General features: G+C 65.3%; 49 protein-coding genes (1 of these 49 running past the window's edge). 16 read left to right on the top strand and 33 right to left on the bottom strand.

The window, feature by feature from the left end:
* The 5 genes from KHO41_RS25285 to KHO41_RS25265 form a co-directional block, all read right to left on the bottom strand.
* A protein-coding gene (locus KHO41_RS25285; RefSeq protein WP_244874019.1) for an SRPBCC family protein crosses the window boundary here: on the bottom strand, positions 1-513 show its 5' portion. Its footprint begins 45 nt before the window's first position; the window shows 513 of its 558 coding nt (coding positions 1-513); the start codon lies at positions 511-513; its stop codon lies beyond the left edge, outside the window.
* 97 nt (positions 514-610) lie between these two features.
* Complete coding sequence (locus KHO41_RS25280; RefSeq protein WP_244874018.1) at positions 611-2,110, bottom strand: efflux transporter outer membrane subunit; 1,500 nt, start codon at positions 2,108-2,110, stop codon at positions 611-613.
* An 11-nt stretch (positions 2,111-2,121) separates the two neighbouring features.
* Positions 2,122-5,313, bottom strand: coding sequence for an efflux RND transporter permease subunit (locus KHO41_RS25275; RefSeq protein WP_211956001.1), 3,192 nt, complete (start codon positions 5,311-5,313; stop codon positions 2,122-2,124).
* A 284-nt stretch (positions 5,314-5,597) separates the two neighbouring features.
* Positions 5,598-6,839, bottom strand: a complete 1,242-nt coding sequence (locus KHO41_RS25270) for an efflux RND transporter periplasmic adaptor subunit (protein WP_211956000.1) — start codon at positions 6,837-6,839, stop codon at positions 5,598-5,600.
* A 188-nt stretch (positions 6,840-7,027) separates the two neighbouring features.
* Positions 7,028-7,957 (bottom strand): alpha/beta hydrolase, encoded by a 930-nt coding sequence (locus tag KHO41_RS25265; protein ID WP_211955999.1) that lies wholly within the window; start codon positions 7,955-7,957, stop codon positions 7,028-7,030.
* 350 nt (positions 7,958-8,307) lie between these two features.
* Here KHO41_RS25265 and KHO41_RS25260 point away from each other — a divergent pair, with 350 nt between their 5' ends.
* Positions 8,308-9,249, top strand: a complete 942-nt coding sequence (locus KHO41_RS25260) for a LysR family transcriptional regulator (protein WP_211955998.1) — start codon at positions 8,308-8,310, stop codon at positions 9,247-9,249.
* Between the two features lie 93 nt (positions 9,250-9,342).
* Positions 9,343-9,885, top strand: a complete 543-nt coding sequence (locus tag KHO41_RS25255; RefSeq protein WP_211955997.1) for a superoxide dismutase family protein — start codon at positions 9,343-9,345, stop codon at positions 9,883-9,885.
* 131 nt (positions 9,886-10,016) lie between these two features.
* Here KHO41_RS25255 and KHO41_RS25250 read toward each other — a convergent pair whose 3' ends face one another.
* The gene (locus tag KHO41_RS25250; RefSeq protein WP_211955996.1) at positions 10,017-11,009 is read right to left on the bottom strand and encodes a LysR family transcriptional regulator; all 993 of its coding nucleotides are present in this window, start codon (positions 11,007-11,009) and stop codon (positions 10,017-10,019) included.
* Positions 11,010-11,117: 108 nt separating this feature from the next.
* Between KHO41_RS25250 and KHO41_RS25245 the strand changes: the two genes are divergently transcribed.
* From KHO41_RS25245 to KHO41_RS25235, 3 genes are all read left to right on the top strand, one after another.
* Positions 11,118-12,170, top strand: coding sequence for an aromatic ring-hydroxylating dioxygenase subunit alpha (locus KHO41_RS25245; RefSeq protein ID WP_211955995.1), 1,053 nt, complete (start codon positions 11,118-11,120; stop codon positions 12,168-12,170).
* A complete protein-coding gene (locus KHO41_RS25240) occupies positions 12,170-13,111 on the top strand; it encodes a PDR/VanB family oxidoreductase (RefSeq protein ID WP_211955994.1) in 942 nt (313 codons plus the stop codon). Before KHO41_RS25245 ends, KHO41_RS25240 begins: the two co-directional genes overlap by 1 nt.
* A 62-nt stretch (positions 13,112-13,173) precedes the next feature.
* Complete coding sequence (locus tag KHO41_RS25235; RefSeq protein ID WP_211955993.1) at positions 13,174-13,509, top strand: hypothetical protein; 336 nt, start codon at positions 13,174-13,176, stop codon at positions 13,507-13,509.
* Positions 13,510-13,538: 29 nt separating this feature from the next.
* Here the strand turns inward: KHO41_RS25235 and KHO41_RS25230 are convergent, their stop codons facing one another.
* From KHO41_RS25230 to KHO41_RS25220, 3 genes are all read right to left on the bottom strand, one after another.
* Positions 13,539-16,004, bottom strand: a complete 2,466-nt coding sequence (locus KHO41_RS25230; RefSeq protein WP_211955992.1) for a putative bifunctional diguanylate cyclase/phosphodiesterase — start codon at positions 16,002-16,004, stop codon at positions 13,539-13,541.
* A gap of 320 nt (positions 16,005-16,324) precedes the next feature.
* A complete protein-coding gene (locus KHO41_RS25225) occupies positions 16,325-17,410 on the bottom strand; it encodes a mechanosensitive ion channel family protein (RefSeq protein ID WP_211955991.1) in 1,086 nt (361 codons plus the stop codon).
* A 178-nt stretch (positions 17,411-17,588) separates the two neighbouring features.
* The gene (locus tag KHO41_RS25220; protein WP_211955990.1) at positions 17,589-18,179 is read right to left on the bottom strand and encodes a J domain-containing protein; all 591 of its coding nucleotides are present in this window, start codon (positions 18,177-18,179) and stop codon (positions 17,589-17,591) included.
* Positions 18,180-18,326: 147 nt separating this feature from the next.
* Between KHO41_RS25220 and KHO41_RS25215 the strand changes: the two genes are divergently transcribed.
* Positions 18,327-19,295, top strand: coding sequence for a threo-3-hydroxy-L-aspartate ammonia-lyase (locus tag KHO41_RS25215; RefSeq protein ID WP_211955989.1), 969 nt, complete (start codon positions 18,327-18,329; stop codon positions 19,293-19,295).
* Positions 19,296-19,340: 45 nt separating this feature from the next.
* Here KHO41_RS25215 and KHO41_RS25210 read toward each other — a convergent pair whose 3' ends face one another.
* From KHO41_RS25210 to KHO41_RS25170, 9 genes are all read right to left on the bottom strand, one after another.
* Positions 19,341-21,065: an arylsulfatase gene (locus KHO41_RS25210; protein ID WP_244874017.1), complete on the bottom strand. Its 1,725-nt coding sequence runs from the start codon at positions 21,063-21,065 to the stop codon at positions 19,341-19,343.
* A 47-nt stretch (positions 21,066-21,112) separates the two neighbouring features.
* Entirely contained in the window at positions 21,113-22,294 is a 1,182-nt protein-coding gene (locus tag KHO41_RS25205; protein ID WP_211955988.1) for a formylglycine-generating enzyme family protein, read from the bottom strand.
* 222 nt (positions 22,295-22,516) lie between these two features.
* A complete protein-coding gene (locus KHO41_RS25200) occupies positions 22,517-23,131 on the bottom strand; it encodes a response regulator transcription factor (protein WP_211955987.1) in 615 nt (204 codons plus the stop codon).
* Positions 23,132-23,215: 84 nt separating this feature from the next.
* Positions 23,216-24,859, bottom strand: a complete 1,644-nt coding sequence (locus KHO41_RS25195; RefSeq protein WP_211955986.1) for a long-chain-fatty-acid--CoA ligase — start codon at positions 24,857-24,859, stop codon at positions 23,216-23,218.
* A 43-nt stretch (positions 24,860-24,902) separates the two neighbouring features.
* Positions 24,903-27,023, bottom strand: coding sequence for a 3-hydroxyacyl-CoA dehydrogenase NAD-binding domain-containing protein (locus KHO41_RS25190; RefSeq protein WP_211955985.1), 2,121 nt, complete (start codon positions 27,021-27,023; stop codon positions 24,903-24,905).
* A 10-nt stretch (positions 27,024-27,033) separates the two neighbouring features.
* A complete protein-coding gene (locus KHO41_RS25185; protein WP_211955984.1) occupies positions 27,034-28,239 on the bottom strand; it encodes an acetyl-CoA C-acetyltransferase in 1,206 nt (401 codons plus the stop codon).
* A 51-nt stretch (positions 28,240-28,290) separates the two neighbouring features.
* A complete protein-coding gene (locus tag KHO41_RS25180; RefSeq protein ID WP_211955983.1) occupies positions 28,291-29,427 on the bottom strand; it encodes an acyl-CoA dehydrogenase family protein in 1,137 nt (378 codons plus the stop codon).
* Between the two features lie 27 nt (positions 29,428-29,454).
* Positions 29,455-29,625: an alkyl sulfatase C-terminal domain-containing protein gene (locus KHO41_RS25175; RefSeq protein WP_342344477.1), complete on the bottom strand. Its 171-nt coding sequence runs from the start codon at positions 29,623-29,625 to the stop codon at positions 29,455-29,457.
* 16 nt (positions 29,626-29,641) lie between these two features.
* Positions 29,642-31,234 carry a GMC family oxidoreductase gene (locus tag KHO41_RS25170; protein WP_211955981.1) on the bottom strand — a complete coding sequence of 531 codons (1,593 nt, stop codon included), beginning with the start codon at positions 31,232-31,234 and terminating at the stop codon, positions 29,642-29,644.
* 316 nt (positions 31,235-31,550) lie between these two features.
* On the opposite strand from KHO41_RS25170, the gene KHO41_RS25165 reads away from it, so the two are divergent.
* Complete coding sequence (locus tag KHO41_RS25165; RefSeq protein WP_211955980.1) at positions 31,551-32,576, top strand: AraC family transcriptional regulator; 1,026 nt, start codon at positions 31,551-31,553, stop codon at positions 32,574-32,576.
* Between the two features lie 140 nt (positions 32,577-32,716).
* On the opposite strand, the gene KHO41_RS25160 is transcribed toward KHO41_RS25165, so the two are convergent.
* Together KHO41_RS25160 and KHO41_RS25155 are read right to left on the bottom strand one after the other, a co-directional pair.
* Positions 32,717-33,238, bottom strand: coding sequence for a phasin family protein (locus KHO41_RS25160; protein ID WP_011300467.1), 522 nt, complete (start codon positions 33,236-33,238; stop codon positions 32,717-32,719).
* Positions 33,239-33,645: 407 nt separating this feature from the next.
* Positions 33,646-33,909 (bottom strand): hypothetical protein, encoded by a 264-nt coding sequence (locus tag KHO41_RS25155; protein ID WP_211955979.1) that lies wholly within the window; start codon positions 33,907-33,909, stop codon positions 33,646-33,648.
* A 213-nt stretch (positions 33,910-34,122) separates the two neighbouring features.
* On the opposite strand from KHO41_RS25155, the gene KHO41_RS25150 reads away from it, so the two are divergent.
* From KHO41_RS25150 to KHO41_RS25135, 4 genes are read left to right on the top strand one after another with little or no spacing between them, the layout of a single operon-like run.
* Positions 34,123-34,395, top strand: a complete 273-nt coding sequence (locus KHO41_RS25150) for a YtcA family lipoprotein (RefSeq protein ID WP_211955978.1) — start codon at positions 34,123-34,125, stop codon at positions 34,393-34,395.
* Positions 34,392-35,441 carry a multidrug transporter subunit MdtN gene (mdtN, locus tag KHO41_RS25145; protein WP_211955977.1) on the top strand — a complete coding sequence of 350 codons (1,050 nt, stop codon included), beginning with the start codon at positions 34,392-34,394 and terminating at the stop codon, positions 35,439-35,441. The genes KHO41_RS25150 and mdtN overlap by 4 nt, the downstream gene beginning before the upstream one ends.
* Positions 35,422-37,428 (top strand): FUSC family protein, encoded by a 2,007-nt coding sequence (locus KHO41_RS25140; RefSeq protein ID WP_211955976.1) that lies wholly within the window; start codon positions 35,422-35,424, stop codon positions 37,426-37,428. The genes mdtN and KHO41_RS25140 overlap by 20 nt, the downstream gene beginning before the upstream one ends.
* Positions 37,415-38,968, top strand: coding sequence for a TolC family protein (locus tag KHO41_RS25135; protein ID WP_211955975.1), 1,554 nt, complete (start codon positions 37,415-37,417; stop codon positions 38,966-38,968). The genes KHO41_RS25140 and KHO41_RS25135 overlap by 14 nt, the downstream gene beginning before the upstream one ends.
* A gap of 43 nt (positions 38,969-39,011) precedes the next feature.
* Here the strand turns inward: KHO41_RS25135 and KHO41_RS25130 are convergent, their stop codons facing one another.
* From KHO41_RS25130 to KHO41_RS25095, 8 genes are all read right to left on the bottom strand, one after another.
* A complete protein-coding gene (locus tag KHO41_RS25130; RefSeq protein WP_211955974.1) occupies positions 39,012-39,884 on the bottom strand; it encodes a GntR family transcriptional regulator in 873 nt (290 codons plus the stop codon).
* Positions 39,885-40,115: 231 nt separating this feature from the next.
* The gene (locus KHO41_RS25125; protein WP_211955973.1) at positions 40,116-40,904 is read right to left on the bottom strand and encodes an enoyl-CoA hydratase/isomerase family protein; all 789 of its coding nucleotides are present in this window, start codon (positions 40,902-40,904) and stop codon (positions 40,116-40,118) included.
* A 69-nt stretch (positions 40,905-40,973) separates the two neighbouring features.
* Positions 40,974-42,125 (bottom strand): acyl-CoA dehydrogenase family protein, encoded by a 1,152-nt coding sequence (locus tag KHO41_RS25120; protein ID WP_211955972.1) that lies wholly within the window; start codon positions 42,123-42,125, stop codon positions 40,974-40,976.
* A 12-nt stretch (positions 42,126-42,137) separates the two neighbouring features.
* Positions 42,138-42,968 (bottom strand): SDR family NAD(P)-dependent oxidoreductase, encoded by an 831-nt coding sequence (locus KHO41_RS25115; RefSeq protein ID WP_211955971.1) that lies wholly within the window; start codon positions 42,966-42,968, stop codon positions 42,138-42,140.
* 31 nt (positions 42,969-42,999) lie between these two features.
* Positions 43,000-43,419 carry a MaoC family dehydratase gene (locus KHO41_RS25110; protein ID WP_211956041.1) on the bottom strand — a complete coding sequence of 140 codons (420 nt, stop codon included), beginning with the start codon at positions 43,417-43,419 and terminating at the stop codon, positions 43,000-43,002.
* A 19-nt stretch (positions 43,420-43,438) separates the two neighbouring features.
* The gene (locus KHO41_RS25105; RefSeq protein ID WP_211955970.1) at positions 43,439-43,879 is read right to left on the bottom strand and encodes a MaoC family dehydratase N-terminal domain-containing protein; all 441 of its coding nucleotides are present in this window, start codon (positions 43,877-43,879) and stop codon (positions 43,439-43,441) included.
* A 2-nt stretch (positions 43,880-43,881) separates the two neighbouring features.
* On the bottom strand, positions 43,882-45,066 hold the full coding sequence (locus KHO41_RS25100) for a lipid-transfer protein (protein ID WP_211955969.1): 1,185 nt from the start codon (positions 45,064-45,066) through the stop codon (positions 43,882-43,884).
* Between the two features lie 60 nt (positions 45,067-45,126).
* Complete coding sequence (locus KHO41_RS25095; RefSeq protein WP_211955968.1) at positions 45,127-46,686, bottom strand: long-chain-fatty-acid--CoA ligase; 1,560 nt, start codon at positions 46,684-46,686, stop codon at positions 45,127-45,129.
* 105 nt (positions 46,687-46,791) lie between these two features.
* On the opposite strand from KHO41_RS25095, the gene KHO41_RS25090 reads away from it, so the two are divergent.
* On the top strand, positions 46,792-47,859 hold the full coding sequence (locus tag KHO41_RS25090; RefSeq protein ID WP_211955967.1) for an AraC family transcriptional regulator: 1,068 nt from the start codon (positions 46,792-46,794) through the stop codon (positions 47,857-47,859).
* A gap of 45 nt (positions 47,860-47,904) precedes the next feature.
* On the opposite strand, the gene KHO41_RS25085 is transcribed toward KHO41_RS25090, so the two are convergent.
* The 3 genes from KHO41_RS25085 to KHO41_RS25075 are packed head-to-tail and all read right to left on the bottom strand — an operon-like array spanning position 47,905 to position 51,142.
* The gene (locus tag KHO41_RS25085; RefSeq protein WP_376989701.1) at positions 47,905-48,921 is read right to left on the bottom strand and encodes a Bug family tripartite tricarboxylate transporter substrate binding protein; all 1,017 of its coding nucleotides are present in this window, start codon (positions 48,919-48,921) and stop codon (positions 47,905-47,907) included.
* Positions 48,918-49,928, bottom strand: a complete 1,011-nt coding sequence (locus KHO41_RS25080; protein WP_211955966.1) for an NADPH:quinone oxidoreductase family protein — start codon at positions 49,926-49,928, stop codon at positions 48,918-48,920. The genes KHO41_RS25085 and KHO41_RS25080 overlap by 4 nt, the downstream gene beginning before the upstream one ends.
* Positions 49,925-51,142: a CaiB/BaiF CoA transferase family protein gene (locus tag KHO41_RS25075; protein ID WP_211955965.1), complete on the bottom strand. Its 1,218-nt coding sequence runs from the start codon at positions 51,140-51,142 to the stop codon at positions 49,925-49,927. The genes KHO41_RS25080 and KHO41_RS25075 overlap by 4 nt, the downstream gene beginning before the upstream one ends.
* Positions 51,143-51,230: 88 nt before the next feature.
* Between KHO41_RS25075 and KHO41_RS25070 the strand changes: the two genes are divergently transcribed.
* Positions 51,231-52,172, top strand: a complete 942-nt coding sequence (locus tag KHO41_RS25070; RefSeq protein ID WP_211955964.1) for a LysR family transcriptional regulator — start codon at positions 51,231-51,233, stop codon at positions 52,170-52,172.
* Between the two features lie 12 nt (positions 52,173-52,184).
* Here KHO41_RS25070 and KHO41_RS25065 read toward each other — a convergent pair whose 3' ends face one another.
* Entirely contained in the window at positions 52,185-53,105 is a 921-nt protein-coding gene (locus KHO41_RS25065; RefSeq protein ID WP_211955963.1) for a LysR family transcriptional regulator, read from the bottom strand.
* Between the two features lie 98 nt (positions 53,106-53,203).
* Between KHO41_RS25065 and KHO41_RS25060 the strand changes: the two genes are divergently transcribed.
* The 3 genes from KHO41_RS25060 to KHO41_RS25050 are packed head-to-tail and all read left to right on the top strand — an operon-like array spanning position 53,204 to position 56,171.
* Positions 53,204-53,977, top strand: coding sequence for an enoyl-CoA hydratase-related protein (locus KHO41_RS25060; protein WP_211955962.1), 774 nt, complete (start codon positions 53,204-53,206; stop codon positions 53,975-53,977).
* Positions 53,978-54,029: 52 nt separating this feature from the next.
* Positions 54,030-55,001 carry a Bug family tripartite tricarboxylate transporter substrate binding protein gene (locus tag KHO41_RS25055; protein WP_211955961.1) on the top strand — a complete coding sequence of 324 codons (972 nt, stop codon included), beginning with the start codon at positions 54,030-54,032 and terminating at the stop codon, positions 54,999-55,001.
* Between the two features lie 12 nt (positions 55,002-55,013).
* A complete protein-coding gene (locus KHO41_RS25050; protein ID WP_211955960.1) occupies positions 55,014-56,171 on the top strand; it encodes a CaiB/BaiF CoA transferase family protein in 1,158 nt (385 codons plus the stop codon).
* A gap of 89 nt (positions 56,172-56,260) precedes the next feature.
* Here the strand turns inward: KHO41_RS25050 and KHO41_RS25045 are convergent, their stop codons facing one another.
* Positions 56,261-57,232 (bottom strand): Bug family tripartite tricarboxylate transporter substrate binding protein, encoded by a 972-nt coding sequence (locus tag KHO41_RS25045; protein WP_211955959.1) that lies wholly within the window; start codon positions 57,230-57,232, stop codon positions 56,261-56,263.
* Positions 57,233-57,671: the final 439 nt, after the last annotated feature.

Here is a 57,671-nt window from a genome sequence, read left to right as displayed (position 1 = left end):
CGTCGACTCCGCCTCGATGCGCGGCCGCAGCACCATGCGGTTCAGCAGCAGGAACAACAGCGTGGGCGACTGATAGCTGAAATCGCGCTCGAAACGCGTGCTTTCCTCGGTCGGCGTCAACGACGGCGTCAGCGCCGGGGTCAGCGTATAGGCGACGGTGCCGGCCTTGCGGCCTTCGATCTCGCCCTCGATCGTCCATGCGCGCGGGGGATCGCGCTTTGTCACCGTCCAGATGACCACACCGCTGCGCCCGGCCACGACGAACGTCTCGGTCACACGCTCGCCAGGCAGCAGCGAGTGATCCGTAGCACCCTTCACTCCCAGCGAGGACGGATGCCAGGCAGGCCAGTTGCCGGGCGTGGATACATAGTCGAACACCACGGCCGGGGGGCGCGCGATGACCGCTTCATTGTGGATGCGGGTGATGTCGGTCCACGGCAACGGCACGAACAGTGCCGCAACGCTCACGGCCACAACGATGAATATCCAGAACAGCGTCTTGTGTCGGTGCATGGCAGGTGCCGCGCGCATTCGGGAGCGGCGCAATGCATTCAGTGTAGTGATCCGATTGCATCGCGCCACCCCTGCGGCACTTGCCGGGCGTCCGATGTTACTGCGCGGGTGCCGACGCGGAAGCCACCGATTCAGGTACCGGCCCCCAACCGCCACCGAGACTCCGCACCAGCGCCACCGTCGCCGCCGCGCGCAGCCCGGCCACCGCATTGGCATCGCGCTGCGATTGCAGCACGGTCCGGTCGGCATCGATCACTGTCAGGTAATCGACCGCACCCGCGTCATAGCGGCTGCGCGACGTGCGCTGGGCGCGCCTGGCACCGGCCAGCGCGCCGTCGAGCGCCGTGGCCTGCTGGCTGAGCCAGCGTACATCGGCCAGACTGTCCTCGACTTCGCGGAACGCCACCAGCACGGTCTGCCGGTAGCGCGCCACGCTCTCTTCATGCGCGGCGCGGGCGCCGGCGAGGTTCGAGCTGTTGCGGCCGCCGTCGAACACGGTCTGCGCCACCGTCGAACCCAGCAGCGGGCCAAGCATCCACGTGCGCGACGACCACTTGAACAGGTTCGACAGGTCCGCCGACTCGAAGCCGAACAGCGCTGTCAGCGAAATGCGCGGGAAGAACGCCGCCTTGGCGACACCAATGCGCGCATTGGCCGCCGCCATCTGCCGCTCCGCCGCCGCGATGTCAGGCCGTCGTTCGAGCAATTCCGATGGCAGACCGGCCGGCACCGCCACCGGTGCCGTGTCAAACGGCTTCGCAGCGAGCCCGAACTGCGATGGCGACACGCCGGTCAGCACCGCCAACGCATGTTCCTGGTTGGCCCGGCGGCGCTCGATGCCGGCCAGGTCGGCACGCGCGGTGCCGAGCTCGGCTTCGGCGCGGGCCGGGTCCAGGTCTGTCGTCTCGCCCGCCTCATAGCGCTTGCGCAGCAACGACAACGCATCTTCCCGCAGCTTGATCGTCGCGTTGAGCAGGTTGCGTTCGCTGTCCAGCGTGCGCAGCGCAAAATACGCCTGCGCCGTATCGGCCTGCAGCGCAAGCTGCACCGAGCGGTACAGGTCTTCGGCGCCCTTTTCGTCGGCACGGGCCGCATTCACGCTGCTGGCCACGCGCCCGAACAGGTCAAGCTCGTAGCTGGCAAAGGCGCGCGCCTTGAGCACGGTCTGCGGCGCCACGCGCGTGCCCTCCGGCAAACCCTGCGAGGCGGCCGACGGCTGCGAACGCGTCGGATCGAGTCCGACGCTCAGTTGCGGATACAGGTCCGCTTCCGTCGCGCCGGTGAATGCCCGCGCCTGTTTCAGGCGCGCCGCAGCCGCAGCGAGATCCTGGTTGTAGGTGTTGGCCGCGTCGATCAACCGGTCCAGCTCGGCATCGCCGAAGATCTTCCACCAGTCGCCGCGATGCTGGCCTTCGGCCGGTGCGGCGGTCTTCCATTGCGCGCCCTCGGTCGCGGCGGCATCAGCCTCCTTGAAGGTCGCGGCGGTCGGGGTCTCCGGCACCTTGTAGGTCGGTGCCAGCGAGCACCCGGCCAGGACCAGCGCGGCGGCCAGTGTTGCAAGCCTGGGCAGGTATAGCTTCATCAGGTTGTTGTTCATGTCTTTCACCATCACTCTGCGGACGGCACAGCGTGCGACGCCGATGCACTGGTCGCCGCTGCCTCCCGGCGCTGCTTGCGAGTCGCCAGCAAACGCAGCGCCACATAGAACACCGGGGTGAGGAACAGGCCGAAGAACGTCACGCCCAGCATCCCCGCAAACACGGCCACGCCCATCGCATGGCGCATTTCCGAGCCAGCGCCGGTCGACACCACCAGCGGCACCACACCCATGATGAACGCGAACGACGTCATCAGAATCGGGCGCAGGCGCAGGCGGCTTGCTTCGATCGCGGCTTGTACCACCGTGCGGCCGTGGTGCTCCAGCTCTCGCGCAAACTCCACGATCAGGATCGCGTTCTTCGCCGACAACCCGACCAGCACGATGAAGCCGATCTGCGTGAAGATGTTGTTGTCCCCACGCGTCAACCACACGCCCGTCATGGCTGCCAGCAGGCTCATCGGCACGATCAGGATCACGGCCAGCGGCAGCGTCAGGCTTTCATACTGCGCGGCCAGCACCAGGAACACGAGCAGCACGCACAGCGGGAAAATCCACACGCCCGCATTGCCGGCCAGGATGTCCTGGTAGGTCAGCTCGGTCCATTCGAAGCCGATGCCCTTCGGCAGCGTCTCGGCAGCGATCCGCTCAGCGGCAGCCTGTGCCTGGCCGGACGAGAAGCCCGGCGCCGGACCGCCGTTCATATCGGCGGCGGTGAAGCCGTTGTAGCGGCTCACGCTGTCCGGACCAAAGCTCTGCTTGACCTTCACCAGCGACGACAACGGCACCATTTCGCCGCTGGCGCTGCGCGCCTTGAGTTGCAGAATGTCCTCGGCATGCTGGCGGAACTGCGCATCCGCCTGCACCTTGACCTGGTACGTGCGGCCGAACTTGTTGAAGTCGTTCACGTAGGCCGAGCCAAGATAGGTCTGCAGCGTCTCGAACACATCAGTCACCGGCACGCCAAGCTGCTTGGCCTTGGTACGGTCGAGCTGCACGTCGAGCTGCGGCACGTTCACCTGGTAGTTGCTGAAGATGCCAGCCAGTTCGGGCGTGGCACGCGCCTTCGCCATGAAGGCGTTGGTCGCGTCGAACAGCGCGTCATAGCCAAGCGCCGCACGGTCCTCGATCATCATCTTGAACCCGCCGATGGTGCCGAGGCCCTGCACCGGTGGCGGCGGAAACACCGCGATGAACGCGTCCTGGATCGACCCGTACTGCTTGTTCAGGTCCGCGGCAATCGCATTGCCGGACAGCTCCTTGCCCTTGCGCTTGTCGAACGGATCGAGCGTGACGAACACGATGCCGGCGCTAGGACTGTTGGTGAAGCCGTTGATCGACAGGCCCGGGAACGCCACGGCCGACTCCACGCCCGGATGCTTGAGCGCGATCTCCGACATGCGGCGGATCACGTCCTCGGTCCGGTCGAGCGTCGCGCCGTCAGGCAGCTTGGCAAAGCTCACCAGGTACTGCTTGTCCTGCGCGGGCACGAAGCCCTTCGGCACCATCTGGAAGATGCCCCACGTGGCCAGCAGCATTACGGCATAGACGCCGAACACCGAGCCCTTGCGGCGAATCACACCCTTCACGCCGCGACCATACTTGTCGGAGCTGCGGCCAAAGAAACTGTTGAAGCGCGCGAAGAAGCCGCCGAACACCTTGTCCATGCCGCGCGTGAGCCAGTCCTTGGGCGCGTCGTGGCCCCGGAGCAACAGCGCCGACAATGCCGGCGACAGCGTCAGCGAGTTGAACGCCGAGATGATCGTCGAGATCGAGATCGTCAGCGCGAACTGTTTGTAGAACTGGCCGGTCAGGCCCGTCATGAACGCGAGCGGCACGAACACGGCGATCAGCGTCAGCGCGATCGCGATGATCGGGCCGCTGACTTCACGCATAGCCTTGTAGGTCGCTTCCTTCGGCGACAGCCCTTCCTCGATGTTCCGCTCGACGTTTTCCACCACCACGATCGCATCGTCCACGACGATGCCGATCGCAAGCACCAGCCCGAACAGGCTCAGCGCGTTGATCGAAAAGCCGAAAGCATGCATCAGCCCGAACGTACCGACGATCGACACCGGCACCGCGAGCAGCGGGATGATCGACGCACGCCACGTTTGCAGGAACAGGATCACCACCAGCACCACGAGCGCAATGGCCTCGAACAGCGTGTGGACCACCGCCTCGATACTGTGGCGCACGAACTGCGTCGGGTCATAGACAATGCTGTAGTCCACGCCCTCGGGCATGTTCTGCTTCAGTTCCTCCATGGTCTTGCGCACGTCGTTCGAGATCTGGATCGCATTCGAACCAGGCGCCTGGAAGATCGGGATCGCGACCGCGGACTTGTTGTCCAGCAGCGAGCGCAGCGCGTATTCCGACGCACCGAGTTCAATGCGTGCGATGTCCTTCAGGTACGTGACCGCGCCGTCCGAAGACGTCTTGACGATGATGTCGCCAAACTCTTCCACGGTCTGCAGCCGGCCCTGCGCGTTCACCGAAAGCTGCAGGTCGGTACCCGGCAGCGTCGGCGACTGGCCGATCACGCCGGCCGCCACCTGCACGTTCTGCTCGCGAATGGCCTTGACCACGTCGGATGCCGACAGGTTGCGCTCGGCGATCTTCTCCGGGTTCAGCCACACGCGCATCGAGTAGTCGCCCGAGCCGAACATCTGCACCTGGCCCACGCCCTGGATCCGCGCAAGGCGGTCCTTCACGTTGATCAGCGCGTAGTTGCGCAGGTACGTCATGTCATAGCGGTCGTTCGGCGAGACCAGGTGGACCACCATGGTCAGGTCGGGCGAGCTCTTGACGGTGGTGATGCCAAGGCGGCGCACGTCTTCCGGCAAGCGCGGCTCGGCCTGCGACACGCGGTTCTGCACGAGCTGCTGCGCCTTGTCCGGGTCGGTGCCCAGCTTGAAGGTCACCGTCAGCGTGAGCGTGCCGTCGCTGTTGGCCTGCGAGTTCATGTACAGCATGTCCTCGACGCCGTTGATCTGCTCTTCCAGCGGCGTAGCCACGGTTTCGGCGATCACCTTCGGGTTCGCGCCCGGGAACTGCGCGCGCACAACCACCGACGGCGGCACGACTTCCGGGTACTCCGAAATCGGTAGCTTGAACATCGAGATAGCGCCGATCAGGAAGATCAGCACCGACAACACACCCGCGAAGATGGGGCGGTCGATAAAGAATTTCGAGAGATTCATCTTGGTCTCTGCAAAAAAAGCGTTCCCCTGGCGGCTCGCTCGTGGCGGGCACCATCAACAGTTTGGGGATCGAAACAAACTACGGACGCGCGTTCTTAAGGCTCTGGCAATTGCCCAGTGGAGAAGACATCAACGGTTCCTCAGGCCGGCTCCCTCTCCCCTCAGCGGGAGAGGGTTGGGGAGAGGGGTGGTTCAGGCGCTGGCACTCCGTTGAGGCTCCTGCCCTCTCCCCCAACCCCTCTCCCGCGAGCGGGAGAGGGGAGCAAGACATCGGCTCGCATGCCTCAACTGACCGGCTTCACGTCCGCTTCGCTTTTCTCGCTGGCCGCCTGCTTGCGGTCAGGCGAGGAGGATCGCGGCTCCAGTTCGCTGCGGAACGCCATCGATACCGGCTTCGGTGCGACCGTATCGCCAGGACGCACGCGCTGCAGGCCGTTCACGACGATGCTTTCACCGGGCTTCAAGCCCTTGCGGATCACGCGCAGCCCTTCAAAGGTCGGCCCAAGATCCACCTCTCGGTAGGTCAGCTTGTTGGCCTTGTCCACCACGAGCACAAACTTCTTGCCCTGGTCGGTGCCGATGGCGCGATCGTTGATCAGCACGGCGTCGTGCGGCGAACCGCCACCGAGCTTGACCTTCGCATACAGGCCCGGCAACAGGCGGCCATCCTCGTTGTCGAACACGGCGCGGACGCGAATGGTGCCGCTGCGCGTATCGAGCCGATTGTCGATCGAGTGGATCTTGCCCTCGTGCGGATTGCCGTCTTCGTTGGCCAGGCCCAGGAACACGGGCAGGCCGTCCTTGCCGCCGCCAGCACCCGGCGCGGTGTAGCGCAGGTAGCTTTGCTCGTCGACATCGAAGCTCGCATACACCGGCGAGACCGAGACCACCGACGTCAGCGGCGGCGATGCGGCGCCCGCTGCGACAAGGTTGCCGACCGTGATTTCCGCACGCGATACCTTGCCGGATACCGGCGCAACGATGCGCGTGTAGCTCAGGTTCAGCTTCGCCACCTCCAGCGCCGCCTGCGCGCCGCGCACGTCGGCGGACAATTCGCTGGCGGCGTTGATGCGCTCGTCGAACTCTCGCTTCGAGATGGCGTTGTCGTCCAGCAGGCGCTGGGCACGCGCCTTTTCCGACTGCGCATGCGAAGCCCGTACCTGAGCCGCGGCCAGCGCCGCCTCGGCGCGCGCGACTTCGGCTGCGTAGGGGCGCGGATCGATCGTGAACAGCGGATCGCCCTTCTTCACGATCGAGCCTTCGCGGAAATGCACCGTTTCGATCGTGCCGGAGACGCGCGGACGGATTTCCACGCGGTCCACCGCTTCGATACGGCCCGAGAACTCGTCCCATTCGGTAATGGTCTTGCCGACTGCGCTCGCCACTTCAATGGCCGGGGCCGGCGGCGGCGTGTTGGCATGCGCTTCGCCGCCATGCCACGGGCGCAGCATGGAGGTGGCAACGCCGGCGCCGAGGACGACCACAATGGCAATCGCGATCAACGTGCGTCGATTCTGGGTAATCATTTCTCTTCACTCCTGTTGCGGGTTTTCTTCAACTGGAAAAGCAAAAGGCTGCGAAAGCACGAACGCCGCCGGCCGGGCCGCGAAATGCGGTCCGGAGCTTGTCGGACAGATCAGCAAGTCTGTTTGCCGGATGCCGCGCAGTCCGTCTCGGCGGCATCAGTACCGGCTGGCGTGTTACCCGGAATGCCTCAGCCGGCAGGCTTCATTCCGGACCGGCTTTCGCGCCGGGATGAGGTGTCGTCGGCCGCGGCTAGACATCGCCGCAGGAATCGCGCACCTTCGTCTACCCACGACTGACAGTCCTCGTGGGTGTCTTCTACACCGTCGCCACAGGCGCCCGGCATGATCATGGCCTCGGCCGGCACACCGGCCTTGGCAAGGCGCCCCGCGAAGGCTTCGCCTTCCGCGCGCAGCGCATCGACTTCGGCCACCTGCACCAGCGTGGGCGGCAGCCCTGCCAGGCGCGAGGCCAGCGCCGGCGCGGCATACGGGTGCACGCTGGCGGCCGGCGTCGGCAGATAGTCGCGATAATTGCAGGCCAGCCGCTGCAGGGTTTCCAGCGGTACCGCGCCACGGCCCGCGCCGGTGCACGACGCATGCTGCAGGCACGGGTCGGTCACGGGGCGGATCAGCCATTGCCCGCTCGGCTGCGGGGCGCAACGGTCGCGCAGCATCTGCGACAGCGCGATGGCCAGATTGCCGCCCGCCTCTTCGCCAACCAGCGCAAAGCGTGCCTTGTCCACCTTCAGGCGGCGCGCGTAGCGCAGCACCCATTCCACGGTGTTGTACGCATCCTCGGGCGCGGCCGGAAACGGGTGGTCCGGCGCCAGCGAGTAGGCCGGCGTCACCACGACTGCCGGCACCGAGGCTGCCAGGGACTGCACGAGCTGCTTTGCCCGTTCCAGTCCGCCGTCCACGAAACCACCCGCGTGCAGGTACACCAGCCACGGCAGCAGCGCGCCACTTTCAGTGGCCGGGGCGGGATATCCGGGCGGGTAGCACACGCATACCGAGATCTCGCGCTCGCCGCTTGCCACGCTGAATTCCGCGACGCGCGCCTGCTCGTTGCCGGTGGCCGACGGCGCGGCGGGTGGGCGATGGCTGGGCGACTGGGACATGGGCACCTTGGCGGGCGTGCTGAAATCGGTTGGCACGCCTATCATGTGTTGCGATGCAACGGATTATGGTGATTGACGCCGATGGGATAAAGCGAGAGATTGCCAACGCACTGTTCCGCGATTGGAATAATCCGCCCGCTGAGACCCCACGCATGACAAGGTCTTGGAAAATGTGATTCACTCCCGCTCTCCCGGCTGCGCGGCCCTTTCAGCCGCCGGCATCCAGCCGGGAACCGGGAAGCCCTGGCATGGCGCCAGGCCTGCACATCGCCCCGGCAACCAATCCCCGTACATTCGCACCGGTCGCCCCGTTCGGCGAGCCGTCAGGAAACATTGGTCGGAAGCTCATCATGGATCGTCTCGTCTCAATGCAGGCCTTCACCCGGGTGGTCGACATGGGCAGCTTCGCGCGTGCCGCCGACTCGCTCGACCTGCCCAAGGCCACCCTCACCCGTTTGATCCAGAACCTGGAGACGCATCTGGGCGTCAAGCTGCTGCACCGGACCACCCGGCGCATCAGCGTGACCAGCGACGGTGCGGCGTACTACGAGCGGTGCGTGCGCATCCTGGCCGATGTGGAAGAAGCCGAGCAATCGCTGACGCGGCACAACAACTCGCCCAAGGGCACGCTGTCGGTGGATACCACCGCCGGGCTGGCCCGCCTTGCGCTGATCCCGCACCTGCACGACTTCTTCGCGGCCTACCCGGAACTGAAGCTGGACCTGACCATCAACGGCAAGCCGATCGACTTGCTGCAGGAAGGCGTGGACGTGGTGCTGCGCGTGGGCGCGGTGGACGAGTCCATGGTCGCGCGGCGCATCGGCCAGCTCAAGCTGGCGTTCTTCGCGTCGCCGATCTACCTGAACCGCTTTGGCACGCCGCATGAGCTCGCGGACCTTGCCCAGCACAAGGCAGTCAACCACCTGTCCAACCGCACCGGGCGCGAATGGCCATGGCAGTTCACGCGCGGGCACGAGAGCACCGAGATCCTGCTTCCATCCGCCATTTCCACGAACGATGGGGATGTCTACCTGGAATGCACGCTCGCGGGCCACGGACTGGCCTGCCTGTCGCGCGTCATGGCCGAACCGTACGTGGCCAGCGGCCGGCTGGTCGAAGTCATGTCCGACTGGCAGAGCGAGGAACTGCCGATTTCCGCCATGTATCCGCAGAACCGCCACCTGTCCGCCAAGGTTCGCGTATTCGTCAACTGGGTGGCGGACATTTTTGGCCGGCATCCGCACTTCGGTGCCGCACCGCAGCAAGGCGGGGTGACGCAGCTGGCCGCGTAGGCGCGCCTGTTATTCGCCGCTCAATCCGCGCCACTGCGTAAGCGTCGCATCCTATACTGTTTCTTCCGCAATAACGTGAATGGGAGGGTTCCGATGAAACGCACACTTTTCGGCCTGGCGGCCACGGCAGCGGTAGCAATGACCCTGGCGGGCTGTGCCGGCTCGGGGACAACGGGGGGCGGCGGCGGTGCCAAGGCCACCGCGACCCTCTCGCCGAAGAGCGGCACCAATACAGGCGGCACGGTCACGTTCACGCAGCAGGCCGGCGGCGTGATGATGGTGGCATCGGTCACGGGTCTGCCGCCCAACACCACGCATGGCTTCCACGTGCACGAAAAGGGCGACTGCTCGGCGCCCGATGCGATGAGCGCCGGCGGCCATTTCAACCCGACCAGCAAGCCGCACGGGCAGATGGGCATGCCTGACCACCACGCCGGCGACATGAACAACCTCACGGCTGACGCCAACGGCAATGCGCGCGCCAGCATCCTGATGCCTGACCTGAGTGTGGGCAGCGGCCCGAACAGCGTAGTCGGCCGCGCCGTAGTCGTGCACAAGGATCCGGACGACTACAAGACGCAGCCGACAGGGAATTCAGGCGGGCGGATTGCGTGCGGGGTGGTTGCGGCGTCGTAATGTAGGCGCGCCCGTTCAGTTCGCCCCTGAAGTCCGCATTCACGCGCTGGCGCAGGTAGTCCCCGGCACTGACCGGCGGGTACCTGCTCGCCACGCCCTTCGATCATCGCCTCTCCATGGCTTGTGGAACGCTACCGCGAACTGGCGCCCCGCTTGGCCGTTGCGCCTTTCCTGCGGACCGGCACGGGCATGGCATCGCCTGACACGTCGGTATCCGGATAGCGGTCGAACGTCTGCTTCACAAGCTGCCGCAGCCAGACGATGGCCGGATCGTGGTGAAAGCGCGGATGCCAGTACTGGCTCAACGCATACGGCGGCAACACCACAGGAGGCTTCACCACGCGCACGATGCCGTAGCGGCTGAAGACGTTCGCGAGTTCCTCGGGCACGGTCGCGATCAGGTCGGGTTGCTGCTCCATCAGCAGCGGGATCGAGAGAAAGTGTGGCGTATGCAGGTAGATGTTGCGCCTGAGCCCATGACTCTCGAATGCCGCGTCGTACGACGGGCTCGTACGGCCCGCGAGACTCACGGTGACGTGCGGCATCGACTCGAACTGCTCGATCGTCAGGGCGTCGCGCACCTGCCTGTTCTTTGTGCTCACGATGGTCACAAAGCCATGCATGAACAACTGCTGCCGGAACAGCGACTCGGGCGCCGTCTGCACCGAGCCTAGCAACAGGTCGGCATCGCCCGACGCCAGCAGCCCTTCGATCTGCGGCACCGGCACCTGCAGCGTTCGCAGCTTGCAGTGAGGCGCAACCACACGCAGCCGTTTCATCAGCGGTGGAAGGAACACCAGTTCCCCCATGTCCGTCATGCACAGCGTGAACGTGCGCTGCATCGTGGCGGGGTCGAAGCTCGCCTGCGGCAGCACGCGCGTGCGCATCGCCGTCATGACGTCCAGTACGGTTTCGGACAGCGCCTCCGCCTTGATCGTCGGCGTCATGCCCGCGGCGGTCTTGACGAACAGTGGATCGTCGAAGAATTCGCGCAGGCGGTTCAGCGCGTGGCTCATCGCACTCTGCGTAAGGCCAAGCTGCGCCGCGGCGCGCGTCACGCTGCGCTCGCGCAGCATCGCATCGAATACCGTCAGCAGGTTGTAGTCGAACGCGTCAGTATGCATGGCATACATTCCCTCAATGATTATCATGCGATTGACGCATATTGTCGCGCTGCCTAACCTGCTGTCAACACGCCTCGCAGAGGGCGTTCCACACACAGGAGACACGCAATGTTCGTCAGGAATACCTGGTATGTCGCCGGCTGGGACAACGAAGTCGGCGCCAGCAACTTCTTCAGCCGCACCATCATCGGCATCCCGGTGCTCATGTACCGGTCGGAGGACGGCACCCTCCATGCGCTGGAAGACCGCTGCTGCCATCGCGGCGCGCCGCTGTCGATCGGCCGGCGCGAAGGCGACTGCGTACGCTGCATGTACCACGGACTGAAGTTCGACACGTCCGGCCGTTGCGTCGAGGCACCAGCACAGCAGCGCATTCCGCCACAGGCCCGCGTGCGCGTGTTCCCGGTGGTCGAACGCAACCGCTGGATCTGGATCTGGATGGGCGATCCCGAATCGGCCGATCCGGCACTGATTCCCGATACGCACTGGCTGGCCGACCCGGCGTGGCGCAGCCTCGACGGCTACATCCACTATGACGTCAACTACCTGCTCATTGCCGACAACCTGCTCGACTTCTCGCATCTGCCGTTCGTGCACCCCACCACGCTGGGCGGCAGCGAGGACTACGCAGCGGCGCAGCCCAAGGTCGAGCGCCTCGACAACGGCGTGCGCATTACGCGCTGGACGCTCGACACCGATGCGCCGCCGTTCGCGAAGCAGGTCAAGAACTGGCCGGGCAAGGTGGACCGCTGGAACGTCTACAACTTCACGATTCCGGCGATCCTGCTGATGGATTCCGGCATGGCGCCCACGGGCACCGGTGCGCCCGAGGGGCAGCGCATCGATGCGGCCGAATTCCGCGGGTGCCAGGCGCTGACGCCGGAGACGGAGAACTCGACGCACTACTTCTTCGCCCATCCGCATAACTTCGCGATCGATAACCCCGAGGTCACGCGGTCCATCCACCAGAGCGTGGTCACCGCGTTCGACGAGGACCGGGACATCATCACCGCGCAGCAACGGTCGCTGGCGCTGGCGCCGGACTTCAAGATGATCCCGTTCTCGATCGATGCCGCGCTGTCACAGTTCCGCTGGGTCGTCGAGCGCCGCGTGGCAGAGGAAGCCGCACAGGCGCAGCAACGTCAGGCCAAGGAGGCGTGATGGAACTCATCGTGACAAGCCTGCGCCTGGAGGCGGAAGGCGTCCTTGGCGTGGAACTCAGGCATCGTTCCGGCGATGTGTTGCCGCCATTCGAACCGGGCGCGCATGTGGATGTCAGCTTTCCCAACGGGCTGATGCGGCAATACTCGATCGCCAGCCCCGCCTCCGACACGACGCGCTACTGGCTTGGCATCGGGCTCGCACCGGCCTCTCGGGGCGGCTCGCGCTTTGCGCACCACGAACTGCGCCTGGGCGACACCCTGCCGGTCAGCACGCCGCGGTCGCTGTTCGGGCTCCACGAGCCAGCCACCGGCCATCTGTTCGTCGCCGGAGGCATCGGGATCACGCCGATCCTGAGCATGATCCGGCGCTGCGTCGAACGCGATCTTCCGTGGCGGCTGCTGTACTGCGTTCGCTCGCGCCGCCATGCCGCCTATCTGGAACAACTCGCACCGTTCGCGGACCGCGTCACGCTGCATGCCGACGACGAGCATGGCGGCCATCCCGACCTCCATACGGCATTGCGGCAGATGCCTGCAGACTGGCACGTCTACACCTGCGGACCGGGAGTCATGATGGATGCGGTATGCGATCACGCCAGTGCATTGGGAATCGGTACCCATGCGGTGCATCTCGAACGCTTCACTGCCGGCGCACAGACACCTGCGGAAACCGGCGCGTTCCAGGTACGCCTGCTCAGGCACGGCGGGCAGTTCTCGGTGCCGGCAGGAACCAGCATCCTTGAAGTGCTCGAAGACAACGGTGTCTGCCTGCCATCGTCGTGCCGGGAAGGCCTGTGCCGCAGCTGCGAAGTCCCGCTGGTTGCCGGCACGGCGGATCACCGGGACTATGTGCTCAGCGATGAAGAACGCGAGGCGAACAAGTCCATCCTGATCTGCGTTTCGCGCGCGAAATGTGCGGAGCTGGTGCTGGATGTGTAGGTCACTGCGAGAGCAGGCCACCATCTTGCCGTACCATAGCGGCCTGCTTCCGAGACTCCGCTATGTCCCGTTTTCCGCGCCGCGCCCTGCTCTGCCTGTCCACCGCAACGTTCGCCCTTTCCAGCGGTGCACACGCCACTGACATCGACTGCGATCCTGCGGCGGCACCGGCAAGGCAGACCACGGCACACCGCCTGATCTGCGAATCTGCGCTGTTTTCGATGGGCTACCAGCGTATCTATGCCGAGCAGCAGCGCATGCTCAAGGCAGGATCAGTGACCGAGGCTGACATCGCGACGTTCCGCGCCAAGCGGGACCGCTGCGATTCGGCGGCCTGCCTCGATACCACGTTCCGTGAATGGAAGTCGTTCGCCGGGCGCGTCAATCACAAGCCATAGACCGCATTGGTGCCACAGCCGGCGCGAGCCTATGCGTCAAGTCGATCCGGACATGACTCCCGTGCCCTGGCAAATTGCTCGAATTGCACCGCTGACAAAGGCTTGCTGAAGTAGTAGCCCTGCATCTCATTGCAGCCCTCGGCGCGCAGGATCGATATCTGCTCGACAGTTTCCACGCCTTCCGCAATGGTCAGCAGCCCGAGGTTGCGTGCCATCTGCACGATGGCACCGACGATCGCCCGGTCTTCCGCGTTGGTGGCAATGTCCCGCACAAACGACTGGTCGATCTTGAGCTTGCGAACCTGGAACTTCTTCAACTGCGCGAGCGAGGAATATCCCGTACCGAAATCGTCGATCGACATGCAAACGCCGCGCTCATGAAGCTCCTGGATCATGGCGATCGCGCGCTGCGGATCGCGCATGGCCACGCCTTCCGTCAGTTCGAGCTCCAGGTGCTGCGCCGGCAGGTCTTCCTCTTCCAGAATGCGCGAAACCAGGTTGGGAAGGTCGGCATGGTGGAACTGAACCGTGGACAGATTCACAGCGATCACGGGCGTATAGCCCGCCTTCACCCAGATGCGCGCCTGTCGTGCCGCGTGCCGCAAGACCCATTCGCCGATGGGTAGGATTGCACCGGTCTCCTCGGCCACCGGAATGAATTCGGCCGGAGACACAGCACCGAGTTCGGGATGATTCCAGCGCAACAACGCCTCCACGCCGATCAGCTTGCCGTCGTCCATGGACATCTGGGGCTGATAGTGCAGGTGGAACTGATTGCGAGGCAGCGCCTGGCGCAAGGCGCCCACCACCTTGAGATAGCGGACCATGCCCGCCTGCATCTGCGGGGTGAAGAAGCAGTATCCGCGCCGGCCTTGTTTCTTGACCTGGTACATGGCCGTGTCCGCGTTCTTCGAAAGGCTCTCGAAGTCGGTGCCGTCGCGCGGATAGAGGGCAATACCGATGGAGCCGCTGACAGTCAGGTCGTAAGGGCCGAGGTGATAGGGCTCCGCGATGGTGTCGAGCACCTTCTGCGCGGTCTGCGCAGCGGTACGTTCGCAGGCATCGGGCAGCAGGATCAGGAACTCGTCGCCGCCGAATCTCGCCAGCACATCGCCCTCGCTCAACAAGGGATGCAGCCTTCGGGCCAGCTCAATCAGCAAGGCATCACCAGCGCTGTGCCCCAGCGTGTCGTTGATGTCCTTGAACAGGTCGAGATCCAGGAACATCACGGCAAGCGTCTGTCCGTCCGAGGCCTGACTGAAGGCCTGCCGGGCCCGATTCTCCACAAGGCGGCGGTTGGGCAGCCCGGTCAATGCGTCGTAATGGGCGAGATGCTGGATGCGATCCGATGCCTGCTTGCGGTCGGTGGTATCGCGCGTGACCGCGAGCAGCCGCGTGACGCAGCCGTCGGCGCCGCGTATCGGCGTGGCATGCGTTTCCAGCCAGCGGCGCTGGCCGCGCAGACCGACAATCTCGAATTCAAGCAGCCCGCTTTCGCCGGACATGACGCGCGCATGCAAGGCGGCAAACGCGTCGCGATACTCGGGAAGGATGACTTCCGTGTAATGACGCTGCGCCTGCGCCAGCGAGTCCGCGCCGATCATCGCGAGACCCGCGGCGTTCATTTCCAGCAGGTTGCCGCCGCGATCGATGGTCTTGACACACTCCGGCTGCGTCTCGATCACGGTGCGCAAGCGCTGCTCGCTTTCACGCAGTGCTTCGTTGGCGCGCTGCCGCTCTGTTTCCCGGTCGAGATTGGCCAGCGCATAGTCGATGTTCCTGACCATGTCCATCAGCAGGTCGCGCACGACTGCATCGAAAACATGGGCAAGCGAACCGTAGAGCGACAAGGCGCCGATCACGCGATCGCCACGGTGCAAAGGCAGCACGGCGAATGACTTCCAGCCAAATCTCTGGCTCTGCGTTCGCCAGAGAACCGTGGCGGGGTCTGCGTGCACGTCCTGGCACCAGTACGGCGAATCGCTGCGCAATGCAAGCCCGGTGGGTCCGCGTCCATGCGGATCCGCTTCGTCGGCGGAAACCTTCAGATCCCGCAGGTACTCCATGCCCTGTCCATGGACAGCCACCGGCATCAGCCTCTTGCTGTCATCGAGCAGGCCGATCCACGTCATCTGCATGCCGCCGATCGTCACGGCGGCCCGGCAGATGTCCTCGAACAATTCCGCTTCACTGCGGCAGCGTGCAATGGCCTGATTGCATTGACTCAGTGCGCTGTATAGCTGGCTCAGCCGAACGCTCCTGAACTCGGTCTGCCTGTGCCGTGCGCGCAACACGGCGAGCCGCGTCAGCGTCGCGGACAGCCCGAGCATTGCCGCCGTCAGCGTGATGCTGGTTGCAGATGGCACGGCGAGCGACAGATACGCGGTGGCGCAAGCCACGCCGCCCGCGCCAATGACGGCAGCCTGCCTGGAAGCCCGACCCGGCGCGGCACCTTGCGTACCGTTCGCTCCGTCGGCATCGCGATGCCGACGCACCAGGCTCATCCGGCCGGACACGCGAGTCCCAACGGCGAAAATGCGGATTGCGGCGTGTGTGAGCCGTGCAGACGACGTTCGGAATGGGTCATGGAGGTCGGCGGGATTTCCAGGTTTTCGCAGGACTCCGCACTGAACGACGTGCCGAACAGGCCTGCGTTTACTGCCCGTGTATCGGCATCCCTGTGCGACTCTAACCCCCTACTTTAGGGGTAAGTGGACGACTATCTTCCGGGGCACGCATGACAAGCGGCGCAGGCGTCATAAGGCGCCCTTCACAAGTGAACTATCCGTCATGCGTAGGTGTAGCAGGCGCCGGCCTATCCCGCATTCGGCGCAGTTGCCACCGCAGCCTGCTGGGCCTCGGCATCGCGCTCGATACGCAGCCGCGGCAGATGCTGCGGGAATTCGCGCTGCATGAAGTCGATCAGCGCTTCGCGGATCCTGCAACGCAGGTCCCACGCGAGCCCCGATGATGCCGCCGTACACAGCACGCGCAGCTGCATGGTCCGCTCGGTCGCATCGGTGACGACGAGATTGAAGAAGCGCTGGTCCCATTCGGGCGCGGCGTGCACGACGCGCTCCAGCTCCTCGCGCAGCGGCGCGAGCGGCATGCCGTAGTCAACGTGGAAGAACACCGAGCCCATGATCTGCGCACTGCTGCGCGTCCAGTTCTGGAATGGCTTCTCGATGAAATACTGCAGCGGCACGATGAGCCGGCGTTCGTCCCACAGCCGCATCACGACATAGGTCCCCGTGATCTCCTCCACACGGCCCCATTCGCCCTCAACGATCAGGACATCATCGAGCCGGATCGGCTGCGTCAGCGCGAGCTGCAGCCCGGCGATCATGTTGCTGAACACGGGCTTGGCTGCAAAACCCGCAATCAGGCCGACCACGCCAGCCGAGGCGAGCAAGCTCGCGCCGACCTGCCGCGCGCCCGGAAAGGTCATCAACAGCATGGCTGCGCCCATCACCGTGGCCAGCGTCATCGCAATACGAGACAGCACGCGCGTCTGCGTGTGGATGCGCCGTGCGCCCATGTTGTCGGCCACATCGACCGGATGCCGGTCCATGACGCCCTGTGCAAAGCCGGAGATGATCCGCACCACGAGCCAGGTGGTCGCAGCAATCATCAGCAAGCCGTTGAGATGGCGCACGCTGTCGATCCAGCGCAGCTCGTCCGGCGCGGCCTGCCATACGGTTTGCAGCGCCAGAAGCGGAAGCACGACGCTGGATGGAGCGCGCGCCTTCCTGACAATGGCATGCAGGACCGGCGCGGGCCGGGTCAGGCGCATCAGCACCAGTCCGCCAAGCCGATGCACGATCAACGCAATCACCACAGCGGCCACGGCCGCCGCCCAGGTGCCAAACCACGGGTGTGCGAGGAGGATTCCAATATTCATCGGTCATCCTTTGTCATGGCGGGGTCCCGGCTCGGCGCTTGCCATGGCCTGCCGCATCACGCGTACCGACGCCCCATTGCGGGACCTGAAAAGGGAAATGCGCGGATGGAATGTGAAACGCGTTGCGGGCCGACGCCTCACTCGGACAGCACGACACGCGCTATGTACGCCATGTACGCTACGTACGAATTCCAAACAGGCCTTGCCAGAACGACTCGAAAGCGCCCGGGTGACGGCTGGCTTGCTTCGCCGCGTCCTGCTCAGGCGCGATCTCCGGTGCCGCCTCTGCCTGCGCCGCTTCCTCCGCCTCGGAATGTGCCTTGCGCGACTCCTGCAAGGCCCAGACGCTGTCAGCGATACGCCCGGCCAGTTCCGCCTCGCAATCGCGGCCAAGCAGCACGCCGAAGAGGACGTCACGGTTGTGGCCGGCGTCGGCGAAACGCATCGCGATGACGACCATCTTTTCGTAGTGCTCCTGCGCAACGCGTTGCGCTTCGCGCTGCGCCGCCTGCTCCTGTTCTTCCTGCGCGGCGTGTTCCGCTTGCCAGCGGTGCATTTCCTGCTCGAACACGTCGTCGTACACGCGCCGTTGCGTCTCGTCGGAGAGGATGGCGTACGCGTCGCGGATTTCCTGGAAGGCCAGGTGTGCCTCGGCCTCGCGGCCGGGGTTGCGGTCAGGGTGCCACTTCATCGCGGCACGGCGGTAGGCGCGCTTGATCTCGTCCAGGGTAGCGTCCGATTCGACGCCAAGGGTCGCATAGAGGGTCATGGTGCGGGGGAGACTGCTGCGTTGGCGTTTATCGTAGCATGGCAGTGACTCGCAGACGCCGCTTGCGCGCCCTATGCCGCTGCCATTGAGCGCTTCTCCGACAGGCCTGTAGGATAGCGGTCTTCACCCACGCAACAGGACACGCCGATGACCGAACTGAAGCTCCCAACGTACGCAGACGTCCAGGAGGCCGCGACCCGCCTTGACGGCGTCGCGAACCGCACGCCGGTCAATACGTCGCGCACGCTCAATGACATGCTCGGCGCCGAAATCTTCTTCAAGTGCGAGAATTTCCAGCGCATGGGAGCGTTCAAGTTTCGCGGCGCGTACAACGCACTGTCGAAGTTCAGCCCCGAGCAACGCCGCGCGGGCGTGGTGGCGTTCTCGTCGGGCAACCATGCGCAGGGCATCGCACTGTCGGCAAGGCTGCTGGGCATTCCCGCGACCATCGTGATGCCGCACGACGCACCGGCAGCCAAGGTGGCGGCCACCAAGGGCTACGGCGCCAACGTCGTGATCTATGACCGCTACACCGAGGATCGCGAAGCCATCGGCCGCCGCCTGGCCGACGAGCACGGCTTCACGCTGATTCCGCCTTATGACCACCCGGACGTCCTGTCCGGCCAGGGCACGGCAGCGAAGGAACTGTTCGAGGAGGTCGGCGCATTGGACGTTGTGCTGACACCGCTCGGCGGCGGCGGATTGCTATCCGGCACCGCACTGACCGCGCGCGCGCTGTCGCCGCAATGCAAGCTCTATGGCGTCGAACCGGAAGCCGGCAACGATGGACAGCAGTCGTTCCGCAGCGGCGCCATCGTGCACATCGACACCCCGAAAACAATTGCCGACGGTGCCCAGACACCGCATCTCGGGCAGTACACGTTCAGCATCATCAAGCGGGATGTCGACGATATCCTGACCGCCTCCGATGCCCAGCTGGTGGAAGCGATGAAGTTCTACGCCACGCGCATGAAGATGATCGTCGAGCCCACGGGCTGCCTCGGCCTGGCAGCTGCCATGCAGATGAAGGACGCGCTGAAGGGCAAGCGCGTCGGCATCATCATCAGTGGCGGCAATATCGACCTGGAGCGGTTCTGCGAACTGGTGTCCGCGTAAGAGCGGGCGGCCTGTCCGCCAGGCCGCCGGCGACTCCCCTGCGCTTCAGTTGCTGCTGCGGGCCGGGCTTTCCATCTTCTTCATGGCCTCTTCCACCGCGCGTTTCATGCTCAGGGTGTCCGCACCCTGGCGTGGCGGGTAGTCCTGCAGGCTCTTGAGGTGCGCCTGCAGGAAACTGCTGGCGGCGGTCGGCGCCCACAGCTTGGATGCGAGGAACTTGCGTCCGATGTAGCCCCACTCATGCGATTCCGGATCCATCTTCTCCATCGGGTCCATGCGCAGATTGAAGACATACGGCACGCTCGGGTATGACTTTTCATTGAACCAGCTCCCGTCCTTCTTTACCCCGATATGCATCTTCCAGTTGTCGACGCGCACGGCCATGAGGTCGGTCTCGTCGTAATAGAAGTACTCCCTGCGCGCGGACTTCGGTGACTTTCCCGTCCAGTAGTCAAGGTTGTTGTAGCCGTCCAGGTGCGCCTTGTAGGATGTACCGCTCATCCTGTACCCCTTGAGCAGCTTTTCCTTCAGGTCGGGCACGCCAGCGGCGGCCGCCAGCGTGACATAGAGGTCTTCGTGCGCCTGCATCTCGTTGGCGTCGGTTCCCGGCGCGATCTTGCCGGGCCAGCGGATCAGGCAAGGCACGCGCACACCGCCTTCCCACGTGGTCCCTTTCTCGCCGCGGAACGGTGCGTACCCGCCGTCCGGCCAGTACATCAGTTCGTTGCCGTTGTCGGTCGTGTAGACGACGATGGTGTTGTCCGCCACGCCGAGGTCTTCGAGCTTCTTCAGAATGGCGCCGACGTGCTCGTCGTGCTCGATCATCTTGGCGCGGACGACGTCCTCTTCCGCGCGGCCCTCATCCACGGCCTTCTGCACATACTTCTGCTGCGGATGCGACCAGATGTGGATGGCGGTGGAGTTGAACCAGACGAAGAACGGCTTGCCATCCTTGCTGTCCTTGCCGGCCTTGTCCATCCAGGCAAGCGTATGGCCGAGTACCTCGCCGTCGATCGTCTGCATGCGCTGGCGCGTGAGCGGGCCGGTATCCTCGATACGCTGCTTGCCGACGCGGCCGAATTTCGGATCGGTCGTGGCGTCGTCAGTGGTGGTGGCCCACGCATGCAGCACGCCGCGCGGCCCGAGCCGCTTGCGATAGTCGGGGTTCTTCTGGCCCGGGTAATCGAGTTGCTCGGGCTCCTCTTCGGCATTCAGGTGGTAGAGGTTGCCAAACCACTCGTCGAAGCCGTGGACCGTTGGCAGGAACTCGTTCCGGTCGCCAAGGTGATTCTTGCCGAACTGAGCCGTTGCGTAACCCTGCGACTTCAGGACTTCGGCCAGCGTCGGGTCTTCCTTCTGGATGCCTCGGGTCGACCCGGGAATGCCGACCGTGGTCATGCCGGTGCGAATCGGCAGTTGCCCCGTCAGGAAGGCTGCGCGCCCCGCGGTGCAGCTCGGCTGGCCGTAGTGGTCCGTAAACAGCGCACCCTCCTTGGCAATTCGATCGATATTGGGCGTGCGGCCCATCATGCCGTGGGTATAGGCGCCCAGGTTCCACATGCCGATGTCATCGCCGAAGATGACGACGATGTTCGGCTTCCTGTCGCTGGTCTGCGCCGTGCCGGCCAGCGGCAACAGGAACAGCGGAAGCGCGCAGAGACCGGTGAGTAATGTGCGCCATGGCCGCCCCGGACTGCGGGGACGCATCGCGAAAGCCCGACAGGCGCGCGGCCAGCTGGCAATCCACTGCAAAGTCGATCGTAGGTCCATGGCTCATTCCTCCTTTGGGACAGTTGGGCAACTGCACGCTCGAGGCATTACTGGCGCTGCAGCCTCGCCTTGTTCCACTGCTCGTCATCCATGACCAGCCGGAAGCCAAGGTGCGACATGCTGTTGTAAGGATCGGTGCCGCGCCGCGCGCTGGGCCGGTAGCTCAGGCAGTAGTCCTCGTTGCAGAGGAAGGACCCACCACGCGTGACGCGCCTGGGCGCATCGACGGGCACACCCGGCTCGCTCGGATCCCATGAGGCGATGGGACCGGGAGGATCGTCGATCCGCTTGCTGAGCGCAGCCTCGCGCCGGAACTGGTCGGCGCGGTACCAGTCCGCGACCCACTGCCACGCGTTGCCGGTCATGTCATAGAGGCCGTAGCCGTTGGCCGGAAACGTGCCGACCGGGCTGGTGCCCAGCGCGCCGCCCGCCTTGGGGCTGATCACCGGGAACGGCTGCCCTTGCTGGCCCTGCCAGACGTTGGCCATCTGCTTGCCCTCGGGCGCGAATTTCTCGCCCCAAGCGTAGGTGGCCTGCTCCAGCCCGCCGCGCGCGGCGAACTCCCACTCGGCTTCGGTCGGCAAACGCTTGTGAGTCCATTTGGCATAGGCCTGCGCATCCTCATAGGAGACCTGGACTACCGGGTGATTGTCCTTGCCCTCGATCGACGTTCCCGGCCCGCCCGGATGGCGCCAGTCCGCGCCCGGCACATAGCGCCACCAGCGCGAATAGTCCTGCAGCGGCACGGGGCGCGACGTGCCCACGAACACCATGGCGCCCGCGACCATTGCACTGGCCGGCGGGCGCGGCGTACCGGGCGGCAGTTGGACCTTCAGGGTTTCCCAGTCAGGCGCCTTCTCGGCGGTGGTGACATAGCCGGTTGCTTCGACGAACTTGCGGAACTCGGCATTGGTGACATGGTGCTGGTCCATCCAGAAGCCGTGAATGCGCACCTTGTGCGCGGGCTTCTCGTTGGCCTGGGCCATCTTGCTGTCGCTGCCCATGAGGAATTCGCCGCCGGGCACATGCGCCATGCCGGCCGGGCCGCGTATGCCATCTCCCGCTTCGAACGCGGCTGCGCCTGGCGCTCCGGTACGCGAAAGCAGGTATGAGACGCCGATGCCGAGGGCCACGGCACCGGCCACCAGGACTGCTGGCAGCACACGCCGCAGCGGTACGGTTCGCGCCGTGGGTCTCTCGTTCCGCTTCACCTGCCGGGCCCGCTTCATCGTGGAACCTTCCTTACTTCCGACACGGTGCCGCTGACTGGCGACAGCGCGTGAATGCCAGATGTCTTTCCCGATACACGCCATGCGCGGCCGAAAACCGCTGACCAAGCTTGCCGGACGATGCGCCGATCGGCCATCGGGACCAAGGGCAACCGCATTTCCCCTTCCCGCAATAGCGCACCGCACCCATCCAAGACTGACCGCTTCCCGCTTCCCGCTTCTCTATGCGATCGATGCGGGATCAGCCAGCAAAGGACGGGCAAGACGCATCAGGTCGGCCAGCGAGCCAGCCCCCAGTCGGCGCATCAATGCCGCGCGGCACGACTTGATGGTCCGCTCGCTCAAGCCCAGCTCCGCAGCGATCTCGCGGTTGATGCGGCCACCGACAATGCCCAGCAACACCGCACGCTCCCGATCGCTGAGCGACATCTGCCGTTGCGCACTCAGCGCCGCCCGTCGTGCCCTGTCGGCGGTCAGTGCAGTTTCCACTGCCTCGAACAGCCACTCCGGCTCGATCGGCTTGAGCAGGAAATCGCTCGCACCTTGCTTGAATGCCTGCACCGTGCGAGGCACATCCCGGTAGGCGCTCATGAAGACGATTGGCATATGGCGGCCCTGCCGTTGCAGGATGCGCTGCACCTGCAAGCCGTTCACGCCAGCCATTTCAAGGTCCAGCAACAGGCAGGCGGGCACCTCTGGCGTGTCCGTCACGAGAAACTCGCCGGGCGACCCGTAACAATGGACCAGATATCCAGATGCTGTCAGCAGCCCCCTGATAGCCATGCGCACGGATTCATCATCATCCAGCACATGGACGTGGTCATGGGATTCGCTCATGAGAGTCCTTCTCGCCAGGCCGCGCGGACGCCGAGTTCGACGCCCGACACCGTCAGAGCCTGGCGAGCCTTCGCCGTCGCCCGATCAGGCCGGCAGTTCATGATCCTTGAACACCTGGCGCAAGCCGAGCTTGTAGATTTTCCCGGTAGCGGTCAGCGGCAGGGAGTCGACAAACACCACGTCGTCCGGCGTCCACCACTTTGCGATCTTGCCGTCCAGGTAGGCCAGCACGGCGGCCTTGTCGACCTCGGCACCCGGTTTCTTCACGCAGATCAGCAGCGGGCGTTCCTGCCACTTCGGATGCGGCAGCGCAATCACTGCGGCCATCGCAATGCCCGGGCAACCCACTGCCGCGTTCTCCAGGTCGATCGACGAGATCCATTCGCCGCCGGACTTGATCACGTCCTTTGAGCGGTCGACCAGCGTGACGTAACCATCTTCGTCAATTGTGGCGATGTCGCCGGTGTCGAAGAAGCCTTCGCTGTCCAGCAGGTTGTCGTCGCCCTTGAAGTACCGGCCGATAATCCACGGACCGCTGACCATGAGCTTCCCGCTGGCCTTGCCGTCGTGCGGCAGCCGCTGGCCATCGTCATCGACGATCTTGAGCTGCACGCCATACACCGCGCGGCCCTGCTTCATCTGGATGTCGTAGCGCTGCGACGCGGTCAGATTCGCGTGCTTGGGCAGCAGGCGGCAGACCACGCCAAGCGGGCTCATCTCCGTCATGCCCCAGGCATGCAGCAGGAAGGTGCCGAAGTCGCGGTCGAAGCGCTCGATCATCATGCGCGGCGCTGCTGAGCCGCCGACCACGGCATCTTTCAGGCACAGATCCTCGCGCGGGTTCAGGCCGTTGGCATCGACATGCTGGAACAGCATCTGCCAGATGGTCGGGACACCGGCCGCCAGCGTGACGCGCTCATCGCGCAGCAGGTCATAGATGCTCTTGCCGTCGAGATGCGGCCCGGGCAGCACCAGTTTGGCGCCAGTCATCGCGGCCGCATACGGCAGGCCCCACGCGTTGACGTGGAACAGCGGCACCACGAGCAGGATGGTAGCGTCGGCCGATGAACCGAGCGAGTCGGACAGGCTGATCACGTGGTTGTGCAGCACCGTCGAACGGTGCGAGTACAGCACGCCCTTCGGGTTGCCGGTCGTGCCCGAGGTGTAGCACAGCGTCGATGCCGAACGCTCATCGAACTGCGGCCACGTGAAGGACGGATCGGCAGGCGTATCGTCGAACAGGGTCTCGTAGCCAGCGAAGTCCCGGATCGCCGGCGCTGCCGTTTCCACGGAATCCTGATTGGCCAGCGCATAGAAGCGCCGCACGGTCGGGAAGCGCGACTGCAGCTTCTCGATCAACGGCGCGAACGGCAAGTCGAAGAACAGGATCTCGTCTTCCGCATGGTTGACGATGTATTCCAGGTGTTCCGGCGACAGGCGCGGGTTGATCGTGTGCAGCACGGCGCCGAGGCCCATCACGGCAAAGTACAGCTCAAGATGGCGATAGGTATTCGTCGCCAGCGTCGCGACCATGCTGCCGTGTTTGACGCCCCGCTTCTGCAGGGCGATCGCCAGGCGGCGCGAACGTTCACCGAGTTCGCGCCAGTTGCATCGATGGATGGGACCCTCGACCGTCCTCGTGACGATCTCGACATTCGGGTGAAAGCGCTCCGCGTGTTCGAGCAGCGATGAAATCAGCAGCGGTTTGTCCTGCATCTGGCCAAGCATGTTGTCTCCTGTTTTGTTAAGAGCGGGATATCAAGGGAAGCTTCTACTGGTAGAAGCCTTCGCCTTTCTCCGCCATCGTCTTCAGCAAGGCCGGCGGCGCAAAGCGTGCCCCATGCTGCGTGGAAAGCCTTTCGCATTGTTCGACGAACTGCGCGATACCAACGGTCTGCACCCACGAGATCGGTCCACCGCGAAACGCCGGGAACCCCCAGGCCAGGATCGCGCCGACATCCGCATCGCGCGCCGTCGTCAGCACGCCTTCTTCCATGCAGCGCACGGTTTCCACCGCCTGCACGGCAATCAGGCGCTCGATCAGCGACTGCACGTCGGGCTGGCTTTGTGCAAGCGGGAACAACTCGGCCAGTCCGCTCCAGAGATGCTTCTTGCCGCCCGCGGGATACTCGTAGTAGCCCATGCCCGCCTTCTTGCCGATGCGGCCAAGCTCGACCATCTTCGCGGCTACGTCATGGCCGGGACGCGGCTGGTAGGCGTCGCCGAGGTCGGCACGGGTCTGCCGGTCGATCTTGTAGACCAGCTCGCTCGAGACTTCGTCGGTCAGCGCAAGCGGCCCCACCGGCATTCCTGCCATCAGGCCCGCGTTCTCGATCAGCGCAGGCGCAATACCCTCGCGCAGCATGGCCAGGCCTTCGAGCACGTAGGACGAGAACACACGGCTCGTATAGAAGCCGCGCGAGTCGTTGACGACAATCGGCGTCATGCCGAGCGCCTGGATCAGGTCCAGCGAGCGCGCCAGCGTCGCCTGACTCGTCTGCTTGCCGACGATGACCTCGACCAGCGGCATGCGCTCGACCGGCGAGAAGAAATGCAGGCCGATAAAGTTGGCCGGACGCGCGCTGGCCTCCGCCAGGCCCGTGATCGGCAGTGTCGAGGTGTTGGAAGCGAAGATCGCATCGGCAGCCAGCACCGCTTCGCTCTTCTTCGTCACGTCGGCCTTGATCGCGCGGTCCTCGAACACGGCTTCGACGACGATCTCGGCACCATCCAGTCGTGCATAGTCGGTGGTCGGCGTAATGCGGCCGAGCAGTGCTTGCGCCTTGTCCTGCGCAAGCTGGCCGCGCTCCACCTGTTTGTCGACCAGCGCCCGCGAATACGCCTTGCCCTTCTCGGCCGCTTCCTGGTTCATGTCGATCAGCACGACCTCAATGCCGGATTTCGCCGCCACGTAGGCAATACCCGCGCCCATCATGCCGGCGCCGAGTACGCCGATCTTGCTGTATTTCTGCACCGGCACGCCGGCCGGGCGCCCGGCGAGCTTGTTGGCCTCTCCCATGCTGAAGAACAGCGTGCGGATCATGTTCTTCGCTTCCGGCGTCATTACCGTTTCGACGAAGTAGCGGGCCTCGGTCTGCAAGCCGGTATCGATATTGGTGATCAGGCCTTCGTACACGCAGGACAGGATGTTGGCCGGCGCCGGATAGTTGCCGTAGGTCTTTGCGCGCAGCAGCGCATTGGAGGCCATGAAGACCTGCTGCACCGCCGGCGACGACACCGCGCCGCCCGGAATCCGGTAGCCCTTGGCGTCCCACGGCTGCTGCCGGATATCGTGTTGCGCAAGCAGCCACTCGCGCGCGGCCTCCACTTCGGTGCCGGGCGCCACCACGGCATCCAGAATGCCGAGCTTCAGCGCTTCGGCCGCCTTCAGGCGCTTGCCTTCCAGCAGCAGCGGCAATGATTTCTGGATGCCGATCAGGCGCGGCAGGCGCTGCGTGCCGCCGCCACCCGGCAGCAGCCCGAGCGTCACCTCTGGCAAACCAAAGCGCGCTTTCGGGTTGTCAGCCGCAACGCGGTAGTGCCCGGCCAGCGCGATTTCCAGGCCACCGCCCAGCGTCGCGCCCGGCAACGCCATCGCGACCGGCTTGCCGCAGGTTTCGAGGCTGCGCAATGCACGGTGCAGGCGCATCACGCGCCCGAACAGTTCCGCGGCGTCGCTGGCCGAGAGCAGCCATTCGAGATCGCCGCCGGCAATGAAGTCCGGCTTGGCGGAGGTCATCAGGATGCCGTTGACCGCATCGTCGGACACGGCCCGTTCGATTGCGGCAAACAGCGCTTCGCAGCTTTCGCCGTTCAGCACGTTCTGGCTGCGGCCCGGCATGTTCCAGCACAAAGTGGCGATGCCCTGCGGGTCAAGAGTGAAGTCGATCATGTCAGTTTCCTCAGAGGCGTTCGATGATGGTGGCGGTGCCCATGCCGGCACCCACGCACAGCGTGGCCAGGCCGGTGGCGACGTTGCGCCGTTCCATCTCGTCGAGCAGGATGCCGAGGATCATGGCGCCGGTCGCGCCAAGCGGATGCCCCATCGCAATCGAACCGCCGTTGACGTTGATCCTGTCGTGCGGGATCGCCAGCACTTCCATGAAGCGCAGCACGACCGACGCGAAGGCTTCGTTGAGTTCCCACAGGTCGATGTCCGACACCGACATGCCGGCGCGCTTCAGCGCCTTCTCGGCCGCGTAGCTCGGCCCCGTCAGCATGATCGACGGCTCCGAGCCAATCGTCGCGAATGAACGGACGCGCGCACGCGGCTTCAATCCGGCGCGTTCGCCGGCGTCACGGTTACCAATCAGCACAGCAGCGGCGCCGTCGACGATGCCGGAGCTGTTGCCGGCGTGGTGCACGTGACGAATCTGCTCGATTTCCGGATAGCGCTGACGGATCACCGCGTCGAAGCCGAACTGCTCGCCCATCTCGGCGAACGACGGCTTGAGCTGGCCGAGCGATTCGACCGTGGCTTCCGGACGCATCAGCTCGTCATGGTCGAGGATGGTCAGGCCGTTACGGTCGAGCACCGGTACGACGGTCTTCGCAAAGTGACCAGCGTCCCATGCACGCTTCGCGCGCTGCTGGCTCTCGACGGCATAGGCATCGACGTCGCGCCGGCTGTGGCCCCACATCGTCGCAATCGCATCCGCCGACACGCCCTGCGGCACAAAGTAGCGCTTGAACGCGCTCTGCGGATCGACCGGCCATGCGCCGCCCGACGAGCCCATGGGTACGCGCGACATCGCCTCGACGCCGCCGCCGACCACCAGGTCGGACTGGCCCGACATCACCTGCGCGGCTGCCATATTGCAAGCTTCCAGCCCGGACGCGCAGAAGCGGTTGATCTGCACGCCCGCCACGCTCTCCGCGTAGTCGGCCGCGAGGGCCGCCATGCGGCCGATGCACGCGCCCTGCTCGCCGATCGGCTCGACGCAACCCAGCACGACATCGTCGATCAGGCTCGTATCCAGGTCATTGCGCGTGCCCAGCGCGCGCAGTGCGACTTCGGCCAGCCGCAGCGGCGTGACACCGTGCAGCGATCCGTCCTTCCTGCCTTTGCCACGCGGCGTACGGACCGCGTCGTAGATATAAGCTTCCATGTATTCGTCTCCAGTTGACGCTTGTTGCCGCTCGCAGCGGAGAAGCGGTCCTTACAGGTTGCGGCTGATCAGTTCCTTCATGATCTCGTTGGCGCCGCCGTAGATGCGCTGCACGCGGGCGTCGGCCCAGGCGCGCGTGATCGGGTATTCCCACATGTAGCCGTAGCCGCCGTGGAGTTGCACGCAGCGATCGATCGCCCGGAACTGCATCTCGGTGGTCCAGTACTTCGCCATCGACGCGGTGGGAGCGTCGAGCTTGTCTTCGAGCTTCAGTTGCAGGCAGCGGTCCACGAATACGCGGCCCATTTCCAGTTCAGTGCGGATTTCCGCGAGCGCATGCGCGGCAGTCTGGAAGTCGCTGATCGGGCGCCTGAAGGCCTTGCGCTCACGCGTGTAGGCAAGCGTCCATTCCAGGCAGGCTTCCACCGCTGCCACTGCGGTGATCGCGATCTGCAGCCGTTCCCACGACAGTTCGCGCATCAGGTACTTGAAGCCCTGCCCTTCCTCGCCGAGCAAGTTGGCCACAGGAACGCGCACGTTGTCGAAGAACAGTTCGGCGGTGTCCTGCGCCTTCATGCCGGCCTTCTTCAGGCGGTTTCCCTTGGAGAAGCCCGGCATCGAGGTATCGACCACGAACAGGCTGATGCCTTTCGCGCCGGCATCCGGATCAGTCTTGGCCACGACGATCACGAGGTCGGCATGCCAGCCGTTCGTGATGAACGTCTTGGATCCGTTCAGCAGATAGTGGTCGCCCTGGCGGACCGCTGTCGCCTTGATGCTCTGCAGGTCCGAGCCGGTGCCCGGCTCGGTCATGGCAATCGCGCCGATCATTTCACCGGCGGCCATCTTCGGCAGGTAGGTGGATTTCAGGTATTCGCTGCCGTAGTGCTCGATATACGGCGCCACGATCTCCGAGTGCAGGCCGAAGCCCAGCCCGGTGCAGCCCGCGCGCGCCTGCTCTTCCATCAGCACTACGCTGTACAGCTTGTCGCCGCCCGCGCCGCCATACTGCTCCGGCATGCTCGCGCAAAGGAAGCCGGCCGCGCCGGCCTTCAGCCAGACGTCGCGGTCGACATAGCCCTGTTCCTCCCAGCGCTCGTGGTGCGGAACAACTTCGGTTTCCATGAAGCGGCGCGCGGCGTCGCGCAGCATTTCGTGATCTTCGTTGAATAAGGTGCGGGGAATCATGCAATCACTCCTGTCTTGCGCGCGGCCTCAAAGGGGGCTGGCGATGTTGCCGTTAGGCACAACGATTTTGAAGTTGGGTGTGAAGGTGTCGAACAGGCCGAGCAACTCAATCCCCCCGGCGCCGTCGCCTTCGATCTTCAACTTGCCGTCCGCCACGGCTGCCTTGCAGGTCGGTTGGTTCAAGGTTGGTCTCCTGATTTTTTGTCGGTTGTCGTCAGCTTGCGCGGATCAGGTCTGCCGCCTTCTCGCCGATCATGATCGAGGGGGCGTTGGTGTTGCCGCCGATCATCGTCGGCATGATCGAAGCGTCCGCCACGCGCAGGCCTTGCACACCGCGCACGCGCAATTGCGGGTCGACCACGGCCATGTCGTCCACGCCCATCTTGCAAGTGCCGACCGGGTGGTATTGCGTATCCGCGCGGCTGCGGATATCGGCGGCAATACTGGCCGGATCGTCGGCCCGCACCGGGTACAGCATCTTTCCGCGGATGGCGTCGAACGGCTTCGATTCCAGGATGCGCTGCTGCATCTGCGCACCCCTGACCAGCAGGTCGAGATCGCGTTCGTCTTCGAGAAAGCGCGGGTCGATACGCGGCGCGTCACGCGGATCCGTGCTGTTCAGGCCGACCGTGCCGCGGCTGTGCGGACGCAAGACGTCGACGTGGCAGGAAATGCCGTGCCCTGCATGCAGCTTGCGCGCATGGTCATCGACAATGGCGAGCACGAAGACCAGTTGCAGGTCGGGAACCGTGATGTCCTCACGCGAGCAGAAGAACGCGCCGGCTTCGGCGAAGGGGCTCGTGACCATGCCCGAGCGCTTGTTCTTCCATTCGAGCATCGCGCCGGTCATCCGCAGCGTGCCGCGTGCCGATACGCCGAAGGTCTCGGTATCGCTGCGCGTGCGCCAGGTCTGCACATAGTCGATGTGGTCCTGCAGGTTCTCGCCCACGCCGGGCAGGTCCTGCACGACCTGAATGCCCTTGTCCCGCAAGTGCGCCGCCGGGCCGACCCCCGACAGCATCAGCAACTGCGGCGAGCCGAAAGCGCCTGCGGAGATCACGACTTCGCGGCGCGCGCGCACCTGCTTCAGTTCGTTGCCCTGGTAATAGGCCACGCCGACCGCGCGCCGATCTTCGAACAGCACGCGCGCCGATACCGCATGGGTCAGCACGGTCAGGTTGCGGCGCGACAGGTTCGGCGTCAGGTAGGCCTTGGCCGCGCTGCAGCGTTCGCCGTCCTTCTGCGTGACCTGGTACATGAAGGCGCCGGCTTGCGTGGCGCCGTTGTAGTCCCGGACGTGCGGAATGCCGTTCATGGCCGCGGCTTCCAGGAACATGTGATTGACCGGACTGGTGTGGCGCGGATACGTGACGTTCAGCGGGCCACCCGCGCCGTGGTACTCGTCTTCGCCATGGATCTCGTTGTTCTCGGCACGCTTGAAGTACGGCAGTACCTCGTCGTAGGACCAGCCGGTGTTGCCCAGCGACGCCCAGTGGTCGTAGTCGGCGCGATGGCCGCGCACGTACAGCATGGCGTTGATCGAACTGCTGCCGCCGAGCGTCTTGCCGCGCGGCTGATAGCCCCTGCGCCCGTTCAACCCCTTCTGCGGCACGGTTTCATAGCCGTAGTTATTGATCTTCGTCGGCATCATCGCGACCACGCCGACCGGCGCGTGGATCAATACGCTCTTGTCCGGCCCGCCGGCTTCCAGCAGGCAGACGGTGACCGCGGGGTCTTCCGACAGGCGCGAGGCAATGGCACAGCCGGCCGAGCCCCCGCCTACGACGACATAGTCGTATGCGTTCATTCGCTTTCCTCTGCGTGGAAGGGTTCAGGTGATGCGTTTGAGCGGACTGGGTATCCGCTGCGCGGGCTGCGTGCCGGGCAAAGGGTTCACGTTGTCTCCTGCGCCGGTTCGGCGTATCGATTCGGGTGAATGTCGGCGCCCGGTCACAGCCGGGACATCTCATGCATTTCTTGCCACCCGTCTTTGCATCACTTGCCAGTCAACGATGAGCGTTAGGCAGTAAGGCGACTGCAAAGCATTGAAGTTGCGCGTATTTTCTATCGTCGACTGAGAAAACGTGATAGCGTAAGTTGCCTTTGTTATTGCATAAATTGCCATGTCGGCGAAGACCAGCGCCATTACCGTTCCGATGCGAGGCGCGCTCGCGCTGATCGATGCCGCCTTGGCACAGGGCATTCCGCTCGACGCACTGTTGGAGCAGGCCGCGATCGACCCCAGCCTGCTGGACATGCCGCGGGCCCGTCTGAGCCTCAAGCAGTTTTCGCGGCTCTATGCCAGCATCGTCGGCACGCTGGACGACGAGGCCGTCGGGCTGCTTGGCTATCCGCTGCGTAACGGCTCGGTAGAAACGTTCTGCCGCATCGGATCGACCACGACGACTTTCGGCGATTGCCTGCAGGTGATCGCAAGGGGATGCAATGCGGTGATGGGGGATTTCAAGGTGGACTGCGTCTCCGGCGGCGGCGAGATTCAGATCCGGTTCCGCGAACGCGCGGGCGATCCCGTGAGAAGCACGTTGGCGTACGAGATCATCCTGCTGGCCATCTATGCAGTCATGTCCTGGCTGGTCGGGCAGCGCCTGCCTCTCGTGTGCGCCGCATTCCCATGCGCGCCCCCGCGCCACCGGCTCGACCTGCGCGCGCTGCTGGCCGGTGCGGTGCGATTCCACCAGCCTTGTGGCGCGCTGCGCTTTCCGGAGCAGGCCGGCGCGCTGCATATCGTGCGCAATGCAGACGAAATACCCCGGTTCATCCGGCGCGCGCCGGCCAGCTTTATCGAAGCCGTGCTGGTGGGAGACTTGCTGGCAGCCGACGTCAGGCGCGTGGTGCAGCAAGCCTTGCCTTCGCTGCTGTCACTGCCGGACGTGGCCGAGCGCCTGGCGATGTCGCCGCGCACCCTGCACCGCAAGCTGGAGGCCGGCGGAACGAGCTTCCAGAAGATCAAGGACGGCTTGCGCCGCGATATGGCGCTGCATTTCCTGACGCGTGGCAGTACGCCGCTCAAGCAGATCGCGACGTCGCTGGGGTTTTCCGACCAGTCGACGTTCCAGCGTGCTTTCGTGCAATGGACGGGCGTTTCGCCCGGGGAATATCGCCGGCTTACCCAGCCGCAACGGCAGTAAGGCGGTCAATCCGGCGGCCAAGGCCTTCATGCGTGACGAAGGCGCTATGACCGCCGATGGCGTGCCGTGGCACGCGGCCACCAGGGCATGCACACATTGCGCTGGCGTCTTGCTGATGCGGGTGATGCCCGGGCGGGAGATCAGGCTTTGGTCGAAGCCGCTGCGGCAGCCAGATTGCTGCGCGCGACATCGGACATCTGCTTCGAGATGGCCTGTGCCGAACGGTAGGTGTTGCCGGCAGCGTCGACGGTCGACTGCAGCAGGGCAGATACCGCTTCCGAACCGGCCGGCGCATTCTTCACGAAGGTATCGACGAACGCCTGCAGATTGCGGTGATGCTGCTCGTATTGCTCTTCCACGGCGCGGGCCAGCTCGGCTTGCGCCTGTGCGGCGATCTCGCAAACCTGGCGCGCATACGAGATGGCTTTCTCGGTCGTGGGCTGGGCCAGACTGCCTTGCACGGCAAGGACGTCGCGAAGGTCTTTTCCACCGAGCACGGCTTTCAGATTCTCCTGACCTTCCGTCAGCGCGGACTTGGCAGTCTTGAGGTTCAGTTCAGTCAGCTTTTGGAAGCCGTCGATCGTGGACTTCGACATCATGGCCAGGTTGGCCAGGTTGGTCTTGTGGAGTGCCGCAAACTGATCGGACGTAAAGGCGGACATGCGTGAGTTCTCCTTGGGATCGCCGGCCAGCATCGCACCATGTGCCGCCATGGTGCGCTGACCGGAAGTTGATATTCCTGGCGGAAACGCGCCGGCCAGAGCCGCGTTTCCACCAAGGCGCAAGATTAGAGGAAAACTTCTAAGTTCATCCCTAGGTAGTTACCCAAGACATGACCATACAAATGCTCTAAAAGTGCATCTTGCGTCATGTTTATAACATTTTTTTACGAATCGATGCTGCGGCGCGAGATCGCCGCGTCGCTCCGACACAACAAGGCCGAGGCGCCGGACGTCGTGCCGGCGTGCTGCACCCGCGCCAGGGCATGCCGCGGTCACCCCCGCCACGTTGGCGAGGGTCCGGCATCGGCAAGCGGCCCGCGAAGCGCGTTCGCGACGCCGCCGCCGTGTCAGATCTGGTCGAGCAGGCTGCGAACGATATCGGCTAGCCGGCCGGCACGCTGGCGCCCGTTGGCGTCCAGGTCCATGGCGCAGCCGTCGGCCAGGGCCTTGAGTCCGAACAGCGCGTCGCCGACATCGCGCCAGCCCGGATAGTCCGCGTGAATGCGTTCGAGTGCCGCGGCCCCGGCGGCTACCCTGGCCGGCACGGGTTGCCTGCCGGCTGCGAGTTCATCGAGGGAATCGGCGGCGTCGAGCAAGCCTTTTCGGTTCATGGATGGTGTCCCCAGGAAATTGTCTGTCGTAGCCGCTGCGGTGGCGGCTGCCGCGATCATGGCCGCGAGTGTCACTGTAGCAGGACGCGCATTGACGTGAGCACCGGGTATGCGCGTAGGTGCGAACGCCGGACACGGCATGCGGCCGGTGCGTCTTGGACAACGCGCGAGCCGCGCTGCTATATTACGGCGACCGATTTCGACCCAGATTCCATGGCACGCTCGCTTGCGCTTATCGCGCTGGCTGCGCTGGCCGCTTCGCTTTATGGTTGCGCCGGTGCGCCGTCTCTCGGATTGTTCGGCGCCTACTTCCCGCTCTGGCTGCTCAGCGCGCTGGCTGGCATCGTGGGCGCGGTCGTGTCCTACCGGATCTTCGTCGCGACAGGCTGGGCGGAAATCGTCCGCGCGCAGCTGCTGGTCAACACCGCGATCGGCCTGATCCTCGCGGAAATCGTCTGGTTACTGGGTTCGGGGCACCTCCTATGAAAATGGCCGGCGTACGCAGCAGCCCGAAGCGCGGCAAACTGATCACGCTGGTCATCGTCCTGCTGGCCGTGCTCCTCTCCGTCTACGCCTACCAGCGCACCAGCCGCTATCCATCCTCCGACGATGCCTCGCTCGACGCCGATCTCGTCCATGTGGCATCGCCGGTCGGCGGACGCATTGCGAAGATCCACGTGGCCGAGAACCAGCTGGTCGCCAAGGGCGACGTGCTGTTCGAGATCGATCCCGTGCCCTACCAGTTGGTGGTTGCGCAGGCGCGCGCCGATCTCGAACTTGCGCAGGCCGCGCTGGGCACCCGGCAGCGGACCATCTCGACCGAGCGCGCCACGGCATCGATCGCTTCCGAGCAGACCAGACGTGCCGAGCAGAACTATGCGCTGACCGCGCGCACCGTCGAACGCTTGCGCCCGCTGGTCGCGGACGGCTACGTGCCCGCGCAGCAACTGGACCAGGCGCAGGTGGCCCAGCGCGACGCGGGCGTATCGCTCAGGCAGGCCAACACGCAGCGCGCCGCTACCGCAGGCGCTGTCGGCAATGAAGACGATGCCATTGCCACCGTCCATGCGCGCGAGGCCGCGCTGGCCATTGCGCAGCGCGCGCTCGACGACACCAAGGTTCGCGCGCCGCACGCAGGGCGCGTGAGCGGCCTCACCGTACTCTCTGGCGAGGTCGTGATCCCGAACCAGTCCCTGTTCCTGCTCGTGCATACCGGCGAGTGGTTCGCGGTCGGCAACTTCCGCGAGACATCGCTGGCCAACATCCGCATCGGCGACTGCGCCACGGTCTACTCCATGATCGACCGCAGCCAGGCCCTGCGCGGCAAGGTCGACGGTATCGGCATCGGGGTGACCGACACGGACCGTATAAACCTGCCGCGCTCGCTACCGTATGTGCAGCCGTCGGTGAACTGGGTGCGCGTGGCCAAGCGCTTCCCGGTGCGAATCCGCCTGGAAGACCCGCCCGAGGCACTGGCCCGCGTGGGCGCGAGCGCAACCGTCGAGATCCGGCATGGCGCAGCCTGCCGCTGACAAGCTGCGCCTGCGCCTTGCCGATATCGGTGCGTTGCTGGCGCCGATGCCAGGCCGCTATGCCGGCGCGACGCGTATCACCGCTGGCTGCACGCTAACGGTATTGGTCACCAGCATCTACGGCACGCCAGAGGCGGCCATCTCGGCGTACGTCATCTTCTTCATCAACCGCGCGGACCGTACCACCAGCATCATCATGAGCGCGGCCGCACTGGTGCTGGTCAGCCTGATCATTGCGCTGGTGATGTGGCTCGCCGACTTCAGCGTCGATGACCCCATGCGCCGCGTGGCGTGCATGGCGGTGCTGTCTGCCGCCCTGCTCTTCCTGACTTCGGCCAGCAAGCTGCGGCCGGTTGGCGCCATCGTTGCGATGATCATCGGTTTTGCTCTCGACGAACTCGGGCTCGTACCGGGTGGCGAAGTCGCGACGCGCGCACTGCTCTATGCCTGGCTCATGGTGGCGATCCCGATCGGCGTGAACATCATCGTCAACCTGCTGATCGGTCCGTCGCCGCGCCGGCTGGCGACGGATCGCCTCGCACATTGCCTGCGCACGGCGGCGCACTGCCTGCGAGGCACGGTGGACGACCGGGACGGGAACGCGTTGCATGAGGCGCTCCATGGTGGCCTGCAGCCTGTCGCCGGCTGGCTCAGGCTTACCAGGGTCGAAGGCACCCTCAACGTCCAGGACCTGCGCGCGCTGCAGCAGGCGATGGCATCGACCATGGCCATCCTGCTCGCCGTCGACGTGACGCAACGGCATGCCGGTGCGCAGCTTCCGTCGGCCACTGCGGCAAGTCTTGCGGACACGCTCGACGAAATGGCCCGCATGCTTGCTGCTGGCGGCTATCCCCTCGACATTGGATTGCAGGCACCGCCGGCCGACAACCTGTCGCCACTGCAACAGGCCGTCTTGCGCGAACTGGTCGCTGCCATCAACGGCTATGCCGAAGCCGGTACCAACAGCGCCGCCACGCCAGCACCTGCTGCGGAGGCTCCAAAAAGCGGCTTCCTGAACGCCGACGCGTTCACCAATCCCGACCACGTCCGCTATGCGCTCAAGACCACCGGCGCGGCGATGTTCTGCTACGTGCTGTACCAGCAGCTCAATTGGCCCGGCATTCATACCTGCTTCATCACCTGCTACCTGGTGTCGCTCGGCACTACGGCCGAGTCCGTGGAAAAGCTCTCGCTGCGCCTGGCCGGCTGCCTGGTGGGCGCGGTGATCGGGACGGCAGCCATCGTCTACGTCGTCCCGTCGCTGTCGTCAATCGGCGGCCTGATGCTGCTGGTGTTTGCCGGCACGTGGATTTCGGCATGGGTGGCGCAGGGATCGCCGCGCATTGCGTATGCGGGGTTCCAGATTGCGTTTGCGTTCTACCTGTGCGTGGTGCAGGGGGCCGCGCCCGGCTTCGACCTGACCATCGCGCGTGACCGCGTGATCGGTGTGCTGCTCGGCAATCTGGTCGTCTATCTGGTGTTCACGCGGATCTGGCCAGTCAGCATCGCCGGCCCTATCGAATCCGCGCTGACGGCACTGGTCACGCAATGGCAGGCGCTGGTCGTTACGCCGCAGTCCACCGCGCGGCGCCAGCATGCGGCGGCGGCACTCGCCCTGCATGGCACGATCACGCAGGACCTGATTCTGGCGCACTACGAACCGGCTTCCGTCGGGCCCGCACCGGAATGGGTGGACATCCACCGCGAGCGCCTGGCCACGCTCGATGCCATCTCCGGTCCCATGTTTCTGCTCGCCGAGCGCTTTCCCGGTGATCCGGCCCTTGCACAGCGCCTGCACCGGCTGCGGCCCGACGGCCCGCCGCCGCCCGCGCCACAGCATGCCGCAGCGATACCCGACGATCCCGACGATCCCGACGATGTCCGGGCCCGCCAGGCACTGCTCGCCATCGTCGACCACCAACTCGAAACGTCTCATGCCGACGCGCCGGACCCGGGCTCCCCTTCCTCGATTCATGCGCAAACCTGATTCCCTGGCCGCGCTGATGCTGTGCGCGCTGACCCTGGCGGGCTGCGCCACGTCATCGCTCGACCTGGCGCCAGAGCAGCCGGACCGCCCGTGGCATCCCGTCACCACGGCATCGGGCGAGATCCTGCCCGGCGCCGCTGGCCAACCCGCGCCAGCACCCTCCGACTACACGCTGCCGGCAAACCCGGCGCTGGCTGCGGTTTCGCCAGCGGCCACGCTCGACCCCGCGCATGCCTACACGCTGCCCGAACTGATCGATCTGGCCGAATCCACCAACCCGCTCACGCGCATTGCGTGGAACGACGCGCGCAACGCGGCGCTGGCCGCCGGCATTGCCAAGGCGAGCTATCTGCCCTACATCTCTGCCGCCGCCATGGGTGGCTACCAGAACGGCCACAGCTCCACGTCGACGGTGCTGGGCCCGGTCGGGGCGAATTCATCGAACCACGGTGCGATCTCGGTCCTGTCGCTGCAATGGCTGCTGTTTGATTTCGGCGAACGCGCGGGCATTGTCGATGCCACGGAGCAGCTGTCGGTCGCAGCCAACATCGCGTTCAACGCTGTCCACCAGAAGATCATCCACGACGTCAGCGTCGCGTTCTATCGCTACCAGGCGGCGCGCTCGCGTGCGCGCACCGTACAGCAGGCGATGGCGAATGCCAATGCAGTGCAGGCCGCAGCCAAGGCGCGCTTTCAGCGCGGCATCGGCACCGTCGTGGAAGTCGCCCAGGCCACGCAGAACCGCGCGCAGACCAACCTGGCCATGGTCCAGGCCAAGGGTGCGGAGACCGATGCCTATCTGGCCCTCGTCACTGCCGTCGGTATTTCCCCACTGTCCCGGCCACAGCTTGCCGAGATGCCGTTGCGGCCGCTCTCGCCCACGCTGCGCAACTCGGTCGAGCAGATCGTCGATACCGCGATCGCGCGGCGGCCCGATGTACTGGCTGCGTACGCCGTGGAGCGCGCCAGCCTGGCACGCGTGAAATCGGCCGAGGCCGGCTTCATGCCGAAGGTCTTCCTGTCGGCGTTCACATCGTATGCATCGGGTGGATCGGCCATTACCGCAATACCCCCGATCGGACAGCAGCCGCCGACCGTCAACCTGAACGGCTACCGCTATGGTTCAAGCGTCTTTCTTGGGGTCACCGTGCCGATCTACGACGGCGGGCTGCGCTCCGCGGTACTCGCGCAGGCGCGCAACGACGCCGACAGCGCATCGACCAGGCTGACGCGCGCGAAAGAAGAGTCCGTACGGCAGGTGGTAGTCAGCCAGAGCGCGCTGGAATCGAGCCTCGCCGCCTATGACGCGGCCACGGCGCTGGCCGATGCAGCCCGGGTCACGTATGACGCCGCGTTCGCCGCCTACCGCAAGGGCGTGGGTTCGGTGACGGAGGCCAACCTCGCGCAGAATCAGTTGCTGCTGGCGCAGAATGCCTCGGCCGATGCCTACAGCGGCGCGCTGGCCGCCGCGGCGGCGCTGGCGCTGGCCACGGGGTCGATCGGTTCGCTTCGAGAGGGTGCCGCCTGGCCTGCGCGATAGGCGACATGGGCGGTGCACAGGGCGGCCCTGCGGCCAACGCGCGTTAGCGCAGCCCCAGCGTGAACGGCAGCAGCAGCGCATTCACGAGCAGCAGACCATACGCGACCATCATCATGGCCGGGATTCTTCGGGGCTGGATCGCCTCCTCTCCCTCCTGCGGCACGGTGCGCCGGCGATTCCATACAAAGCCCGCTCCCGCGCCCAGGATGGCGAGCCCTGACGCCAGGCTTTCCAGGATCAGCGGGGCCGACGCCGGCTTCTCGCGTGGCTGGGCCCTGGCCGCCGGGGCCGGCGCGGCATGAGGGATCCGCTCGGGCATCTCTTCCAACGCTGACGGATCGGACGGCGCGCCAGCCGCAGACCTCGGAGCAGGGACGGACGCGGGAGTCAGAGCGGCGGCGGGTACATCATGCGCACCGAACTTCGGCACCGGTGCCGCCGGCCGCGACGCCGCGTCGCGTGTCGTGGCGGCCGCGCTGTCCGAGGCGCCCAGCCGGGCAAGCGTCTGCTTGCCTGGGGCCTTCAGCATGGCATCGCGCTGCCGCCAGAACATATGGAAGACGCTGTCCATGCAACGCACGGTATCACAGGCGTCCCGCTTCGCGCGCCATGCGGCAAGGTCGGCGTTCAGCATGGTGCCCTTGCGCAGCATCCGCTGCTGTTCGGCATAGATGCGCTCGTAACGCTCCGACAGCATGGTGTATTCGCAGATCAGGTGTTCCTTGCGGGCGCCCGCTTGCGCGCCGGCACGCGGCTCGCATCCCACGCCGCTGCCGTAAGGCTCCGCGCAACGCGCCGATGCACCGCCCAAAGGCGCCGTACAGGCGATATCCGACGCGTACGCGCCGCTTGCGGCAAAAAAGGCCAGCAGCCCCGCCAGGAACAGCAGGGCCGTGCGCCCATTAAGTCTCTCCATCGTCAGCCCTTGAAGCAGCGATGCCGGACTTTCAACGTAGTCGATGGCGTGCCCGCGCCCAAGCGGGGATTGGGAGATGCGTGTGGTGCCGCACTCACCCCAGGGCAACCGAGAACGCTGACGATGGACATACCTCCTTTTAGTCGCCCAAAACGCGCCCGTTAAATCACAATTCTGTTTGGGCGGGAAACTGACGCGGGAGCCCGCAGCTGATCCCGCGTCCGGCCCATGTCAGCGCCCGGTAAAGCGCGGCTCCCGCCGTTCGACGAAGGCTTGCACGCCTTCCCTTGCATCGGCGCTTCGCGCACGCTCGCACAGCAACTGATGCTCGAGCTCCAGGTGCGCGTGCAGGCCACGCTCTGGCAGGCCGGCGCACAGCGACTTGATGCCGGCCACGGACAACGACGCGGCCTGAACGAGTCGCGCCACCAATGCTTCCGCAGCCTGCGGTAGCTCGGCATCGGCATACAGCGCATCGACAACACCGTGCGCCAGGCAGCGCTGCGCGTCGATGATCTCGCTGAGCATGAGCCACTGCTGGGCGCGCACCGCGCCGACACGGCGCGCAAGAAAATAGGAAGCGCCAAGATCGGGCGACAGGCCGATGGCAGCATAGCCGGTCCGTAACTTGACCGACTCCGCGGCGAGCACGAAATCCGCACAGAGCGCGAGCCCGATGCCCGCGCCGCCGATGGGCCCGTTCACCGCCGCGACGACCGGCATCGGCGCCGTTGCCAGGCGATACAGCGCCGGATGCAGCCGCTCCAGAATGTCATCGACCAGCGCGTCCAGCTTGTCACCGGCTGCGACGAACTCGTTGATATCGCCACCCGCGCAGAAGATGCGCCCCTCCGCCGAGAGCAGCACGACGCGGGGCTGCTGGTCCAGCACTTCGTCGATCGCGCGCACCAGCGCCCGGCTGGCCGCGAGCGAGAGGGAATTCGCTCTTTCCGGCCGCTTCAGCACTATGCGGCCCACGTGGCCGGTTACATCCCAGGCTATGCCGTCTGTTTGTTGCATGTAATTCTCCGTGTCCGATGTTGCTCCTGGCGAAGCAGAACATGGCCCGCGCTGCGAGCCATGCCTTCTTCATGCCGCCAGCTTCCGTGCAATCAGCTCCTTCATGATCTCGTTGGCGCCGCCGTAGATCCGTTGCACGCGGGCATCGGCATACAACCGCGCAATCGGATACTCGGTCATGTAGCCATATCCGCCAAACAGCTGCAGGCATTCGTCGGTGACCTTGCCCTGCTGTTCGGTGCACCACCATTTGGCCATGTACGCGGCAGTGTCGTCGAGCTGGCCATCGAGCAGACGCTGGATGCAGTCATTGACGAAGGTGCGGACCACATGGGCCATCGTCGCGCATTCCGCGAGCTTGAAGCGCGTGTTCTGGAAGTCGTAGAGCGGCTGGCCAAAAGCCTTGCGCTGCTGCGTGTACTCCAGCGTCAGTTCCACCGCCCGCTCGATGACGGCGGCGGCCGGCACGGCAAGCATCATGCGCTCGTAGGGAAGCTGGCTCATTAGTTGGGCAAAGCCCCGCCCCTCCACCTCGCCCAGCAGATGATCCGCCGGTACGCGCACACCTTCGAACGACAGTTCCGCGGTATCCGATGCGTGCTGGCCAAGCTTCTCCAGCCGGCGGCCAACGTGGAAGCCCGGCAGCCCTTCCGTCTCCAGCACGACCAGCGACACGCCGCGGCTGCCGGCTTCGCCCGTACGTACCGCCACCACCAGCAGGTTTGCGGTATCGCCATTGGTGATGAACGTCTTGGCGCCGTCGATCACGTAGCTGTCGCCGTCCCGGCGGGCGCGTGTGCGCAGCGCCTGCAGGTCGGAGCCGCAGCCCGGTTCGGTCATGGCGATGCCGGCCAGCCTCTCGCCGCTCACCAGCTTCGGCAGCCAGCGCTGCTTCTGGGCCGGCGTGCCGTAGTCCAGGATGTAGTGAGCGGCGATGCTGTGAACCGCGGTATTCGCCGGCACCTCCGCGCGGGCCAGCTCGTCCTGCACCACCAGCTGGTAGGCGAGGCTCGCGCCGGCGCCCCCATAGTCTTCGCCGATCTCGGGCAGCAGGAAGCCCATCTGCCCGAAGGCGGCCCACGTCTCGCGCGGGATATAGCCCTGACGGCGCCAGCCATCCAGCTTCGGCGCCAGTTCGCCGGCCACGTAGCGGCGCACTTGCTCGCGAAAGGCGTCGATCTCTTCATCCATCCAGCGATGGCGATACAGTTGCGGGAGCATCGCGGTCTCTCCTCAGATGCCGGTCAGACCGCCGCTGCACAGCAGCGTCTGGCCGCTCACGTAGTCCGACTCCGGCGTGCAGAACAGGTACACCGCGCCGGCGGCCTCCTCGGGCGTGCCGCCGCGGCCAAGCGGAATGCCGCGTTCCATCGCGGCGAGCAGGTCGGGGTTCACCCCAACCTTGATCTCGCGCCCTTCGATGTTCGCCGTGGAATCGCCGGCAGCGCTGCCGGTCAGGCGGGTCTTGATCAGGCCGAATGCGACGCAGTTGACGGCCACGTTCATGCGCCCCCACTCCTTGGCAAGCGTCTGCGTCATGCCGACGATGCCGGCCTTCGCGGCCGAGTAGTTGGCCTGCCCCGCATTGCCGAACAAGCCGGCCACCGACGAGATGTTCACCACCTTGCGTACCACGCGCTGGCCGGCTTCCGCCTCTGCCTTGGACAGGCCGCGAATCACCGGCTGCGCCGCGCGCAGGATGCGGAATGGCGCGGTCAGGTGGCAGTCGAGCATGGCGTACCACTGCTCATCCGTCATCTTCTGGACGACGTTGTCCCAGGTGTAGCCCGCGTTGTTGACGATGATGTCCAGGCCCTTGTATTCGCTCACTGCTGTGCCGACAAAGCGCTCGGCGAAGTCCGGCGCGGTAACGCTGCCGATACAGGCCACGGCTTGCCCGCCGGCGGCGCGGATGGCCTGCACCACCTCCTGGGCCGGTTCCTCATCCAGGTCGTTGACCACGAGGCGCGCGCCTTCGCTGGCCAGCTTGAGCGCGATCGCGCGTCCGATACCACGGCCGGAGCCGGTGACGAGGGCTACCTTGCCTTCGAGTTTGCGGGTCATGGGGTGTCTCCTTGCTCTCTGTGTCTTGTCTTCAGGGCAGCGCGACCAGCGCTTCGCCCGCGATCTTGGTTTGTCCGAACTGGTTGGTGCTCTGCACCGTGATGCGCACGCAGCGCTCGCCGTGGACTTCCAGCTTCTCGGCCACGCGGCCGGTACATGCCATGGCGTTCCCGAGATGGGTAATGCCCTGGAAACGCGCATCGAAACGGCGCAACTGCGCCTGCGGCGTCCAGCCGGTCAGCAGGCGGCCCAGCCACGCCATGCCGAGCATGCCGTGGGCGAACACGTCCGGCATGCCCGCCTGGCGCGCGTAATCCAGGTCGATATGGATCGGGTGGTGGTCCCCGGAAGCCCCGGCAAACAGCGCGAGCATGCGGCGGTCTACCGGCGGCAGGTTCAGCGGCGGCAAGGCGTCGCCGACCTGTACCGCATCAAAGTTTGGCGTTGTCACGTTGGTCACGTTGGCTCCTTCAGTTGCGTACCACGGTCAGCGAACGCATCCGCGCTACCGGCTCGCCGCGCTGGTTGACGACGCTCGACTCCACCTCGATGAACTCCAGCGCGCCGCCCTTCTTGTCGTAAAGGTTCTTGATGCGCGAACTGACCGTCACGGTGTCGCCGGCAACCACCGGGCTCAGGTACTCGAAGCTCTCTTCCCCGTGCAACACCTTCGCGTGTGGAACACCGAGCAGGTCCAGCAACCCGAACATGGCGCCCGAATCGAGCTCCGCTGCGAACAGGAACGTAGGCGGCGCCGGCAGGTCGGCATAGCCGGCATCGCGCGCGGCGGCCGGGTCCGTGTAGATCGGGTTGGTCTCGCCAATGGCCTTGGCGAAGAACATCAGGCGGCCGCGTTCGAGCGGCAGCACCGAGCTGCCGACTTCGTGGCCAATCCACTTTTTGTCGATCATGGTCAAGTCCTTTCGTAAAGCGTGACGACGCAAGCACCGCCAAGGCCAAGGTTGTGCTGCAGTGCGAGTCGGGCCCCTTCCACCTGGCGCGCCCCAGCCTGTCCGCGGAGCTGTTCGACCAGTTCCGTGCATTGCGCGAGACCGGTGGCACCCAGCGGATGCCCCTTCGAAAGCAGGCCGCCCGACGGATTCGTGACGACCTTGCCACCGTAGGTGTTGTCGCCGTCGGCCACGAATTTCTCGGCGCCGCCAACCGGGCAAAGGCCCAGCGCCTCGTAGGTGATCAGTTCGTTGTGGGCAAAGCAGTCGTGCAGCTCCACCACGCCGATGTCTTGCGGGCCGATGCCGGCGGCCTCATACACCTGGGCCGCAGCGTTGCGCGTCATGCTGAAGCCGACCACCTCGCGCATGTCGCGTGCATCGAAGGCCGCTGGCGTATCCGTAGTCATGGCCTGCGCGCGGATCCGCACGGTAGTGTCGAGCCCGTGTCGCCTGGCAAACGCTTCCGAAACCAGCAATGCCGCCGCCGCGCCACAGGTGGGCGGACAGGCCATGAGCCGCGTCATGACACCGGGCCAGATCGCGGGCGAGGCCAGGACTTCCTCTTCGGTCACCACCTTGCGGAACAGCGCCAGCGGATTGTTGGCGGCATGGCGGCTGGCCTTGGCACGGATCCTCGCAAAGGTCTCGATGCCGGTCCCGAACTCCTGCATATGCGCAAGGCCCGCGCCGCCGAAGTAGCGCAGCGCGAATGGAATACCCGGAACATCGATCAGCTCTGCCGTGACCGCGTCGAAGCGCTCGAACGGACTAGGACGGTCTTCGAACACCGAGCCGAGCGCGCCCGGCGTCATCTGCTCGAAGCCGAAGGCCAGCGCACATTCGACCGCACCGCTGGCCACGGCCTGGCGTGCGAGGTACAGCGCGCTCGACCCCGTCGAGCAGTTGTTGTTGACGTTGACCACCGGAATGCCGGTCATGCCGACTTCATAGAGCCCGCGCTGGCCGGCCGTGGAATCGCCGTAGACATAGCCCGCGTAGGCCTGCTGCACCTTGTCATACGCGACGCCGGCATTGTCCAGCGCGGCGCGGATGGCGCGGGCGGCCATCACGGGATACGGCTCGCTGGCGCCCGGCTTGGAGAAAGGGATCATGCCGACGCCGGCAACGATCACGGATGAGGTCATGGTGTTTCCTTGCGAGTGGTGCTGGAGGTGAATGCTGGGTGCTGGATGCGGGGTGCTGGTTCAACTGACCTTGCGCGCCTGGTCTTCCCAGTAGGGCTTGCGCAATTCGGTCTTGAGGATCTTGCCGGCGCCGGACAGGGGCAGCGCATCGCGGAACTGCACGCTGCGCGGGCATTTGTAGCCGGCGATCAGCGTCTTGCAGTGGGCAATCAGCGCTTCGGCGGAAACGGATGCGCCGGGCTTGCACACCACCACGGCATGCACGGCCTCGCCCCATTCGGCGCTCGGAATGCCGATCACGGCGCAGGACGACACCGCGGCGTGCTGGGCCAGCGCGTTCTCGACCTCGGCGGAGTAGACGTTCTCGCCGCCGCTGATGATCATGTCCTTGAGGCGGTCGACGACGAAGATAAAGCCATCGTCATCCATGTAGCCGCCGTCGCCGGTATGCATCCAGCCATCGCGCAGCGCCTCGGCGGTCTGCTCGGGCTTGTTCCAGTAGCCCTGCATCACGTTCGGGCCGCGCACAACAATTTCGCCGACCGTGCCCCGCGGCACTTCCCTGTCTTCCAGGTCGACGATCCGCACCTCGGTGCAGAAGCTGGCGCGGCCGGCGGAGCGCAGCTTGCCGCGCTGGCGGGCCTCGGGCAGATGATGGGACTCGGCAAGTACCGTGGCCAGCGGAGACAGCTCGGTCATGCCGTAAGCCTGCACGAAGCCCACGCCGGGCAGCGCCGCCATCGCACGTTCGAGCACCGCCTCCGAGATCGGCGACGCACCGTAGACGATCGTCCGGAGCGCGCTCAGGTCGCGCGGTGTCTGCATGGCCGGATGGTCGACCAGCATCTGGATCATGGTGGGCACCAGCAGCAGGTGCGTCACGCGATCGCGCTCCAGCGTGTCGAGCACGACTTCCGGCGAGAACGCGGAAACAATGCTGTGCGTGTTGCCTTCGATCCATTGCGGCATGGCAAGGCCCATGTCCGCCAGGTGAAACATCGGTGCGGCGTGCAGGTAAGTGCCGCCCGGTGTTGCCAGGCCTTCCGCCCGCAAGCTCAGGCCGGAGCTGAGCAGATTGCCGTGGCTCAGCATGACGCCCTTCGGAAATCCCGTGGTGCCGCCGGTGTAGAAAATGCCGGCCAGGTCTTCATCACGGCGCAACGCGTCGGGCACCGGCGTGGACTTCGCCACCAGCGCTTCGTAGCTGTGCATGGCTGCCGGCACTTCGCCGTCGCCACAGTAGACCACCTCGCGCAGCGTGGTGGCATCGCTGCGGATCATCTCCGCGAGCGGGCGAAACGCCTCATCGACGAGCAGGATGGTCGAGGCCGAATCGTTCAGTGCATACAGGATCTCCGCGGCGGACCAGCGGGTGTTGCACGGATTCAGTACGCCGCCGCCCCATGGCACGGCCATCTGGTACTCGAGATACCGATCGGAATTCAGTGCCAGCATGGCGACGCGGTCGCCGTCGCGCATGCCAAGGCCTTGCAGTGCGCCGGCCAGCCGCGCCACGCGGTCGGCAAGCTGCCGAAAGGTCTGGTGCCGGCCGCCAAAGCGCGCGGCGACATGATCCGGTTTCTGTTGCACCGCACGATGCAGCGCCTGGGTCAGGTACATGCTGGTCTCCGTCCCGCCCGCGTCGATGCGGGTCGATTGCGTTGTGTATGGCGCCCATGTTAGAAACGCTGCGCCATGCCAGCAATTGCACATCGCATCGTTCGCATGGCAGATCACCTCAACCCACCAGCCACCTCGCCTGTGACGCTAAAGACCCCCACCACCGTACCGGTGGCCTTCGTGCATGGCATGCTCGCCGGCGTGCGGGCACGTGGCGAACCGATCGACGGGTTTCTGTCGGAAGCCGGGATTCCCGCGGACCTGCTCGAGCACGCCGGCACCCGGGTTACCGGGGCCCAGTACGTGGCGTTGTTCCGCTTGCTGATCGAACTGCGCAGGGACGAATGCCTCGGCTTTCTCTCCCGGCCGCTGAAGCCGGGCAGCTTCGCGCTGATGGCGCATTCCGCGCTGGGGGCGCGCAACCTGGGCTCCGCGATCCGGCGTGTGTCGCGGACGTTTTCGCTGCTGCAGGATGATGTCGTGCTGGCATTGCACAGCGAAGGCGATCTGGCCGGCGTGGGTCTGCACTTTGAAGGCATAACTGACGATCAGCCTGCCTTCCTGCACGAGATGCTGGCGCGCGTCGTCTGGCGCCTGCTGGCGTGGCTGGCGGGCGGCCGCCTGCCGCCAGAGCGTTTCGACTTTGCTTTCGGCCCGCCCCCGTATGCCGGCAGCTACGGCGATATTTTTCCCGCGAGACTGGAGTTCGGCCGCGCACAGACCGCGTTCTGGTTCGATGCCAAGTGGCTGCAGGCGCCCGTGCGCCGCGACGATGCCGCACTGCGCGTGTTCCTGGCCGATGCCCAGGCCAATATCATCATGCCGCGCAATGCCAGCGTCGTGAGTGCGCGCGTGCGTGGCTACCTGCAGCGTACGCAGCCGGCCTGGCCTGACCTGGCCGTTACCGCGGGCGCGCTGCACATGTCGACGGCAACCTTGCAGCGCAGGCTTGCCATGGAGGGGACATCCTTCCAGACCGTGAAGGACGAGTTGCGGCGAGATACGGCGATCATCCGCCTCAATACCTGCGCCGTGCCGCTGGCCGAACTGGCGCAGGAACTGGGTTTTACCGACAGCGCGGCATTCCAGCGGGCTTTCAAGGGATGGACGGGTAGCGCGCCGGGTGCTTACCGAAAGAGCAGGCTCGGTCCGGAGGACCGGACCGAACCATAGTGCGTCGATGCCGGACACCTGCCATACGGGTATCCGGCCTGTGCATTACTGGTCTGCCTTCGCTCCAGAGCGCCGCACGATCTCCGCCCACTTCCTGCCCTCGGCAGCCGTGTACTGGGCAAATTCCCGCGGCGGCGATCCGACCGGTTCCGCGCCCATGTCGGCGTACTGCTGCCGCACGTCCGGCCGCTTCAGCGCCGCGGCGACATGCGTGGCCAGCTTTTCGACGATGGGTGCCGGCGTTCCGCGCGGTGCCCACAGGCCATACCACGTGCTGATGTTGAAGCCAGGCAGGCCCGATTCCGCGACGGTCGGGACATCGGGCAATGCCGTGGCGCGGCGCGCGGTCGTCACGGCTACCGCGCGCAGCTTGCCGGACTTGATGAATGGCATGGCGGACGGCATCGAATCGAACATGAGCTGGATCTGCCCGCCCATCAGGTCGGTCAGAGCCGGTGCGCTGCCTTTGTACGGCACGTGCTGCATGGGCACATGCGCCGCGAACTTGAACGACTCACCGGCCAGGTGTTGCGCCGAAGCATTGCCTGCCGAGCCGAAATTGAGCGCGCCGCCCTTCGACTTCGCGTAAGCGATCAGGTCCTGCACCGTCCTGACCGGCGAATCATTGCCGACGACCAGCACGAGCGGCACATCGGCAAGCTGCGTGATCGGCACGAAGTCCTTGAACGCGTCAAAGCGCATCTTCGGCTGGATATGCGGATTGATCACGTGCAGCGATGCATTGGCGAGGATGGTGTAGCCGTCCGGCGCCGCGCGGGCCACGTTCTCTGCGCCGATCATGCCGCTCGCGCCCGGCTTGTTGTCGACCACGACGCTCTGCCCGAGGGTCTCGCCCATCTTGACGGCCACCACGCGCGCGAGCAGGTCCGTGGGCCCGCCGGCCGGGTAAGGGAGCACCATGCGCACGGGATGCTGCGGGTACTCCTGCGCATGGCCGGCCGCCGGCATGGCGGCAACGGTGGCCAGTGCCATGGCGACAGCGTCGCCAAACCGCGGCAGCGACGAAAGTCGGGTCAGAAATCGGGGGAATCGGGGGCTCACTCGTCAGTCTCCTTGATTTTTATGGCTACTTTTCCAACCACCTGGCGGGATTCCAGGGCGTGCAATGCTTCGCTCAAACCGGCGTGGGGATAGACCGCCGACACAGTTGGTCGGATCTTCCCCGTGGCCGCCCAGTCGAACAGGGTCGCCATCACGGCCTGCAATGCATCGGCGTGTTCGGCGCGCTCGTCGGCAGGCGTCCAGCCGATGTAGCGGCCGAAGAAGAAGCCGTGCAGCGTCAGGTTCTTCACGAGCAGCAGGTTCACCGGCGCCTGCGGGATCGTGCCGCTGGCGAAACCGATGCTGAGGATCCGGGCATTGGCCGCCGCTGCGCGCAGCGACTGGGCGAACAGATCGCCGCCGACCGGGTCCAGCACGACATCGGCACCACGTCCGCCGGTCAGTTCCTTGACCTTTGCCGCGAGTCCGTCGGGCGATACGGCATGCGCCGCGCCACGGCGCAGCGCTTCGGCGCGCTTGGTCTCGGTACTCGCGCAGGCGATGACGGTCGCGCCGAGCTGGTGCGCGATCTCGACCGCGGCGAGACCCACCCCCGCACCGGCGCCAAGCACGAGGACCGTGTCTTCGGCGCGAAGCGCACAGCGCCACACCAGGCCGCAGTAGGCCGTGCCATAAGAGATCGGCACCGGCAACGCAACCTTCGACGGCAAGGCATCGGGGACCGCGTAGACGGTGTGGGACGGGACAGTGACGCACTCGGCAAAGCATCCCCAATCGGCAATGGCAACGACGCGGTCGCCAGGCCTGACCCGCGTGACTGCGTCCCCGCAGGACACCACGCGACCGACCGCTTCGGTGCCCGGCACGAACGGCAGCGGCGGCCGCCGCTGGTACTGGCCCGCGATCATCAGGCCGGTCGCATGGCTGACGCTGGCGTATTCGACTTCGATCGTCACGGCATGCGGATCGGCGGAAACGGGGGCAGCGATCGACTCAAGACGGACATCCTCCACGGGCCCGAACTGGTGGCAGACGAGTGCCTTCATTGCACGCCCTCCGCAGCGGCCTGCCGCACCACGCCATCGCGCAGCCATCCCGCGATCGCCGTCTGATCGAACCCGGCGCCTTCGAGAATCTGCAAGGTGTGCTCGCCATTGACCGGCGCCGGTCCGGCCTCGCGGCGCATTCCCTGCACGGGAATGCCTGCAAACGGCAACGCGCCGATTCCTGTCTGCTCGATTGTCTGGAAGGTCTGCCGATGCAATGCCTGGGGATGACCGAGGATGTCGTCGTAGTTGCGCACGGGTGCGTGCAGGACGTCATGCTCGCGCAGGATGTCCTGCCATTGCGCCGTCGTGCGCGTCGCGATCACGGCGGCGACCTGCGCATGCAGTTCGGCCGCATGCGCCATGCGGTCTGCGTTATCGGCAAAGCGCGCATCGCCGAGCCAGTCCGCGCGGCCCAGTGCGTGGCTCAGTTTCGCAAACTGCGCATTGTTGAGGGCGAGCACGGTGAGGCTGCCATCACGGCTCGCGAACACGCCGTTGGGCGCGCTCACCGGGCCCGACGCTGCAGCGCCTCCGATCGCGTGTTCAAGGATGTTGTTGGCCTGCAGCGCGCAACAGGCATCGAACAGGTTCAGCTCGACATGGCTGCCCTTGCCGGTGCGAAAGCGCCGGCACAGCGCCGCCGCGCACGCCTGCGCCGCATACAACCCCGTGGCGGCATCGGCCAGCAGCATGCCGATCCGGCGCGGCACGCCATCGGCACTGCCACGGTTCGCATACATCAGGCCGGAATCGGCCTGCATGACAGAGTCCGAAGCCGGAAAGTCGGCATACGGGCCATCCGGGCCATAGCCGCTGATCGATACGTACACGAGTTCCGGCCGGCGGGCCGCCAGCACGTCATAGCCGACGCCAAGGCGGTCGGCCACCTGCGGCCGGAAGTTCTGGACCACGATGTCGGCATCCGCCGCCAGTCCCAGCAGCACCTCCCTGCCCGCCGCGGTCGTCGCGTCGACACAGATGCTGCGCTTGCCCGCGTTGTAGGCAATCGATAGTGCGCTCAAGTCGCCACGCACGACGCCGACCTTGCGCCCCCAGTCGCCGGCGGGCGGCTCGACCTTGATGATCTCCGCGCCCTGCTGCCAGAGAATATGCGCGCAGTAAGGACCGGCAATGCCCTGGCTGATGTCGAGCACGCGCAGGCCGGCGAACGGCAGATCGGAATCGGGAGGAGCGGGAAGCGCAGTAGTCATAACGTTGGGCAGGAGCGAGCAGTTGGTTTATGCTAGTTCCGGCTCCCGGCCATGACAATCCAGCGATTTGTGCCACCCGTGTTGACTCATGATTGACAATAATTTCGACCTGAATCTCGTCCGGCTATTCGTGACCATGGTCGAGTCCCGCACGCTGACCGCTGCCGCCGAGCGCAGCGGCATGACGAGGTCCAACGTCTCGCGGCGCCTGAAAATCCTCGAGCAGCATCTGGGCGCGCAGCTCATGCGGCGCACCACGCGGCATGTCGAACTGACCGAGGCGGGGCAATTGCTCTATGCGCACGCACTGCGCATGCTCGACGAACTGAAGGCGGCGAACACCTCCATCGACAGCCTGGGCCAGCTGGTGCGCGGCGACGTGCGCATCCGCCTGCCGACCGGGCTCGGCCATCTGTACCTGACGCCATTGCTGCTGGAATTCGCGCGCAACTATCCGCAGATCTCGCTGCGCGTGGTCATCAACGACAACATCGGCGACCTGATCTCGGCCGAAGTCGACGTAGCGCTCAAGATCACCTCGCAGCCGCCCGAGGACCACGTTGCCCGGCGCATCTGCGATGTCGGCTGGTGCCTGTGCGCCTCCGCTGCGTTCCTGGACGCCCACGGGCCGGTTGTCAGCGTCGCGGACCTGGAGCGCTGCGACATGATCGCGCCCGCCTCGCTCGGGCGGCGCTTCACGCTGAAGGTGTGGCTGGCTGGCACGCCGATGACGCTGCGCGTGATGCCGCGCATCCAGTCCGGCGACTACCCGTTCCTGTTTGAATCGATGATGGCGGACCTCGGCGTCGCGCTGCTGCCGCGCTACGCGGTGTGGCGGCAGTTGCAGTCAGGACAGGTACGCGAGGTGCTGGCCGAGTGCGAGCCCGAAGGCGTTGGCGACAGCGTCTATATGCTGACGGCGCCGAACCGCTATCCGACACTGGCGACGCGTACGTTGATGGAGTTCATTCGTGCGCATCTGGAACGGCAGGCGGTGAACTGGGGGCGGCGGACTGTGCCTGCTGACTGAACTGGCCATCCATCACAACGCGGATGTCTTGACACCACCCTGCTCCACCAGCCGCGGCACCAACTCCTGGAGAAACTGCCGTGCCGCCAATGTCGGCCGCGCCAGCTTTCTCTGTATCAGCGACACCTGGTGAACATCCTCCGGCAAGTCCTTGATCGCAACAGTCTGCATGCCCCACTCGTGCGCAATGGTTGCCACGTACCCGGGAGCGATGAGGACCCCGGCGCCACGGCGAACCAGCCCCAGCGCCGAGGTAAGCGTGCCGACTTCGATGCCGCTGGGCAGGCTGACGCCCTTGCCTGCGACAAGCTGATCCAGCGTGCGGCGCACGCTGTAGAAACGCCGCAGGCTGATGTGGTCACAATCGCTCAGATCGGCGAGCGCCACCGAACCGCGTTGGGCAAGCGCATGTCCGGGGTTCAACACGACATGCATGCTGTCCCGGTAAACCACCTCTGTCGATACGCCCGGCAATTCCGCATCCATCGCGGCAAAGCCGAAGTCCACGGTGCCGGAGCGCACGCTCTCGACGGTTTCGTCAGTCGACAATTCATGCAGTTCGAACCGGACGCCCGGGAACCGGCTGCGGTATGCCGCAATCGGGCCCGATAGCAATCCGTAGACCATCAGCGGCGACGCGGCAATGCTCACTTTGCCGCGCTTCATGGCGATGAGTTCCTCCACGCTGCGCGTGGCGGCCTGCATGGTGGCAACCACATCGACGGCAAAGGCATGGAATTCGCGCGCGGCGTCGTTGGGCTCGACGCGTCGCGTGGTCCGGTCGAACAGGTCGAATCCGAGCTGCGCCTCCAGTTCCGCGATCACCTTGCTGGCCGCCGACTGCGTGATGTGCTGGCGGCTCGCCGCCGCCGTGATGCTGCGCGTTTCGAACACCTCCAGGAAAAGCCGGAGCTGACGGTAGGTGATATTCATTCCAATCTGGACTTGAATCATGAACAGAAGTCGATTGTGTCATGAATCGATCCATCCCTACCATTGCGTCACATTCACCACCGACCGGAAAAACATCCATGGAGACGACAACGCCCCGCTGCATCATCGACCGCCAGGCCGGCGGTGTGGTGGTCATCACGTTCGACAACGGCCGTCTGAACCTTCTGACCGCCGAAGCGTGCGCGGTCTACACGCAGACGCTGCGCGAGTTGTCGCGCTGCGAAGAGACCCAATTGCTCGTCATCAAGGGCGGCGAGTCAGCGTTTCTCGGCGGCGCGGACATCAAGTTCCTCAAGGATGCGGGCAAGGCCGATATCGACGCCTATATCCGCGGCGTGCACGGCCTGTGCGAGCAGATCCGCGACCTGCCCTTCCCAACTATGTCGGTCATCTCCGGGTACTGCCTCGGTGCCGGCATGGAGGTCGCCGCCGTCTGCGATATCAAGATCGCCGATGCCGGCGCGAAGTTCGGCATGCCGGAGGTCAAGCTCGGCGTCCCGTCAGTGATCCACGGCGCCATGCTGCCCGCGATGATCGGCATGACGCGCACGCGCGACCTGCTGCTGAGCGGACGCATGATCCCGGCCGGCCTTGCGCTCGAATGGGGCCTGATCAGCGACGTGGCGCCACAAGGCGAACTCGAACCGCGCGCCGCGCACTGGCGCCACGAACTGCTTGAAGGCGCGCCGCGCGCGATGCGCATCCAGAAGCAGCTGATCCGCAACTGGGAACGCATGCCGCTGCAGGAGGCGATTGCGATCGGCATCGATGCGCTGGTCTCCGCCTATGAGACCGATGAGCCCAAGCGCTATATGGAAACCTTCCTGCAGAACCGCAAGCGCGCCAGGTAAGCCGCACACGCCGCCAGAACAACAAAGAGACGACACTGGAGGAGACAAAAAGATGAAACGCCTTTCGCAGTTCGGCCGGCGCCTGCTCGGCGTCGGTGCGATGCTACTGGCCGGCGCTGCGCATGCCGCCGACTATCCGACGCAACCGATTTCGCTTGTCGTGCCATTCGCTGCCGGTGGCATGACCGACGTCCTCGCTCGGCAACTGGCCAAGACCATGCAGAAGGCACTCGGTCAGCCCGTGGTCGTGGAAAACCGCCTGGGCGCGGGCGGCATCATTGGCGCGGAACGCGTGGCGAGATCGAAGCCCGACGGCTATACGCTGATGGTGACAACGACGGCCCACGTGGTGAACCCTTCCATCACGAAGCAGCTTCCGTATGACACCGAACGCGATTTCGCCCCGGTCGCACTGCTTGCCAGCACCCCTAACGTGCTGGTGGTCAACCCGGCGGTCCCGGCGCACAACCTGCCGGAACTCGTGGCCTACGCCAAGCGCACCGGCGGCCTCAGCTACGGGTCTTCGGGCACCGGCGGCACCACTCACCTGTCCGGCGCGCTGCTTGCCGGCCGTACCGGCGCCCCGCTGCTGCATGTGCCGTACAAAGGGACTGCGGCTGCGGTCAATGACCTGCTGGGCGGACAGATCCAGGCGTCGTTCGTCGACGCGCTGACTGCGACCAAGTACATCCAGGCCGGCAAGCTGACGCCGATCGCCGTCACGACACGCACGCGCAACGCGATGCTGCCGAATGTGCCGACCGTCGCCGAGCAAGGCGTGCCCGGCTACGAGACCGAAATCTGGATCGGCTTCTACGCGCCGGCCGGCACGCCGCCTGCGATCGTGAACCGTCTCAACGAACTGGCGGTGAGTTCGATGAACGAGCCGGCCTTCAGGAACACGCTCCTGCAGCAAGGGACTACGCCCGGACAGATGGGCGTGCCCGAGTTCCGCAGCTTCGTCAGCGCGGAGATCCGCAAGTGGGGCAGCATCGTGAAGGATGCCCACATCGAGGCGCAGTAAGCGAGGCCAGCCATGAGCAAACTTCCGCTGAGCGGCATCCGCGTACTCGATCTCACGAGCGTCATCATGGGTCCGTACGCCACGCAGATGCTGGCCGAGTACGGTGCCGACGTGATCAAGCTGGAGCCGCCCGAAGGCGACATCATGCGCGGCATGGGCCCGCATCGCGAGCCCGGCATGGGGCCGGTCTTCCTGAACCTGAACCGCGGCAAGCGCAGCCTGTGCCTGGACCTGAAGTCGCCCGATGCGCCGGACGTCATCCGCAAGGCAATTGCCTCGTCCGACGTGTTCATCACCAACATGCGCCGCAAGGCCCTTGAGAAGCTGGGGCTCGACTGGAATACGCTGCGCGCCTGCAACGACAAGCTGATCTATGTGTTCCTGTCCGGCTTCGGCGAAGCCGGTCCCGATGCGGGCAGGCCCGCCTATGACGACCTGATCCAGGGGATGATCGCGCTGCCGGACCTGGTGTCGCGCGCAAACGGCTGCGCGCCGCAGTACCTGCCGCTCAATCTCGCGGACAAGACCATGGGACTGTTTGCCGCGCAGACCGTGCTGGCCGCGCTGATGCAGCAGCGCATGCATGGTGGTGCCGGCCAGTACATCGAGATCCCCATGCTCGAGACCATGGCCTCGTTCGTGCTGAGCGACCACCTCGGCGCCTCGACCTTCGAACCACCGATCGGCCCGCCAGGCAATCCGCGCCTGCTATCGCCCTATCGCCGCCCGTACCGGACGCGGGACGGCTGGCTCAGCAGTATCGTCTACACCGACCGCCATTGGGAGTCGTTCCTGCAACTCGTCGGCGCCGGTGACCTGTGGGAAAGCGACCCGCGCTTCCGCTCGATGACAAGCCGCACACAACACATCGACGAGGTCTATGCGTTCGTGGACCAGCACATGGCCACGCGCACCACCGAGGAGTGGATCGAAGCGCTGAATGCTGCCGATATTCCGGCTGCGCGGGCCATGGGGATCGATGAGCTGGTCGGCGAAATGGAACGCCCGGAACGCGGCGTGGTTCACCGCTATCAGGACGCAGAGGGCAACTGGTACCGCGGCCTGCGCCCGACTGCGCGGTGGTCGGACTCGCAGCCGCAGGCGGGCGGGGTCGCGCCAAGGCTTGGCGAGCATACCGGCGACATCCTGAAAGAACTCGGCATCGGGTAGCAAGAAAGCGGGCGAGATCCTCGCAAGCACCCGCATGCCGCGTCTGGCATCCCGCGGTTCAACGGGACGCCAGGCGCACCGTCACATCATCACGACCCCGCCTTGTAGTTCGTCTCCTTCACGATCTTCTTCCACCGCGCGGTGTCCTGCGCAATGGTGGTCGCAAACTGCTCCGGCGTGCTGCCCACGGCGTCGTAGTCGATCGCGGCCAGCTTCTCGCGGATCTCCGGCAGCGCCACGATACGGGTCACCTCCTTGTTCAGGCGCGTGATGATCTCCTTCGGCGTCCCTGCCGGAGCCAGCAGGCCCGCCCATGAACCGAACGACATGCCTTCGTAGCCGGCTTCGTGCATGGTCGGCACATCCGGTAGCGCCGGCGAGCGCTTGTCCGACAGCACCGCCAGCGGGCGCAGCTTGCCGGCCTTGATCATCGCCATCGAGTTGAACGGGTCGATCGTCATGTCGACCTCGCCTGCCACCACGGCCTGCATCTGCGGGCCGGTGCCCTTGTAGGACACGCTGACGACGTCAGGCGTGCCGGCGGTCGCTTTAAAGCTGGCGCCAATCAGCTCGATCATGCTGCTGCCCGCCGACAGGCTCAGCGGCCGGGTCTTGGACTTGGCCAGCGCGACGAATTCCTGCACGGTCTTGGCCGGCACCGACGGGTGCACCACCATCACGAAGCCGATATTGCTGATCAGCGAAATCGGCTCGAAGCTCTTTAGCGGGTCGTAGCTGGCCTTGTAGATCAGCGGGCTCAGGGTCTGCGCACCAGCGGTATTGAGCAACAAGGTATAGCCGTCAGGCGCGGCGCGCGCGACGACATCGGTGCCGATGATGCCGTTGGCGCCGGGCCGGTTTTCCACCACCACCGATTGCTTCAGCGCCTCGCCAAGCTTCTGCGAGATCAGGCGCGCCACAACATCGGTGGCGCCGCCCGGGGAGAACGGCACCACCATGCGGATCGGCTTGCTGGGATAGGTGTCGCTCCAGGCCAGCGCTGGCATGGCGCCCAGCACGGCCGCACATAGCACCAGGCGGCGACGGAAATTCGGCTTCATAGGTGTGTCTCCACTACTGCGTTGATCGGATGCGATCGGTCGGGCTCGCACCACTCTTTATTCATATTTATGAATTCGATTTTACGCAGGTGAAATTCCACGTCAATGTGGGTATCCACGGACGCGTCGGATCACTCGTGTCGTCGTTCAGCAAACAGATCGCAGCGGATGTGTCTGGCCGGCACCGACATCCATCCAGCCCGCATTGGCCGAGATTGACCTCCCGTCACCGTAATTTTCTCTTTAGTTTCAAGGCATTGAACGCTTTTCAAGCGGTTGGAACGAGGCCTGGCACACCCCATGCGTATATGACTGCGAGCGCAACACACGATGCCCTCTAAACCAAAGTCAGCCCAGCACCCTCAAGGAGTTTCATCATGTCCCTCACCATCCAGAACCTGCCCGTCGAACAAGACCTCGATCACGCCAAGATGAGCGC

This window comes from Cupriavidus numazuensis, from assembly GCF_905397435.1.
In the GTDB taxonomy this organism is placed as follows: domain Bacteria; phylum Pseudomonadota; class Gammaproteobacteria; order Burkholderiales; family Burkholderiaceae; genus Cupriavidus; species Cupriavidus numazuensis.
Note: the sequence above shows the minus strand (reverse complement) of the source record. Positions and strands in the feature narration are given on the sequence as shown.

Coding starts and splice junctions, on each gene's coding strand:
- KHO41_RS25185 (WP_211955984.1), bottom strand. CDS start 28,239: ATGGAAGCTTATATCTACGACGCGGTCCGTACGCCGCGTGGCAAAGGC.
- KHO41_RS25075 (WP_211955965.1), bottom strand. CDS start 51,142: ATGACTACTGCGCTTCCCGCTCCTCCCGATTCCGATCTGCCGTTCGCC.
- KHO41_RS25195 (WP_211955986.1), bottom strand. CDS start 24,859: ATGCTTGGCCAGATGCAGGACAAACCGCTGCTGATTTCATCGCTGCTC.
- KHO41_RS25105 (WP_211955970.1), bottom strand. CDS start 43,879: ATGATCGACAAAAAGTGGATTGGCCACGAAGTCGGCAGCTCGGTGCTG.
- KHO41_RS25240 (WP_211955994.1), top strand. CDS start 12,170: ATGGAACTCATCGTGACAAGCCTGCGCCTGGAGGCGGAAGGCGTCCTT.
- KHO41_RS25255 (WP_211955997.1), top strand. CDS start 9,343: ATGAAACGCACACTTTTCGGCCTGGCGGCCACGGCAGCGGTAGCAATG.
- KHO41_RS25275 (WP_211956001.1), bottom strand. CDS start 5,313: ATGAATCTCTCGAAATTCTTTATCGACCGCCCCATCTTCGCGGGTGTG.
- mdtN (WP_211955977.1), top strand. CDS start 34,392: ATGAAAATGGCCGGCGTACGCAGCAGCCCGAAGCGCGGCAAACTGATC.
- KHO41_RS25265 (WP_211955999.1), bottom strand. CDS start 7,957: ATGTCCCAGTCGCCCAGCCATCGCCCACCCGCCGCGCCGTCGGCCACC.
- KHO41_RS25155 (WP_211955979.1), bottom strand. CDS start 33,909: ATGAACCGAAAAGGCTTGCTCGACGCCGCCGATTCCCTCGATGAACTC.
- KHO41_RS25060 (WP_211955962.1), top strand. CDS start 53,204: ATGGAGACGACAACGCCCCGCTGCATCATCGACCGCCAGGCCGGCGGT.
- KHO41_RS25190 (WP_211955985.1), bottom strand. CDS start 27,023: ATGATCGACTTCACTCTTGACCCGCAGGGCATCGCCACTTTGTGCTGG.
- KHO41_RS25065 (WP_211955963.1), bottom strand. CDS start 53,105: ATGAATATCACCTACCGTCAGCTCCGGCTTTTCCTGGAGGTGTTCGAA.
- KHO41_RS25225 (WP_211955991.1), bottom strand. CDS start 17,410: ATGAATATTGGAATCCTCCTCGCACACCCGTGGTTTGGCACCTGGGCG.
- KHO41_RS25235 (WP_211955993.1), top strand. CDS start 13,174: ATGTCCCGTTTTCCGCGCCGCGCCCTGCTCTGCCTGTCCACCGCAACG.
- KHO41_RS25100 (WP_211955969.1), bottom strand. CDS start 45,066: ATGACCTCATCCGTGATCGTTGCCGGCGTCGGCATGATCCCTTTCTCC.
- KHO41_RS25045 (WP_211955959.1), bottom strand. CDS start 57,232: ATGAAGCCGAATTTCCGTCGCCGCCTGGTGCTATGTGCGGCCGTGCTG.
- KHO41_RS25160 (WP_011300467.1), bottom strand. CDS start 33,238: ATGTCCGCCTTTACGTCCGATCAGTTTGCGGCACTCCACAAGACCAAC.
- KHO41_RS25130 (WP_211955974.1), bottom strand. CDS start 39,884: ATGGAGAGACTTAATGGGCGCACGGCCCTGCTGTTCCTGGCGGGGCTG.
- KHO41_RS25135 (WP_211955975.1), top strand. CDS start 37,415: ATGCGCAAACCTGATTCCCTGGCCGCGCTGATGCTGTGCGCGCTGACC.
- KHO41_RS25120 (WP_211955972.1), bottom strand. CDS start 42,125: ATGCTCCCGCAACTGTATCGCCATCGCTGGATGGATGAAGAGATCGAC.
- KHO41_RS25205 (WP_211955988.1), bottom strand. CDS start 22,294: ATGAAGCGGGCCCGGCAGGTGAAGCGGAACGAGAGACCCACGGCGCGA.
- KHO41_RS25115 (WP_211955971.1), bottom strand. CDS start 42,968: ATGACCCGCAAACTCGAAGGCAAGGTAGCCCTCGTCACCGGCTCCGGC.
- KHO41_RS25150 (WP_211955978.1), top strand. CDS start 34,123: ATGGCACGCTCGCTTGCGCTTATCGCGCTGGCTGCGCTGGCCGCTTCG.
- KHO41_RS25050 (WP_211955960.1), top strand. CDS start 55,014: ATGAGCAAACTTCCGCTGAGCGGCATCCGCGTACTCGATCTCACGAGC.
- KHO41_RS25080 (WP_211955966.1), bottom strand. CDS start 49,928: ATGAAGGCACTCGTCTGCCACCAGTTCGGGCCCGTGGAGGATGTCCGT.
- KHO41_RS25165 (WP_211955980.1), top strand. CDS start 31,551: ATGTCGGCGAAGACCAGCGCCATTACCGTTCCGATGCGAGGCGCGCTC.
- KHO41_RS25055 (WP_211955961.1), top strand. CDS start 54,030: ATGAAACGCCTTTCGCAGTTCGGCCGGCGCCTGCTCGGCGTCGGTGCG.
- KHO41_RS25095 (WP_211955968.1), bottom strand. CDS start 46,686: ATGTACCTGACCCAGGCGCTGCATCGTGCGGTGCAACAGAAACCGGAT.
- KHO41_RS25180 (WP_211955983.1), bottom strand. CDS start 29,427: ATGATTCCCCGCACCTTATTCAACGAAGATCACGAAATGCTGCGCGAC.
- KHO41_RS25200 (WP_211955987.1), bottom strand. CDS start 23,131: ATGAGCGAATCCCATGACCACGTCCATGTGCTGGATGATGATGAATCC.
- KHO41_RS25260 (WP_211955998.1), top strand. CDS start 8,308: ATGGATCGTCTCGTCTCAATGCAGGCCTTCACCCGGGTGGTCGACATG.
- KHO41_RS25170 (WP_211955981.1), bottom strand. CDS start 31,234: ATGAACGCATACGACTATGTCGTCGTAGGCGGGGGCTCGGCCGGCTGT.
- KHO41_RS25250 (WP_211955996.1), bottom strand. CDS start 11,009: ATGCATACTGACGCGTTCGACTACAACCTGCTGACGGTATTCGATGCG.
- KHO41_RS25220 (WP_211955990.1), bottom strand. CDS start 18,179: ATGACCCTCTATGCGACCCTTGGCGTCGAATCGGACGCTACCCTGGAC.
- KHO41_RS25090 (WP_211955967.1), top strand. CDS start 46,792: ATGGCAGATCACCTCAACCCACCAGCCACCTCGCCTGTGACGCTAAAG.
- KHO41_RS25210 (WP_244874017.1), bottom strand. CDS start 21,065: ATGGACCTACGATCGACTTTGCAGTGGATTGCCAGCTGGCCGCGCGCC.
- KHO41_RS25270 (WP_211956000.1), bottom strand. CDS start 6,839: ATGATTACCCAGAATCGACGCACGTTGATCGCGATTGCCATTGTGGTC.
- KHO41_RS25280 (WP_244874018.1), bottom strand. CDS start 2,110: ATGAACAACAACCTGATGAAGCTATACCTGCCCAGGCTTGCAACACTG.
- KHO41_RS25215 (WP_211955989.1), top strand. CDS start 18,327: ATGACCGAACTGAAGCTCCCAACGTACGCAGACGTCCAGGAGGCCGCG.
- KHO41_RS25140 (WP_211955976.1), top strand. CDS start 35,422: ATGGCGCAGCCTGCCGCTGACAAGCTGCGCCTGCGCCTTGCCGATATC.
- KHO41_RS25125 (WP_211955973.1), bottom strand. CDS start 40,904: ATGCAACAAACAGACGGCATAGCCTGGGATGTAACCGGCCACGTGGGC.
- KHO41_RS25245 (WP_211955995.1), top strand. CDS start 11,118: ATGTTCGTCAGGAATACCTGGTATGTCGCCGGCTGGGACAACGAAGTC.
- KHO41_RS25070 (WP_211955964.1), top strand. CDS start 51,231: ATGATTGACAATAATTTCGACCTGAATCTCGTCCGGCTATTCGTGACC.